Consider the following 56966-nt stretch of genomic DNA (forward strand, 5'->3'; position numbering starts at 1 on the left):
CACCACCGGTGAAAGCCAGACCAGCAATACCCAGCACACTCTTACGGAAGATCGTGTTCATGGGGGTAGCTCCATTCGGGGGTTGGCGCACACACGCCGACGGGGGTCGGCTCCCGGTGTGCGCAAGCACCACGTCAGGCGCTCAAAAGGGGGGAAAGTCTCAAGGGGGATCATCCGGCGCGCGGGGCGGGGCCTCTTCGCAGCGCCGGGACCATGTACAACGACCGGAGGCCCGCCATCATTCCCGGGCCCGGCACACCCACCTCGATCGGCGGGGCGGTCCCGGAGATCGGCCACCCGCTAGCTGGAGCGCCCTGCCTCCGTGGGGCCGGGCACCCCGCTGGGCGGGGCCGTGGTCCTCGGTCGTGCACCGGGTATAACGACCCCCGCCCACCGGCCATTCCGCCACCAGCGTGCCCCGACCACCCTCGAAACGGACACCCGGCCCACATTCGCCAGCCAGGGCACCTCCCGCTGAGACTTCGCCCCACACCCGCCAGCCGGGACGCCCCCGGCAAGCCCGGGCGGGCGGCGTCCGGCGGCCACCACCACGGCCGGCGCGACTGAGGCCGATCAGTGGAACACCACGTGTGTATCCGGGCCCCGGAGAAACACATGGCGTTCCACTCACGGCCCAAGTGAGGCCGCGAAGCGGACATACCCCCCAGCCGCCGACGGAGAGCGGCTGGGTGAGGGCGCGTCGGAGATCATCTGGACCGCCGACCGCGACGGGCCCCACCTGCTCGGCCCCCTTTGCTCTGCAGCCACGGACGCAACACCCAGGGACCTCCGGTGTTGCGTGGAGGGCTGCAGAGCAAAGGCGGATTGGACGTGGCAACGGCACCCAGCCTGTGTGGTTGTACCGGGGTCGCGAGCGTGAAAATGCTACGGCTGGCGTGTCGGCGTGGCGGATAGCTCGTAGGTGACCCCCGTGAGGAGTTCGGAGAGTTGCCACAGGCGATTGGCTGTGTCGGTGTCGTGGATGGCGCGCTCGCGGGTTCGGTGGGTCGGTTCACCGCGCAGTTGCAGCAGGCCGTCGGGAACGATGTAGCTGCCGCCGGGCAGGTCCGGCGTGGTTGCGGCGTACAGGGAGGTCTTCGCTCCTTCCGGGGTGGGCCGGAAGGCCACGCGCATGAGCAGGCGTGTGATGGTCGTGTAGAGCCGTCCTCTGCCGCTGTTGGCGCCGCCGGTGAGCACTTTGGTGCGGGTGAGTCCGGGCGCGACAGCCATGCTGCGCAGCTTCAGGTCGGCAGCGTCCGCTCGGCGCTGCAGTTCCATGGCGAAGTAGAGTTTGGCCCGCTTGGACTGTACGTAGGCGAAGGCCGTGCGGTAGGCGCGTTCGGCGTTGAGGTTGCCCAGGTCGAAACGAGCGAACCGCTGCCCTTCACTGCTGACGGTGACCACCCGTGGATCGGGTGCGGCAAGCAAGTGCGGCAGCAGCAGGCCAGTCAGGGCGAAGGTTCCGAGGTGGTTGATGCCGAACTGCGACTCGAACCCGTCCGCGGTCCGGGAATAGGGCACCATCGCCACCCCGGCGTTGTTGATCAGCAGGTCGAGTCGACCGTGGTCCAACCCGGCCGCGAACGCTCGGATGGAGGAAAGGCAGCCCAGGTCTACTTGGCGCAGTTCCAGGCGGGCGTCGGGTACCTCGCTCCGGATACGGGCAAGGGCGGCCCGGCCGCGTTCAGGGTCGCGGCAGGCGAGCACCACCTGTGCGCGACGGCGGGCCAGTTCACGAGCGGTGACGTAGCCGATGCCGCTGTTGGCTCCGGTCACCATGGCGACGCGCCCGGACTGGTCGGGGATGGCACGCATCGTCCAAGTGGGAGGGTTCCGCATGTTGTGCCCACCTAACGGGAGACTGTCAGATCTATCGCAACCCTGAGTTGCGATAGAGTTATCGTGTCACCCATGTCGGCTTATCGCAACTTGGAGTTGCAATGCAGTCTGCCCAGGCCGTCGCCCGACCGATCGGCCGTGGCGCCAAAGTGCGCGCCGCGGTTCATGCCGCCACGCTCGCCGAACTGCTTGACAAGGGCTACGCGGCGTTAACCGTCGAGAACGTCGCCCAGCGCGCCGGCGTGCACAAGACGACGGTGTACCGGCGCTGGACGGATCGTGAGAGCCTGCTCGTCGACGCCCTGGCGGAGCACCTGGCGACGGACATCCCCGTTCCCGACACCGGAGCGATCGAGACCGACCTGCGGGCGCTGGCGCGTTCGTTTGTCCAAACGTTCACCAGTCCGACCGGGCGGGGCATCCTCGCAGCCATGTTCACCGGGGCGGCCCATCTCCCGCAGATCGCCGCCGCAAGGCGTCACGTGTTCGACGATCGGCTCACGAGAGCTGAACCGGTAATAGCCCGCGCCATCGAGCGCGGCGAACTCCCCCGGGACACCGACGTGGCCGAACTGCTCAAGACCCTTGCTGCGCCGATCTACCTGCGCCTGCTCATCACCGCCGAGCCAGTCGACGAGGCGACCGCTGACCAGGCGGTGCGGATCACGCTGGCCGCCGCGCGCGCCAGCGCACTGCGGCCGGTATACGCCAGCAAGCCGACTGCCGAGTAAGAGTTCTCGGAAACAGCCGGTCCAGCCCGAGGTGATCGACCTGGAACGCGCCCGCTCACCGACGCGACGCCAGCATCGTCGCGTTTTAACGCGGTCCGCATGAAAGGTTAGGGCGAGATCCAGTGCGTGCTCATGCCGCGATCCGCGCGCATCCCTCCGTCCTGGCGTGGCCGAACGTAGTCAGATCAGGCGGTGGTCCGCAACCCGCCAACTGCGCCGGGACCGGACCTGATCCGCCCCCGACCTGGCGTCATGGCGACCGGCGGCAGGACTGCAAGGATCAGTGGCGGCCGTGGCGGGCGCGGAGGTAGTCGGAGACCACGTACTCGCCGAGGTCGTCGAGGTCGGGAGTGAACATCCGGCCCTTGGACCGGCGGGCCACCGCGTCGACGAAGCGGCGCAGGCCCGGGTCGTCGCCGAGCATGAACAGGTTCAGCGTGGCGCCGTACCGGGTCAGCTTGTCCACCTCGCGGACGGTCGCCTCGATGGTCTCCGGCAGCGGCGGCCAGTGGAAGTACGCCTCGCCGTCGGTCGGGTCGAGGTGGGCGGTGGGCTCGCCGTCGGTGACCACCAGCACGACCGGCTCGGCGCCCGGGTGCCGGCGCAGGTGCCGCCCGGCCAGCCGCAGCGCGTGCTGAAGGTTGGTGCCCTGCTCCATGTCCGGGTCCACGGCGGCCAACTCCTGCTGGGTCAGCGGCATGGCCTCCCGGCCGAACCCGATGATCTGCAGGGCGTCCTGCGGGAAGCGGGTCGCCATGAGGTGCGACAGGGCCAGCGCGGTCTGCTTCATCGGCCCCCAGCGCCCCTGGGAGATCATCGAGTACGACAGGTCGACGCAGAGCGCCACCGCCGCCGACGCCCGCCGCTCGGTCTCCATCACTTCGAAGTCCTCGACGGCGAGCTGCACGGGCACGCCGGGGCCGGCGCGGCGGACCGCGCGGGTGAGGGTACGCACCACGTCGAGGGGCTGCTCGTCGCCGTACTCCCACTGCCGGGAGGCGCCGCTCACCTCGCCGGCCGCGCCCGCGGAGCGCAGGTCGTGCTGGCCGCGCGGGCCGGCGGTCAGGTCGGCGAAGACCCTGCGCAGGGCGGTGCCGGCGAGCCGGCGCAGCGCCTTCGGGCTGAGCGTCAGCCCCTCGGCGTCCCGGGTCACCCAGCCCTGCCGGCGCAGCTCGTTCTCCAGCTCCTGCAGCCGGCGTACGTCGTCGGCGGCGTCCCGGCCCAGCGTCCGGGCGACCGCCTCGACGTCGACGTCGTCGAGGGTGGCGCCGGGGTGGTCCTGGTCGAGGGAGTCGAGCAGCTCGTCCAGCTCGGCGATCTCGCCGAGCGCGCCGGTGGCCTCGCCGTAGCCCAGCGACTGGTCGCCCCGGACCCGCTCGCCGCGCCTCCAGTTGAGATCGGGACGCAGCGAACGCAGGTGGGCGTCGAGCTGGGACAGCTCCCCGGCCAGCTGCTCGCCGAGGGACTGGCGCATGAGCCCGGCCAGTTCCTCGCGCTGCCGGTCCGACAGCGACCGCATGAGCCGTTCCCCGGCCGCCGACCGGCGGGCCAGGACGTCGATCAGCTCGTCGACGTCCTTCGGCCGCTCCGGGAAGAACTCGCCGTGCCGGCGCATGAACTCGGCGAACGCGTCGGTGGTGTCCTCGGATCGGGCGTGCCGGGCGAGCAGGTCGTTGAGGTCGTGCATCATCTCGGCGAGCTGCTGCTGGGCGGCCGGGTCGGCGGCGGCCCGCGCCGCGTCGCGCAGCCCGGCGAAGCGCTGCTCCAGCACCTCGCCGCGCAGCCCGTCGAGGATCCGCTGGTAGCTGGCGCGCGCCTCGTCGCTGGCCCAGTCGTAGCCGGACAGCTCCTCGACGGCCCGCGCGGTCGAGCGGGGCAGGTTGTCCAGCACCGCCTCGGCGAAGCGCGCGTCGTCGCCGTCCCGGCCGCGCAGCTCCTCCCGCTCGGCGGCGAGGGCCTGGTCGAGCAGCGCCTGAGCGCGGGTCACCGCGCCGTCGAGGTCGCCCCGCCGCAGCGCCTCCCGCCGCAGCCGGCGGGCCCGGGCGGCCAGGTCGTCCAGGCCGCCGCGCCCCTGCGGGCCGCGCCGCAGCAGGTCGCGCAGGGCCTCCCGCAGGCTGCCGCCGGCGAGGACCTCCGCGCCGACGCCGTCCACCGCGGCGCGTACGTCGTAGGGCGGGGCGAGCGGGTCGGGCCCGCCGCGCCACTGCCCGTACCGGAACCGGTTGCCGGCCACGGTCAGCCCCGGCCGCCGTAGACGGTGCGCCCGGACTCGGTGACGTCCTTGCCCAGCCGGCGGGTGAGGTGCAGCCCCTCCAGGACGAACTCGATCCCGGCGGCGGCCTCCTCGGGGGTGGGCGCGTCGCCGAGGCCGAGCCGGTCGAGCACCTTGGCCAGGCCGGGGACCGTGCCGACCTGGCGGAGCAGCTCGGCCGAGGAGACCAGCTCGCCGGTCTCGATCTCGGCGCCCTCGGCGACCAGCGCGGTGAACGTGGAGAGGTCCAGCCCGGCCAGCCGAGCGCGGAACGTCTCGGCGGTGGCGGTCCGCAGCAGGTGGCCGAGGACCTCGGTCTCCCGGCCCTCCTCGCCGCTCTCGAACTCGACCTTGCCACGCAGCGTGGAGGTCACCGAGACGGCGTCGCCGACCCGGGCGACCGGGGTCTCGTGGGCGGCGGCGCCCAGCAGGCCGGCGCGGCGCAGCGCGGCGGCGGCGACGGTCTCGGCGGCGGCGATGGCGAAGCGGGCGGAGACGCCGGAGCGCGGGTCCACCGACGGCGACTCGCGGACGGCGCGGGCGAACCGGGCGAGCACCTCCAGCACGTGCTCGGGGACGGTGGCGACCAGGTCGGCCTCCTGCTGGATCAGGGCCAGCTCCAGCTCCAGGTCCAGCGGGTAGTGGGTGCGGATCTCCGCGCCGAACCGGTCCTTGAGCGGGGTGATGATCCGACCCCGGTTGGTGTAGTCCTCCGGGTTGGCGCTGGCCACCAGGAGCAGGTCCAGCGGGAGCCGGAGCTGGTAGCCGCGGACCTGGATGTCCCGCTCCTCCAGCACGTTGAGCAGCGCCACCTGGATGCGTTCGGCCAGGTCGGGCAGCTCGTTGACGGCGAAGACGCCCCGGTTGGTGCGCGGTACGAGTCCGAAGTGGATGGTCTCCGGGTCGCCGAGGGTGCGCCCCTGGGCGAGCCGGATCGGGTCGACGTCGCCGATCAGGTCGCCGACGCTGGTGTCCGGGGTGGCGAGCTTCTCGCCGTACCGCATCGAGCGGTGCAGCCAGCCGATCGGCAGGTCGTCGCCGCGCTCGGCGACCAGGGCGCGGGACGCCGGGGTGAGCGGGTGCTTGGGGTGCTCGTTGAGCACCGAGCCGGGGATCACCGGGGTCCACTCGTCGAGGAGCGCGCCGAGGGAGCGGATGAGCCGGGTCTTGCCCTGGCCGCGCTCGCCGAGCAGCACCATGTCGTGGCCGGCGAGCAGGGCCCGCTCGACCTCGGGCAGCACCGTGTCCTCGTAGCCGACGATGCCGGGGAAGCGCTCCTCGCCGGCCCGCATCCGGGCGAGGAGGTTGTCGCGGAGTTCCTGCTTGACCGTGCGGTAGTGGTGGCCGGTGGCCCGCAGCTCGCCGAGCGTGCCGGGCAGGTCGGCGGGCGGGACCGGAGGAACCTGGTTGGGCGCAGTCACCCGACCAACGCTATCTCGGCCGGGTGACCGCACGCCGCATTCGGAGACGGCCGGATCGTCACGGATGGGGGACGGGCCGCCCGCAGCGGGCGCAGGCACTCCGCCGCCGAAGGTAATAGGCCAGGGTGGCCGCCCCGAGCGCGACGCCCCAGAGCGGCCAGAGCAGCATCGGCGCGGTGGCCAGGCTGAAGTTCTGGCCGAAGTGCCAGAACTCCGACTTGCTCAGGAGCCCGAGGGTGGCCGCCGTCACCGACACGGCGACCAGCGTCGCCGGGACGACCGCCAGCCTGATCGGCACCCGCCGGCCGGCCAGGCCCGGCATCCAGCGGGGGAACCGCTCGCCCCAGGGGCGGACCAGCCCGAGGGTGAGGATCGCCCCGACGGTGGCGAACCCGCCCAGCCCGGCACCGGCCCAGACCAGCCCGGTCTCCCGCATCTCGGCGAGGAAGTCCGCGGAGATGCCCAGCGGGATGCCGACCGCCCAGGCGAGCCGGGTGACCGCGTAGGCGAACGGGATGACGGCGGCGGTGTACGCGGCCCAGCGCCCCCAGCGGGCGGCCGCGGCGGGCGTGGTCCAGCCCCGCTCGTGGTCGTCCCGGCCGCAGGCCGGGCAGGCGCCGGCGGTCCGGCGCTGCCACAGCAGCAGCGCCCCGGCCAGCAGGACGCCCCCGAGCAGGGCGGCGCACCGGGCGGCCAGCGGCCAGTCGAAGATCTGCCCGTACTCGACCGGCGGCCAGCCGAACGGCGCGCCGATGATCAGGATCGGCAGGTAGCCGAGCACGATCAGCACCCGGGCGTCCGGCACGACCACGGTCAGCGCGAACGCGACCGTCCAGCCGTAGCCGAGCAGCAGCGCGCGGGGCAGCCCGGGGCGGCGTACCGTGGCCGGGCCGCTCATGGCGAGCGCCGCCACCGCCGCGAGCAACAGCACCCCGGCGAACAGGGGTGCGCCGACGTCCACCGGCAGCACCCGGAGGAGGCTGACGTCGCCGCCGTTCGGGTCGTTGGCGCCGAACGGGTACCCGGCGCCGGTCAGCGTCGAGATCAGGGCGAGCACGCCCCAGCCGCCGAGCCAGGCGGCGGCGAGCGGGGCGGCCAGGTCGAGCCGCGTCCGGGCGGCCCGACGGGGTGGGGAATCGGTCGTTGTCGTCATGCCCTCAGCGTCGGCCCGCGGGCCTGCGGATCCCTCCCGCGCCGGGGTGGACCGCCTCCCCCCGGGGAGGGACGGTCAGCCGGTCGGCACCACGAAACCCGACTCGTACGCGGCGATCACCGCCTGGGTCCGGTCGCGCACCCCGAGTTTGGCCAGCACGTTGCCGACGTGCGTCTTGACCGTCTCCACGCCGACCACCAGCCGGTCGGCGATCTCCGGGTTGGACAGCCCGGCAGCCATCAGCCGCAGCACCTCGCCCTCCCGCTCGGTGAGCCGGGCACCGCGCAGCCCGTCGCCGCCCCGGCCGCCGTACGCGCCGGCGAGCCGCCGGATCGCCGCCGGGAAGAGCAGCGACTCGCCGGCCGCCACGACCCGGATCGCCTCCACCACCTCGGCAGGGCGGGCCCGCTTGAGCAGGAACCCGCTGGCCCCGGCGCGCAACGCCTCGTAGACGTACTCGTCGTTGGCGAACGTGGTGACGACCAGCACCCGGGGCGGATCGGCGGAGGCGGCCAGCAGCCGCCGGGTGGCCTGGATGCCGTCGATGGCCGGCATCCGGACGTCCATGAGCACCACCCGGGGGCGCAGCCGGGCCACCAGCGGCGGCACCTCGGCGCCGTCGGCCGCCTCGCCGACCACCCGCAGGTCCGGCTGGGCGTCCACGATCGCCCGCAGGCCGACCCGGATCAGCTCGTCGTCGTCGACGATCAGCACGTCGATGGTCACCCGGTCTCCCCTCTCGGCGCCGGCAGGGTGACCCGGACCCGCCAGCGGTCGCCCTCCGGGCCGGCCGTGAGCTGCCCGCCGAGCAGCAGCACCCGCTCCCGCATGCCGTCCAGCCCGCGCCCGCCGCCACCCGGCCCGGCGGTGCCGCGCAGCGCGTTGACCAGCTCGATCTCCAGACGACCGGCGGGTACGGCCACCCGCAGGCGCACCGGCCCTCGGCCGTGCCGGGCCGCGTTGGTCAGCCCCTCCTGCACGATCCGGTAGCCCTCCCGGGACACCACGGCCGGCAGTTCAGCGAGTGTTCCACTGACCCGGGTCTCCACGGCCAGGCCGGCGGCGCGGGTGTCGGCGACCAGCCGGTCCAGCCCGTCCAGGGTGGCCTGCGGCGCGGTGGGCGCGGGTGCCCGCCCGTCGGCCGTCTCCCGGAGCAGCCCGAGGACGTGGTCCAGGTCGTCCATCGCCCGGCGGCTGGTCTCCTCGATGGCGCGCAGCGCCCGCCGGGTGAACTCCGGGTCGGTGTCGAGCACCTCCCGGCCGGCGCCCGCCTGGAGGGTCGCCACGGTCAGCGCGTGTCCCACCGAGTCGTGCAGCTCGCGGGCCAGCCGGTTGCGCTCGGCCAGGCGGGCGGACCGGGCCTCCAGGGCGGCTATCCGCTCGGCCTGCGCCGGGCCGAGCAGCACCGGCGCCATCGAGGCGGCGAGCGCGCCCAGCCCGGCGACCGCGTACCCGAGGGCGACCAGCAGGGCCAGCCCGGCCAGTCCCGCCACGACCGGACGGTCCGGGTCGAACGGGCCGAAGCCCTCGTCGGGACCGGCGCCGGTGTCCACCCCGGCCAGCCCGGCGAGGAAGACCAGCGCCATGGGGAACGCGCTGATCGCCGCGAACAGCACCAGCCCGCCGGTGAGCAGATGCAGGGCGATCCAGAGCGCGGCGCGCAGCCGGGTCTCGCGGTCGATCCGGTGGCCCGGGGCGGGCTCGGGCAGGTCGACCGCGAGCAGCGCCCGGGCGGCGGCGATCTCCAGCGCCCGGCTGCCGGCGAGGAAGACCGGTACGCCGGCAAGCCCGGCGCCGACCAGCAGCAGCCCGAAGCCGACGGGGCGGGGCACGCCGGCGTTGCCGAGCAGTTGCGCGAACGCCGCCGCGAGCAGCGCGTACGGCAGGGCGAGCACCCCGCCCAGGAGCAGGAACACGGCACGCCGCCAGGTGCTCCCGCGCACCAGCGGCGCCAGCACACCCGGGACCGTCACCCGGTCATTCTGCCGCCCGAGGGCGACGGGCCGACTCCCCCGTGACGGGGAGATCGGGTCAGCGGTGGTCCTGGACGTACTTCTCCGGGTCCTTGTCGCGGAAGGGCAGGTTGCGGCCGTTCTTGTGCTCGCCGTAGAAGGTCAGCCAGCGCTGTCCCAGCTCGGCCCGCAGTTCGACGCTGGCGTGCCGGCGGAAGTCCGGCAGCGCCTCGTCCTCCTCCTCGGCCAGGTGCTCGCTGTTCTCCCGGCGGGCCCGCCACACGGCCGCCCACCAGGCGTCCGAACCCACCTCGTGAAGCTTCGACTCGGCGACGGCGTCGCGGATCTTGTTGTGGTCGCCGATGGCGTCCTCGGTCTCCTCCGCGCCGTCGTCACCGTGCTTGACCAGGTGCGGGTAGAGGATGGCCTCCTCCGCCTCGGCGTGGATGTCCAGGTGCAGGGCGAGCGCCTCCCAGACCGCCAGCAGCTCGGCCGGGTCCCGGGCGTCGTCGAGCCGGGCGAAACCGCGGCGGAAGGCGGCGTGGTCGTCGAGGATCAGTGCGGTGATGTCGTCCATGGTGGTCACTTCCCGGTGCGGGCGCGGATCAGTCTGGGTACGGCGGCCAGCCCGGTGACCGGGCGGAACGCGTGGGCGGCGGTGGCCAGCGCGGCGTACTCGTCGTCGGCCAGGTCGATCTCGGCGGCGGCCGCGTTGCGCTCGACCTGCTCCACCCCGGACGCGCCGGGGATGGCCACCACGTTGGGGTGGCGGAGCACATAGGCCAGGGCGATCTGGCTGGGCGTGGCGTCGTGCGCGTCGGCCACCTCGCGCAGGGTGGCGATCAGCTCGGTACCGCGGTCCAGGTTCTCGGGCAGGAAGTACGGGTTGGCCCGCCGCACCGCCCCGGCGGGCGGGTTCCGCGCGTCGTACCGGCCGGAGAGGAAGCCCTGCGCCAGCGGGCTGTACGCGATGACGATCCGGCCGGCCTGCTCCGCGTACGGGATCAGGTCCTTCTCGGGGCCGCGGTCGATCATGCTGTAGCGGACCTGGTTGCTCAGCACCCGGCGGCCCAGCGCGGCCTCGGCGAACCGCCAGCGGCGCAGGCTGTAGTTGCTGACCCCGACCTCGCCGACGAGCCCGACGTCCTGGAGCGCCCGCATGCCGCGCATGGTGGTGGTGTCGGCGACCACCGGGTTGGGCTGGTGCACCTGGTAGAGGTCGATGCCCGTGACGCCGAGCCGGGCGGCGGAGGCGACCGCCCGTTGCTCCACCACCGGGGCCAGCGGCAGCACCGGGAAGATCTTGCTGGCCACCACGACCTTGGCCCGGTCGTCGCCGACGACTGCTCCAGGTCGCGGCGCGGCGTCAGACGCGCCGAGCTGGAGTGGTCGGAGCGCCGCGCCGAGGATGCGCTCGCTGCGGCCGAAGCCGTAGAGCTCGGCGGTGTCGAAGAGCGTGACGCCCAGGTCGAGCGCGCGCCGGACGATCTGCGCCGCCCGCTGTTCGTAGTCGGGGCCGTAGCCCCACTCGCGGGAGCCGAACTGCCACGTGCCGAGGCCGATCCTGGAGATGGGCTTGGGAGTGTCGAGCGGGACGTAGCGCATGGCTCCGAAGCTACCCGCGCCGCTGCGGCCGCACGCCGGATCGCCGCCGCGGGGCAAGATTGGCGGATGACGCCGCGCATCCGCCCCGCCCGCCCCGACGAGGCCGCCGAGCTGACCGAGCTGGCGTTGCGGTCCAAGGCGCACTGGGGCTACGACGCCGAATTCCTGGCCCGGTGCCGCGCCGAGCTGACCCTCACCCCGGAGACGGTGGCCGACCATCCGGTGGCGGTGGCCGAGCGGAACGGCCGGCCGGTGGGGCTCGCGGCGCTGGCCGGCGATCCGCCCGACGTCGAGCTGGCGATGCTCTTCGTGGACCCGCCGGCGATCGGCACCGGGACGGGCCGCGCGCTGTTCGACCACGCGGCGGCCACGGCCCGCTCCCTCGGAGCACGGGTCCTGTGGATCGAAGCCGACCCGGGCGCCGAGCCGTTCTACCGGCACGTGGGCGCGACACCGGCCGGCACCTCGGTCTCCCCGTCCACCGGGCGGGAGCTGCCCAGACTCCGCTACGACCTGCACGCCGACCGGGACTAGGGTCTTCACTCGTGACCTACCTAGCCAGCGAAGACCGTTACGACTCGATGATCTACCGCCGCAGCGGCCGCAGCGGGCTGCGCCTGCCCGCCATCTCGCTCGGGCTGTGGCACAACTTCGGGCCGGACCGCCCGTACGAGCGGCAGCGGGACATCGTCCGGCGCGCCTTCGACCTCGGGATCACCCACTTCGACCTGGCCAACAACTACGGTCCGCCGCCGGGCAGCGCCGAGGAGAACTTCGGCCGGATGCTCGCCACCGACCTGAAGCCGTACCGGGACGAGCTGGTCATCTCCAGCAAGGCCGGCTATCTGATGTGGCCCGGCCCGTACGGCGAGTGGGGCTCGCGCAAGTACCTGATCTCCTCGCTGGACCAGTCGCTGCGCCGGATGGGGCTCGACTACGTCGACATCTTCTACTCCCACCGGTTCGACCCGGACACCCCGCTGGAGGAGACGATGGGCGCGCTGGACGCCGTCGTGCGCTCCGGCAAGGCGCTGTATGTCGGCATCTCCAACTACAACTCGGAGCAGACCGCCCGGGCCGCCGAGATCCTCCGCGAGCTGGGCACGCCGCTGCTGATCAACCAGCCGTCGTACTCGATGCTCAACCGCTGGACCGAGGCCGACGGGCTGCTGGACACCCTCGAGCAGGCCGGCGCCGGCTGCATCGCCTACAGCCCGCTGGCGCAGGGCCTGCTCACCGACCGCTACCTGGGCGGCATCCCCGCCGACTCCCGGGTGCGCACCAGCGTCTTCCTCAACGAGAGCGACCTCAGCGAGGAGAAGATGGCCACCATCCGCGGGCTCGCCGCGGTGGCCGAGCGGCGCGGCCAGAGCCTGGCCCAGCTCGCGCTGGCCTGGGCGCTGCGCGACCCCCGCATGACCAGCCTGATCATCGGAGCGAGCAGCATCGCCCAGCTGGAGGGGAACGTCGCCGCGCTGGACAACCTCGACCTCGGCGTCGACGAACTGGCCGAGATCGACCGGCACCTGGGCTGAGGGCTACCAGATCCGCCGGCGGCCGGCGCGGTGGTTGCGGACCCCGCACGGCCGCCCGGCGGGCACGCTGCCGGCCCGCCGCAACCGCGCGGCCACCAGGGCCGCGAGCAGCACGGTGACCCCGGCCGCCGCGCCGACCGCGAGCGGCCGGGGGAACGTGTGGGCGTCGGTCACCGCCGCCACCGGCACCTCCGCCGCCGGTTCGCCGGCCTGGTCGCCGGTCGCAGCCCTCGGCACGGTACGCGGGGCCGCCGCGCTCGCCCCCGCCGACGCCGGCCGTTCGGTACGCGACCCGGACGGCGACCGGAACACCACGTCGGAGCACGAGTAGTAGGTGTCCTGCGTGTTGGAGTTCTGCCAGATCGTGTAGACGATGTGCCGCCCCGTGCGCCCCGCCGGCAACCGGCCCGACATCTGGTAGGCGCCGTCCCGGATCGGCGGGTCGGTGACCGTCAGGAACGGCTTCTCCTCCAGGTCCGCCCAGGTCAGCCTGCGGGTCGGGGCGTACGAGACGGTGGTGGCGTAGAACCGGAACGTGCCCCGGTGCGGGATCGTCGTCCGGTAGCGGAAGGTGTAGCGGGACCCGGCCGTGAGCGTGGTGGCCGGCCAGTCGGTACGGGGCAGGTCCAGCCCTCGGTACGCCGACAGCCCGCCGCTGCACAGTTCCCCGTCGGGGATGCGCTCCCGATCCCGCCCGTCGATCCGGGCCACCCGGATGTTGTCCCACTCCCGCACGGCGGCCCCCTCCGCGATCGCGGCCCGGCAGGCCGGCGTGTCCGCACGGCCGCCCTCGGGACCGCAGGCGGCGACCCGGCTCAACGGGCTGGTGGGTGCGCCATGCGCGCCCGCCGGCACGGTGGTGAGCAGCAGGATCGCGGCGACGGCGGCGAGCGCGGCGAGCGTGCGGCGTACGGCCATGTCATCGACCTCCCGCGCACTGGTACGAGGGCGGGGCGGCAAAGGTTCGATCGACGTGCCGGTGTGCCGGACGGCCGGCTCGGGTGTCCTGGCCGAACGGACGGGCGGGGCGGCGGCGGACCGGGGTGGGGCCCTACAGTGACGGTTCCCCGCGATCAAGGAGCGTGCCGTGTCCGAGCCGCCACAGACGCCAGAGGCGCCCCGACCCGCCCCGACAACCGGGGCCGCGGCCGCCGACGTCACGCCACACCTGCTCGTCGCGCCCGAGGTGGCAGGCGGGCCGCCCGCGGTGCCGTGGCCCGGCCCGGAGGGGCAGCCCGCCTGGGCGATCCCCGTGGTCGTGCCGCCTGGCACCCGCGGCTACGCGCTGTTCGTGCCGCTGGTGCCGGTGGCCGAGGAACAGGCCGCGACGGCCGCCGGACAGCCGGTCACCCCACGGCTGCTGATCCCCGCGCCGAGCGTGCTCAGCCAGCCCGGTCAGCAGGGCGGGCCCGCCCAGACCGGCGGGCACGGCGTGCCCAGCCAGGCCACCCCACCGGCCGTCGAGACCCCGGCCCCAACCGGCGCGGCAGCGGCCCCGGCCGACCCCACGACCGGCGCGGCTCCGACGGCCCCGACCGGATCCGCCGACGCCGACGCCGAGCCGGCACCGGCACCGGCAGCGCCGGAACCAACGACCCGCCCGGAGGCCGGGCGTCCCCCAGCGACCGCCATGACTCCGACCGCCGGCACACCGGCGATGCCCGTCGCGCCCGCCCCGGTGGCCCAGTCGAACGTGGCCCCGCCTCCCGCCGCACCGGCGTATCCCGCGCAGCCCTGGGGCGGCTACCCGCCGGGTGCCGGCTGGACGCCCCGGCCGCGGGAGCCCCGGACCTCGTTCCTCGGCGCGCGCTGGCCGGGCCCGAAGCAGGCCACCGGCCGGGCCGTCCCCCTGGCGGTGCTGGCGGGTGCGCTGGGCACCGCGTTCTTCGTGCCGCTGAGCCGGGTCGGCATCGGCTGGTTCCTGGGCTGGCTCACGCTGACCCTCGGCGTGCTGGTGGCGGTGCGCCGGCGTACCGCCGGGCTGCCCCGCACCGAGCGGTTGATCCGCGGGGGGTGGGCGGCGGCGGCGCTGGTCCTGCTCGCCGTGCTGGCGTTCCGCAACGCCTGGTGGCTGGTGACGTTCTGCGTGCTCGGCGCGCTGGGCTGCGCCACCCTGGCGATCGCCGGCGGCCGGCTGGTCCGCTCGATCCTGTTCGGCCTGGCCGCCACGCCGTTCGCGGCGTTCCGCGGTCTGCCCTGGGTGCGGCGGCACGTCACCGCCTCGCCGGAGGCCGGGACGGTCCGCAAGGTCACCGGCTCGGTGGTGGCCACCGTGCTGGTGCTGGTGGTCTTCGGCAGCCTGCTCTCCTCGGCCGACGCCGCCTTCTCCGAGGTGCTGAACGCCGTCGTCCCCGAGGTCAACATCGGTACGGTCTTCCGCTGGATCTTCCTGGCCGTGGTCGGCGCGCTCATCGCCGTCGCGGCGGTCTACACCCTGGCCGCACCGCCCGACCTGTCCACGGTGGATCGGCCGAGCACCCGCCGGCTCGGCGTGCTGGAGTGGGCGCCGGCCATCGGCGCGCTGACGCTGCTGTTCGTCGGCTTCGTGATCGTGCAGTTCACGGTGCTCTTCGGCGGCCAGCGGCACGTGCAGAAGGTCGCCGGGTTGAGCTACTCCGAGTACGCCCGCAGCGGCTTCTGGCAGCTGCTCTTCGTCACCCTGCTGACCCTGGCCGTGCTCGGCGGGGTGAGCCGCTGGGCCAGCCGGGAGCGGCCGGTCGAGCGCACCCTGCTGCGCGTCCTGCTGGGGCTGCTCAGCGCGCTCAGCGTGGTGATCGTGGTGTCGGCGCTGTCGCGGATGTGGACGTACCAGAAGGTCTACAGCTTCACCGGCGAGCGGATCTTCGTGATGGCGTTCGAGCTGCTGCTCGGCGCGGTCTTCCTGATGGTCCTGGGGGCCGGCGTGCGGTGGCAGGGCCGGTGGATTCCGGGGACGACGGTCGCGCTGGCCGTGGCGATGCTGCTCGGCCTGGCCGTGCTGAACCCGGAGGACTACGCGGCGAAGCGCAACATCCTCCGCTACGAGCAGACCGGGAAGATCGACGCCTGGTACCTGCGGGCGCTGTCCGCCGACGCCACGCCCGCGCTGACCCGGCTCCCCGACCCGGTCCGCCGCTGCACGCTGAGCTGGATCGCGGACGATCTGGAGGAATCCGACCCCTGGTACGCCTGGAACCTGGGCCGGCACCGGGCCCGCCGGGCCCTCGATCGGGTCGGGCCGGGCGCGATCGGCGGCCCGAAGGACTGCCGCCGGGCCGACCAGTTCGACCTGCCCAAGTCCCGCCGGTGACGCCGCCGGCCGGGCCGCGGTACGCCGTGGCCCGGCCGGCGGCGCAGCCGGCACGTCCGCGAACGTTCACCGCCCCCTCACGTCAGGGCCACGGCGGACACCGACCCCGCACCTACCTTCGGCTGCGCGAACGTCGACCGAAGGTAGCGGAGGTTTTTCCATGTCCATCCGTCAGCTCATGACGGTCCTGGCCGCCGGGGCGGTGCTGGCCGTGCCCACGGCGGCCACCGCGGCCCCCGCCGCCGGTCCCGGCGTGCTGCCGCAGAAGACCCACTTCGACCTGCAGGCCCACCGGGGCGGGATCGGGCTGACCACCGAGGAGACCCTGGCCGGCTTCGCCAAGGCCATGCGCCTCGGCGTCACCACGCTGGAGCTGGACACCCAGGTCACCCGGGACGAGAAGGTGGTCGTCACGCACGACCGGCAGGTCAGCGGGCAGAAGTGCCGCGACACCGGCCCGGTGACCCCGGGCGACCCGATGTACCCGTACGTCGGGAAGTACATCAAGGACCTGACCCTGGCCCAGATCAAGACCATGGACTGCGGCTACCAGCAGCTGCCCGGCTTTCCGGAGCAGGAGCAGATCGCCGGGGTCCGGATGGCCGAGCTGCGCGACGTGCTGGGCCTGGTGAAGAGCTGGCGCGCCCACCAGCTCACGCTGAACATCGAGACGAAGGTGGAGGCCGGCGCGCCCGAGCAGACCGCCCCGCGCGAGCTGTTCGTCCGCCGGGTCTTCGAGGAGATCCGCGCCTCGGGCATCGAGGACCAGGTCACCATCCAGTCCTTCGACTGGGGGGCGCTGCGGGTGATGCACCGGCTCGCGCCGCGGTGGCCGCTGGTCGCGCTGACCAACTACGACTTCCTCCAGGTCGGCAAGCCCGGCGCCTCGCCCTGGCTGGGTGGCCTGGACGCGGACGACTTCGGCGGTGACTTCGTCCGCGCGGCGGCCGCGATCCCCGGCGTGACCACCCTCTCCCCCAACTACGGCTTCCCGCAGAACGGCACGGTGGCCGACCCGGCCTTCCGCTTCTACCCGGACGCGAAGATGATCGCCGACGCGCACGCCCGCGGCCTGAAGGTCGTGCCGTGGACCTGCGACGACCCGGCCACCGTGGCGGCGCTCATGGACCTGGGCGTCGACGGGATCATCACCAACTACCCGAACCGCGTCCGGCAGCTCATGGCCGAGCGGGGCATGCGCCTGCCGAAGGCGTACGAGCCGCGCTGAGTCCACCGGCGGCGTCCGCCCGGCAGGGCGGGCGCCGCCACCGGCCGGCCCCGGTCAGTCCGGGCCGCCGCCGAAACCGATCTCGTTGCCGTCCGGGTCACGGAAGACGGCCTTGCGGACCCCGTTGTCGTAGGTCTCACGCTCGGCCGGCGTCAGGCCCCGCTCGGCGATCTGCGCGAGACGGGCGTCGAAATCGTCGACGAAGACGGTGTGCATGGCGTGCCCGGCGTGCTCGGGCCGCACCTCGATGTACACGTACCGGTGCTCGGCGAGTTCCCACACCGCCTCGGTGTCGTTCGGCAGGAACGAGGGCGGGGCGCCGAGGAGTCGCTCGTACCAGGCCGCCGCCGCGCGGTAGTCGCGGACGGGAAGACCCGCGAACAGATCTACGGTCATGAGCCCATGCTAGGGATCAGGCGGGCCGTCAGCGCCGCCAGAACAGCAGGTGGGTGACACCGCTCGGGCTCGGCACCGATTCGATGTGGAAGCGGTCGAGCAGCTCGGTGTGGCTCTCCCACAGCCGCTCGCCCCGCCCGAGGTCGACCGGAGCGACCGCGATGTGCATCTCGTCGACGAGGTCCGCCTCGAGGAATTCGCGGATGGTGGCCACTCCACCGCCGAGGCGCACGTCCCGGCCGGCGGCGGCCTGCTTGGCGCGTGCCAGCGCCTCGGCCGGGCTCGCGTCGAGGAAGTGGAAGGTGGTGTCCGCCAGGGTGAACGACGGGCGCTCGTAATGGGTGAGCACGAAGACCGGCACGTGGAACGGCGGGTTGTCCCCCCACCAGCCCTGCCACTCGTGGTTCTCCCAGGGGCCGCGCTGCGGGCCGAACTTGTTGCGGCCCATGATCTCCGCGCCGATGTTGCGGTCGTAGTCGCGAACGATGTAGTCGTCCAGGCCGCGGGTGCCCCCGGGCTCGGTGCGGTAGACGAAGCTGGCGGTGGCGGCGCGCCAGGCGAACAGGGCGGTGGGGTCCGCGTGGCCGAAGGGCCGCTCCAGGCTCTGCCCCTCGCCGGTGCCGAACCCGTCCCGCGAGACGATGAACGACTGCACTCTCAAGAGCTGCGACACGTATCCCCCTCGTTGCCGGGCAGCCTCGTCAACGGACGTTAGCTGCCGGCCTCGGCTCGTGCACGTGCGGCTGGTCGTCGTGCCGGTCCGGGTTGTCCGCGTGGTCGGCGTGGAACAGGGCCTCGGCCAGCAGCGCGCGTACGTGACTGTCGGCGGCCGAGTAGTGCACGAAGGTGCCCTCCCGTCGTCCCCTCACGAGACCGGCGAGGCGCAGCTTGGCGAGGTGCTGACTCACGGCGGTGGGGCTGGCGCCGACCAGTTCCGCGAGGCAGGCCACCGACGACTCGCCCTGCAGCAGCGCCCAGAGGATCTTGATCCGGGTCGGGTCGGCGAGCAGCCGGAAGCCCTCGGCGGCCAGATGGACCTGCTCCTCGTTGGGCATCTGGAAGTCGGGCAGCGAGGTGTGCACGGAACCCACCCTAGCCGTGCTTCCACACTCGGCTGCACAGCTGCCTGCATACCTTCATGCCTACGCAGGTATGGTGGCTTCTCGTGACCAGCTCGACGCTCTCCTCGCCACCAGTGATCACCGGCCGCCCCGTCGGCCCCGGCCTGGTCGCCCGCTCCTGGGCGCTGGCCGAGGTGCGGTGGGCGGTGATCGCCACCGGTCTGTTCGCCCTCGGCGGCGTGGCCCAACTGCTCGACGCGCCTCCCGCGCTCTGGTGGGCCCTCTACCTCGCCTGCTACGCGGCCGGAGGCTGGGAGCCGGCGCTCGCGGGCCTGACGGCGCTACGCGAGCGCACCCTGGACGTCGACCTGCTGATGATCGTGGCGGCGATCGGCGCGGCGAGCATCGGGCAGGTGTTCGACGGCGCGTTGCTGATCGTCATCTTCGCCACCTCCGGGGCACTGGAGGCCGTCGCGACCGCACGGACCGCCGACTCGGTGCGCGCCCTGCTCGACCTGGCACCGGAACGGGCCACCCGGCTGCTCCCCGACGGCCGTGAGGAGGTCGTCGACACCGCCGACCTGGTCGTGGGCGACATCATCCGGGTCCGGCCCGGCGAGCGGATCGGCGCTGACGCCCTGGTGCTGGACGGGGCCAGCGACGTCGATCAGGCCACCATCACCGGGGAGCCCCTGCCGGTGGCCAGGACGGCCGGGGACGAGGTGTACGCCGGCACCCTCAACGGGACCGGCTCCCTCGTGGCCCGGGTGCACCGGCCCGTGGGCGAGTCGGTGATCGCCCGCATCGTCGCCCTGGTCGAGGAGGCCTCGGCCACCAAGGCGAAGACCCAGTTGTTCATCGAGAAGGTCGAGCAGCACTACTCCGCGGCCGTGGTCGTGGCCACCCTGGCCCTGTTCGGCATCCCGCTCGCCTTCGATGCCGAGTTCCAACCCACCCTGCTGCGCGCCATGACCTTCATGATCGTCGCCTCGCCCTGCGCGGTGGTCCTGGCGACCATGCCGCCGCTGCTGTCCGCCATCGCCGTGGCCGGCCGTAACGGTGTGCTCGTCAAGTCCGCCGTGGTCATGGAACGACTCGCCGACACGAGCCTGGTGGCGTTCGACAAGACCGGAACCCTCACCACCGGAAGTCCGCGTCTTGCCGCCGTTCACCCCGCGGCCGGTGTCGACGCCGGCGAACTGCTGCGGCTGGCCGCCGGGGCCGAGAACCCGAGCGAGCATCCCCTGGCGGTGGCGGTCGTGACCGCCGCGCGGGAGCGCGGGCTGCCCGTCCCGTCCGCCAGTGACTTCGACTCCACCCCGGGCCGCGGCGTGTCCGCCCTCGTCGAGGGCAGGCGGGTGGCGGTGTGCCGGCCCGGCCTGCTGGACGAGCGACCGGACCAGGAGGCCGCCGAGATCCGACGCGCGGTCACCGGCGTCCAGGCCGCCGGCCACACCGCTGTCGTCGTGACCGTCGACGGACGACCGCAGGGCGTGCTCGCGCTCGCCGACCGCATCCGGCCCGAAGCCGCCGCCACCGTCGAATCCCTCACCGCCGTCACCGGCGTCACACCCGTCCTGCTCACCGGCGACAACCCCGGCGCGGCCCGGCACCTCGCCGCAGAAGCCGGCATCACCGACACCCACGCCGGCCTGCTGCCCGCCGACAAGGTCGAGCGGGTCCGCGACCTGCAAGGACAGGGACGGCGGGTCCTCCTCGTCGGCGACGGCGTCAACGACGCCCCCGCCCTGGCAACCGCCGACCTGGGGGTGGCCATGGGCCGCCAGGGCTCCGACCTCGCCCTGCACACCGCCGACGCCGTGCTCGTCCGCGACGACCTGAGCACCCTGCCCACCGTGATCGCCCTGTCCCGGCGGGCCCGCCGCGTCGTCAAGGCCAACCTGCTCATCGCCGCGACGTTCATCGTCGTCCTGGTCACCTGGGACCTCGTCGGTGACCTGCCCCTGCCCCTGGGCGTCGCCGGCCACGAGGGCTCCACCGTCATCGTCGGCCTCAACGGCCTCCGGCTCCTGCGCCGGAGCGCCTGGCGGCCGGCGACGAGAGAGCGCTGAGCCCTCAGGCTCGGCCCGAAATGACGAAGGGCGTCCGTCGTGTCCGACGAACGCCCTGATCGCGAAGGTGGAGCCGAGGGGACTCGAACCCCTGACCCCCACACTGCCAGTGTGGTGCGCTACCAGCTGCGCCACGGCCCCTTGCGGTCGGCCCGGTCGCCCGGGCACGGAGAGAACTATACACACGCCGGTCGGCATGGTCATCTCGCGGGGTACCCCCGGCCGGCGGTCAGTTCAGGGCCACATCCGGGGGGAAGTGGGCGACCGCCGCCATCATGCCGCCCTGCCGGCGCAGCACCATGGGCCACAGGTCGTCCGGGCGGTCGACGAAGGCGTCGCCGGGTAGGGCGTCGAGCACGAACCAGGATCCGTCCTCGATCTCCCGCTCCAGCTGACCGGCGCCCCAGCCCGAGTAACCGGCGAAGACCCGGATCCCGCCGACGGCGTCGCGCAGTTTCTCCGGGTCGACCGAGAGGTCGATGGTGCCGACCGCGCCGGAGACCCGGTGGAAGCCCTTCACCGGCTTGATCGGGTGGCGCATCCGGGCCAGGCAGATCGCCGAGTCGGGCTGGACGGGACCGCCCTCGAAGAGCACCGCGGGGTGCCGGGCCAGGTCGCTCCAGTCGCCCAGGACGTCGGCCACCGGGACCTCGGTGGCCCGGTTCAGCACCACGCCGAGGGCGCCGCCGGGCTCGTGGGCGACCAGCAGCACCACCGTACGGTCGAAGTTCGGGTCCTTCAGCGCAGGCGTCGCGACCAGCAGCCGCCCGGTCATGGAGTCCATGGCTCGGCCACCGATCGCCTGTCCCTCACCCTGCATGTCCGACACCCGTCAGCCGTACGCCGCGACCCGCCGCGCTGTCAACGCCATGCAAGGCACCATAGCCTGCGCCCCGCCCCCTGGCTAAGGTCTGACCGGCGGGTGATCGCCACGGATCGAGGGAGGGCCGGATGGCGGCTACGGCGGAACTGGCGGTGATCGGGGGATCGGGGCTCTACGCCCTGCTCGACGGCGCCACCGAGCACGTGCTGGAGACGCCGTACGGCGCGCCGTCGGACCCGGTCACGATCGCCGAAGTGGCCGGCCGGCGGGTGGCGTTCCTGCCCCGGCACGGACGCGACCACCGCTACCCGCCGCACCTGATCCCCTACCGGGCCAACCTCTGGGCGCTGCGGTCCCTGGGCGTACGCCAGGTGCTGGCGCCCTGCGCCGTCGGTGGGCTCCGGCCGGAGCTGGGCCCGGGCACGTTCGTGGTGCCGGACCAGCTCGTGGACCGCACCAGCGGGCGCACCCAGACCTACTACGACCAGGGCGCGGTGCATGTGTCCTTCGCCGATCCGTACTGCCCGGCCGGGCGGCGGACGCTGCTCGACGCGGCGGCCGGGCGCGGCGTGCCCGCCGTGGACGGCGGGACGGTCGTGGTGGTCGAGGGACCGCGCTTCTCCACCCGTGCGGAGTCGCGCTGGTACGCCTCGATGGGCGGCACGGTGGTCAACATGACCGGCCACCCGGAGGCGGTGCTCGCCCGCGAGCTCGCCCTCTGCTACACCTCGATCGCCCTGGTCACCGACCTGGACGCGGGCGTCGAGGCGGGCGAGTCGGTCACCCAGGAGGAGGTCTTCCGGGTCTTCGCGGAGAACACCGACCGGCTGCGCGGGGTGCTGCTGGACGCGGTCGCCGCCCTGCCCGCCGAGCGGGACTGCCCCTGCGGCCGGGCGCTGGAGGGGATCAAGCTCCCGTTCCCGCTGCCCTGAGCGCGGGGAAGCGCCCGAAAAGTCACCCTCGGCCCGATAGATTCGGCTGGTCGGGGAGCTGATCACGGGGCCGCCCCCGACACGCGCGGGGGACGGGAGGCAGCCGGCGATGGCAACGGTCCGCGACACGACCTACGACCTGCTCCGCGCGCTGGGTTTGACCACCGTCTTCGGCAATCCCGGCTCCACCGAGGAACCGTTCCTGACGGCCTTCCCGGCCGACTTCCGCTACGTCCACGCGCTGCAGGAGGCGTCGGCCATGGCCATGGCCGACGGCTACGCGCAGGCCACCGGCCGCCCCGCGCACGTCAACCTGCACACCGCACCGGGCACCGGCAACGCCATGGGCAACCTGGTCACCGCCTGGCACAACCGGACACCGCTGATCGTCACCGCCGGCCAGCAGACCCGGGAGATGCTGCTGATCGAGCCCCGCCTGGCCAGCCCCCGGGCGGTCGAGATGGTCCACCCGTACGTGAAGTGGGCCCACGAGCCGGCGCGCGCCCAGGACATCCCGGCGGCCTTCATGCGGGCGTACGCCTCGGCGGTGCAGCCACCCACCGGGCCGGTCTTCCTCTCCCTGCCCATGGACGACTGGGACCGGCCGGCCGACCCGCCGCCGCAGGTGCGGACGGTGGCCACCCGCATCGCGCCGGACCCGGACCGGCTGCGCGGCTTCGCCGCCACGCTGGCCGCCTCCCGCGCTCCGGCGCTGGTGCTCGGCGCGGCGGTGGACCGGGCCGACGCGTGGCCGGCCGCCGTGGCGCTGGCCGAGCGGCTGGCCGCGCCGGTCTGGGCCGCGCCGGCGCCGGAGCGGGCCGTCTTCCCCGAGGACCACCCGCAGTTCCGGGGCGTCCTGCCCTACGCCATCAACCCGCTGGCCGAGGCGTTGCGCGGCCACGACACCGTGCTGGTGGTCGGCGCCCCGGTGTTCCGCTACTACCCGCACGTGCCGGGCGACTACCTGCCCGGCGACGCCCGCCTGCTGCACGTCACCGACGACCCGGACGAGGCGGCCCGCGCCCCGGTCGGGGAGAGCCTGCTCGGCGACGCCGGGCTGGCCATGGCCGGGCTGGTGGAGCTGCTGCCCCCGACGGACCGGCGCCCGCCACCGGCCCGGGACGCCCCGGCGCCGCCGGAAGCCGCCGATCCGCCGAGCGCCGACGCCCTCTTCGCCGCGCTGGCCGGGCAGTGGCCGGCCGACGGCGTGCTGGTGCAGGAGTCGCCGTCCAACCTGGCCGCACTGCGCCGCCGGCTGCGGGTCGCCCGGCCCCGGTCGTACTTCACCATGGCCAGCGGCGGCCTCGGGTTCGGCCTGCCGGCGGCGGTGGGCGTCGCGCTGGCCGAGCGGGACTCCGGGCGTGGCCGGCCGGTGGTCGCGGTGGTCGGCGACGGCTCGTTCCACTACTCGGTGCAGGCGTTGTGGACCGCCGCGCAGCTCGGCCTGCCGCTCGCCGTCGTGGTCCCGGTCAACCGGCAGTACGCGATCCTGAAGGCGTTCGCCGAGCTGAAGCACACACCCGGGGTGCCGGCGCTGGACCTGCCGGGGCTGGACATCACCGCGGTGGCGCGCGGCTACGGCTGCGCGGCCGAGGTGGTGGAGTCGCCGGACCGGCTCGGCCCGGCGCTGGCCGCCGCGCTCGCCGCTGACCGGCCGACCGTGCTGGCGGCGCCGATCAGCACCGACGTGCCGCGGATCCTCTAGGGGTCAGCGGCGGACCACGAGCGGGGTGCCGCCGGCCACGTCGAGCACCGCCCGGCCGCCGAGCGGCGCCTTCAGCGTGACGGTCAGCGGCTTCATCACCAGTTGCATCGTGCACACGTCGGTCGTCCGCACCACCCCGGCGCCGAGCACCACCACGTCGTCCCGCTCCAGCACCAGCGGGACGGGCTGGCCGTCGCAGGCGCCCACGCCGACCCGGTAGTCGATGCGGTTGCCGTGCACCGCCTGCAGGTCCGTCGCCGCCACGACACCGTCGCCCGCCGGGCGGCCCGGCGCAGCCCCCTCCGGGGCGGTCCCGACCGCGCTCGGCGCCACGGCGAGACGGGCCACCGGCGCCCGCAGACCCTCCACGCTGAACAGCCAGGCCGGCACGGTGGCCTCGCCCCGGCTGGTGCGCACCGACGCGCTGCCCAGCGTCACCCCGGTGACCGTGAGCGGCACGCACGGGCTGGGCGCCTGGGTGGCGACCATGCCGTCGGGGCCGGGCTCGATGGTCGGGCCGCCCTTCGGCCGCCCTGGCCCCGGCGTGGTGGGCCGGCCGCCGCACGGGGGCGGGTCGGCCTGGTGCAGCTCGGCGTACGCGTCGGCGGCACTGACCAGCGGGACGCGCAGGGTGCCGTCCGGGAAGCGGATCGTCCCGTCGGCGGGGCGGGCGGTGGGGAGGGCGATCTGGTCCCGGTACCAGCCGTTGAGGAACGCCTGTTTCGTCTCGTCGGTGAAGCCGGGGTCACCGATCAGCAGGGTGGCCTCGTCGAGCGGGACGTACCCGCTGCGCCACGCGGGGCCCGGTCGCCACGCGTCGGCCACCTCGGTGGCCCGCTGGGCGAACGCCTCCCAGCGGTGGTCAGGGCCGGCGACCGACGCATCGCCCGGGCCGGCGGCCGGTGGACCGGCCGGGTCGGCGCCGGGCGCGGCGCAGCCCGCCAGGACCAGGAGCGGTAGGCCGAGCAGGGCGAGAGAGCGACGCATGCCGGTTGGACGCGGCCCTCCCCCGGCCGGTTCCCCGGTCAGTCCTCCCCGCCCAGGTCGGCCTGGTACGCCTCCCAGAGCAGGTCTGCGCCGCGCTGCCGGTGCCGGTCCAGCGCCCGCAGCAGGTTCCGAGCCTGTTCCCGAAGTTCCTCGGCGGGCATCGCGGGAAGCCGCACCGCGTGCTGGAGCGCGGCGATCGCCGCCGCGATGGCGACGTGCTCGTCGGCCAAGAGGCGTACGCCGCGGTCCAGCCGGGGCGCCTGGTGCAGCAGTTCGGCGTAGAGGCCGGCCGGACCCTCGGTGAGCCGGACGTGCTCGGCGAAGCCCCGCCGGACCGGGCCGAGCCGGCCGGCCAGGTGCTCCCGCGAGCACGGCGCCGGCGGCGGCGTGGCGAGCGCCCGGACGAGGGCACACAGGTCGCCGGAGAGCGCGGACCGGGGCTGGGGCACGGCGGTGACGGTCGACGGCTGCTGGATCGGATTGGTGACCATGGGCACCTCCCGCGCTGCTGTGCTTCCGCGTACAGCGATGGTGAACCCGGGTCCCCGGCCTGTCCAGAAGGAATGGCGGCCTCATCTGCCCCATCCGCCCCACCGGTCACAGCCGCCTCTACCGCCCCAGCGGATTCCCCGCCATGGTGCGCAACCGGCCGGCGAGGGCGTGCTCGTCGGCGTCCCGGCCCTGGTCCGGCCGGCCGGCGGTGATCGCGTCGGCGAGCGCCCGCAGCTCGTACGGGGGCAGGTCGCCCAGCCCCGGGCCCTGCAACGGGATGGTGACCCGCCGGCCGGTCTCCCGGTCCCGGGCGATCAGCGTGGGCACCCGCACCACGCCGTCGTCGCCGACCCGATGGGCGACCGTGCCGCCACGCACCTCGGCGGTGGCCAGGTCGACGGTACGGGTGCCGAGCGCGCCGCGGACCGAGGCCCGGGTCCCGTCCAGCCAGGCGGCCGTGCGCAGCACCCGCAGCACCAGGAGGAGCCCGAGCAGCACGAACGGGAGCCCGCACAGGCCGGCGTAGCGCAGCGGCGCGGGACCGGCGGCGGCGCCGTGCAGGTCGGGCGGGAGCAGGTCGGGCGGCAGGTCCCGCACGTCGTCGTACGAGGGGACCGGGTCGCCGAAGCCGGTGATCCGGCGCAGCAGCCCGTCGGCGACCAGCGGCAGCAGCACGAAGGCCGCACCGAGGGCGGTGCACAGCACGCCCACCACGGCGGCACCGGCGCGCTGGCCGGACGCCAGGCCGACGGAGAGTCGGATCCGCTCGTTCGTCACAGGCGGAGCCTAGAGCGCCCGCACGAGGGGCCGGGAGCGGCGCCGGCTCAACGGATCCGGAGACGACTGTGCGCCCCGGTCCGGGTGGACCGGGGCGCACAGGTCAGGTGGTGGAGGTGCCGGGAATCGAACCCGGGTCCTTCGCCGGTTTGTCAGGGCTTCTCCGAGCGCAGCTCGCTGTGCCTCTACTCGGCCCCTCCGATCACGCGAGCGAGTCGGTGTGACGGGCCCAGTCGCTGATTGATCTCGCCGCACGGACCCCGCGACCGGGTCCGGTTGGCCAGCCTTCTAGCTGATGCCGGCTAACTGGGTCGAAGGCGCTCCCAGGCCGACAGACTTGCTACTCGCCTCAGGCGGCGAGAGCGAAGTCAGCGCGATTGTTCTTGGCGCTTATTGGTTTCCGACGAACGATTCTCGAGACGACGTCGGCTTCCTCGGCTCGCTTCCCCTGCCGCAACGTACGAAGTCGAAACCAGTCACCCCCTCGAAGGGCTGCCCCTGTCGGCAGCATCACCAAGCCTAACGCCTGGCGCAACCGGATTCATTCCGAGGCCCGCCGGAGGCCGGCTCTCGGACAAACCGGATGTTTCACTCAGCCATGCCCTTGCCGCGCCGGCCCACCACCCGGGCGATCTCCCGGTCGGCGTCCCGCTTGGCCAGGTCCTGGCGCTTGTCGTACGACTTCTTACCCCGGGCCAGGCCGATCTCCACCTTCGCCCAGCCATCGGAGAAGTAGACCTGCAGCGGCACCATGGTCAGGCCGCTCTCCCTGGTCTTGCCGATCAGCCGGTCGATCTCCAGCCGCTTGAGCAGCAGCTTCCGGGTCCGCCGGGGCTCGTGGTTGGTCCAGGTGCCCTGGGTGTACTCCGGGATGTGCATGCCGTGCAGATAGAGCTCGCCGTCGCGTTCCTGGGCGAACGCGTCGACCAGCGACGCCCGCCCGGCCCGCAGCGACTTGACCTCGGTGCCGGTCAGCGACATGCCCGCCTCGTAGGTGTCGAGGATGGCGTAGTCGTGCCGCGCCTTCTTGTTGGAGGCGACCACCTTGCGACCCTTTTCCCGTGGCATCGGCGCCACCTCCCTTCCGATCGCGGAGCGCGGATCATGCTACCGGAAACACAAGGACCCTCCCGCGCGGTTTATTCCGCGCGGGAGGGCCCTCGGAGAGCCGTCCCGGTAACTAGACCCGCAGGTAGAAGCGGAGCGTGACCCAGGCGGTGACCGCGCTGACCAGGCCACCGACGGCCGCCATGAGCGGGAACGTCAGGAAGATCTCGGACCAGGAGATCGGGGTGATCAGGCCCTCCAGGGCCGACATCGAACTCCCCGCCGCGACCGTCTTCAACGTGATCAACGCGATCAGGCCCAGGATCGAGCCGATCAGACCGGCGACCACCGCCTCCAGCACGAACGGCGCCTGGATGAACCAGTTGGAGGCGCCGACCAGCTTCATGACGGCGACCTCGCGGCGCTTGCTGTACGCGGCCACCTGGATCGTGTTGGCGACCAGCAGCAGGGCGGCGATCGCCATCACGATCGCGATCGCGAGCGCGCCGTTCTGGAAGCCGCTGAGCACGCCGAAGACCTTGTCGAGCAGCTTGCTCTGGTCGACGATCGTGTCGATCCCCTCGGAGGCCTTGTACTCGTCGTAGATGTTCTTGTACTGCTCCGGGTTGTTCAGCGTGAGCCGGAACGACTCGGGCAGCTGGTCCGGCTTGACCGCGTTGACCAGGTCGGGCGCGTCCGCGTACATCTGCTGGAAGCGCTTGTACGCCTCCGTCTTGTCGACGTACGTGACCTCCTTGATCAGCGGGTCGGCCTTGAGCTTGGTCTCCAGGTCGGTCCGCTGCTGGTCGTTGACGTCGGTCTTCAGGAAGATCGAGACCTCGACGTTCTCGTAGTAGAGGTCCTTCATGTCGCCGACCTTCTGGTACAGAAGGCCGCTGCCGCCCAGCATGAACAGCGACACCGCCATGGTGATGATCATGGCGAGAGTCATGGTGACGTTTCGCCACAGTCCGACCAGTACCTCGGACAGGACGTACTTCATCCGCATCGGGATATTCCTCCGGCTCTCCGGCGTGAGGTGTTCGTCGTCAGGGGCTGCGGGTCAGCGGCTCAGCCGTAGACGCCGCGGGCCTGGTCGCGCACGATGCGGCCGCTCTCGATCTCGATGACGCGGCGGCGCATCTGGTTCACGATGTTGGAGTCGTGCGTGACCATCACGACGGTCGTGCCGGTGCGGTTGATCCGGTCCAGCAGGCGCATGATCTCGATCGAGGTATCCGGGTCCAGGTTTCCGGTGGGCTCGTCCGCCAGGAGGATCAGCGGGCGGTTCACGAACGCCCGGGCCACCGCGACCCGCTGCTGCTCGCCACCGGACAGCTCGTGGGGGTAGCGGTGCTCCTTCCCACCGAGCCCGACCAGCTCCAGCACCTCCGGCACGACCCGGCGGGCGACCGCCTTGGTCTTGCCGATCACCTCCAGCGCGAACGCCACGTTCTCGTAGGCGGTGCGGTTCGGCAGGAGGCGGAAGTCCTGGAAGACGCAGCCGATGGAACGCCGGAAGTGGGGTCGCTTCCAGGAGCGCATCGACGTGACGTCCTTGCCGTTGACGACGACCCGCCCCTTGTTGGGGGTGACCTCGTGCAGCAGCAGCTTGATGATCGTGGACTTGCCGGAGCCGGATGGACCGATGAAGAAGACGAACTCGCCCTTCTCGATCGAGACGGACACGTTGTCGAGCGAAGGCCGGGACGCCTTCGGGTACGTCTTCGTCACTTGCTCAAGCTGAATCACGGGTCGAGAGTCTACGCGGTGTAACCGGAGAGCCAAGCCCCCAGCCCCTCGGAAGCGGGTCGCGTCGTCGATTCAGCCGGTCAGGCAGAGATCGATGACGCGCTGCGTCCGAGATCGATCACGCACCGTCAGCGGTGAGCTGCTGCTGCTTCCGCCAGCGGATTCCCGCCTCGATGAAGCTGTCCAGCTCGCCGTCGAAGACCGCGGACGGATTGCCCGTCTCCTGCTCGGTCCGCAGATCCTTCACCATCTGATAAGGGTGCAGAACGTACGAACGCATCTGGTCGCCCCACGAGCCGGCGGCGTCGGTCTTCAGGCCCTGGAGCTTGGCCTGCTCCTCCTGCCGCTTGCGCTCCAGCAGCCGGGCCTGGAGCACCCGCAGCGCGGACGCCTTGTTCTGCAGCTGGGACTTCTCGTTCTGGCAGGTCACCACGATGCCGGTCGGGATGTGCGTGATCCGGACCGCCGAGTCGGTGGTGTTGACGCTCTGCCCGCCCGGGCCGGAGGAGCGGTAGACGTCGATCCGCATCTCGTTCTCGGGGATCTCGATGTGGTCGGTCTGCTCCACCACCGGCAGCACCTCGACGCCGGCGAAGCTGGTCTGCCGGCGGCCCTGGTTGTCGAACGGGCTGATCCGGACCAGCCGGTGGGTGCCGGACTCGACGCTGAGCGTGCCGAAGGCGTAGGGCACCTTGACCGTGAAGGTGGCCGACTTGAGGCCCGCCTCCTCGGCGTACGAGGTCTCGTAGACCTCGGTCGGGTAGCCGTGCCGCTCGGCCCAGCGCAGGTACATGCGCAGCAGCATCTCGGCGAAGTCCGCCGCGTCCACGCCGCCGGCGCCGGCCCGGATGGCGACCAGCGCCTCCCGGGAGTCGTACTCGCCGGAGAGCAGGGTGCGGACCTCCATCTCCTGGATGGCCTTGGTCAGCCCGGTGATCTCCGACTCGACCTCGGTGAGGGTGCCGGGGTCGGACTCGGCCTGGGCCAGCTCCAGCAGCACCCCGGCGTCGTCCAGCCGCGAACGGAGGGTGCCGAGCTTGGAGATCTCGCCGTTGACGTACGACAGCTGCGACGTCACCTGCTGCGCCTTGGCCTGGTCGTCCCACAGGTCCGGCGCGGAGGCCTCCTGCTCCAGGCGGGCCTTCTGCTCGCGCAGCTTGTCGAGGTCGAGCACGGCCTCGATGTTGCGCAGGGTGGCGTCGAGTTCCTTGAGCTGTTCGGCGTAATCGGCAGCGGTCACGACAGACAAGACTACTGCCTCTGCCGGCCGGTTCGGCGCAGGTGGTCAGCCGACCGGGGCGCTCTTGAGCCAGGACAGCGCCGCCCGGTGGTAGGCGACCGCGAACTCCAGCGCGCTGGCGTCGTAGTCGTCGCCTTCCTTCTTGGCGTTCTTGACCTGCTCGCGAACCGCCGCCAGGGCCTCGGTGTGGTACTCGTTCGCCGAGGCGTAGAGGTTCTTGAGCTGGCTCGCCGAGTGCAGGCCGCCGAAGGCGATCCGTAGCGCGATCGGGTTACGGATGGTGTCCCGGCCGGGGTTCTCCGCCAGCCAGCGGGAGAATGTCCGTTTTCCGGACGCGGTGATCGCGTACGGCTGACTCAACCGCGGCCCGGGCTTGCCGAGCCGCACCAACCCCTTCTCAGCCAGGACCGGAAGCTCGCGGTAGACCTGGCTGCGGGTCATCGACCAGTACGGCGCCAGCCGGCGCTCGGCGGCGGCCATCAGTTGGCCGCCTGTCATGGGTCCGTCGTGCAGCAGGCCCAGCAGGGCCGCCGCTGTCGGGTTGACTCCGGAATCCGCCATGCCCTCTAAGCTGCCACTTTGTCGGACCTGGCGTCCAGGATTTGCCGTTTTCGCCACCCGTTGGGTCGTCCGATGTGCACTGTCGGCGGGCGACAGTCCGCCGGGGACCCCCGGACCGTCCTCCGGCCGGCCGGTCGCCGGTGACGTGGGGTGCGTCACCGGCGACCGTGTGCAGCTCAGCCCATGTGCGGGTAGCCGTGCTCGGTCGGCGGGACGAAGGTCTCCTTGATCGTCCGCGGGGACATCCAGCGGACCAGGTTGTGCCAGGAGCCGGCCTTGTCGTTGGTGCCGCTGGCCCGGGCGCCACCGAACGGCTGCTGCCCGACCACCGCGCCGGTCGGCTTGTCGTTGATGTAGAAGTTGCCGGCCGCGTACCGCATCTTCTCCGCCACCTGGTCGACCACCCGGCGGTCGGTCGCGAAGATCGAACCGGTGAGCGCGTACGGCGCGATCGACTCGGCCTGGTGGACCACGTCCTCGAAGCGGGCGTCGTCGAAGACGTGCACACCGAGGATCGGACCGAAGTACTCGGTGGTGAAGGTCTCGTGCGCGGCGTCCGAGCACTCGAAGAGGGTCGGCCGGACGAAGTACCCCACCGAGTCGTCGGCCGTGCCGCCGGCCAGGACCGTGCAGCTGTCGTCGCCCTTGATCAGCTCCAGCGCGGCAGTGTGCCGGCCGAACGCCTTGTCGTCGATCACCGCGCCGCCGAAGTTGCTGAAGTCGGTGACGTCGCCGTAGGTGAGCGAGTCGGCGGTGGCGGCCAGCCGGTCGCGCAGCCCGCCCTCCCAGATGGACCGGGGGATGTACGCCCGCGAGGCGGCCGAGCACTTCTGGCCCTGGTACTCGTAGGCGCCCCGGATCAGCGCGGTGTGCAGGGCGTCCACGTCGGCGCTGCTGTGCGCCACCACGAAGTCCTTGCCGCCGGTCTCGCCGACCAGCCGCGGGTAGCCCCGGTAGCGGGCGATGTTCTCGCCGACCGTCTTCCACAGGTGCTGGAAGACCTTGGTGGACCCGGTGAAGTGGATGCCCGCCAGGTCAGGGTCGGCCAGCACGACGTCGGAGACCTCCTCGCCACGCCCCGTGACCATGTTGATCACGCCGGGCGGCAGGCCGGCCGCCTCGAACAGCCGCATGGTGAAGTGGGCGGCGAACTGCTGGGTCGGGCCCGGCTTCCAGACCACGGTGTTGCCGAGCAGCGCCGGGGCCGACGGCAGGTTGCCGGCGATCGCGGTGAAGTTGAACGGGGTCACCGCATAGACGAAGCCCTCCAGGGGCCGGTGGTCGAAGCGGTTCCACACGCCCGGGGAGGACATCGGCTGCTCGGCCAGCAGCTTGCGGGCGAAGTAGACGTTGAACCGGAGGAAGTCGATCAGCTCGCAGGCCGAGTCGATCTCGGCCTGGACCGCGGTCTTGGACTGGCCGAGCATGGTGGCCGCGTTGAGCGTGTCCCGCCACGGGCCGGAGAGCAGGTCGGCGGCGCGCAGGAAGATCGCGGCCCGCTCCTCGAACGGCAACGCCCGCCACATCGGCGCGGCGTCCTTGGCGGCCTTGACGGCGGCGCGCGCATCGTCGTGGGTGGCGTGGCCGGTCACGCCGAGCACGTGGGCGTGCTTGTGCGGCTGGACCACCTGGATCGGGTCACCGCCGGCCATCCGCTGCTCGCCGGCGATGGTCATCGGCAGGTCGATCCGCTCGGCGGCCAGGTCGGCCAGCCGCCGCTGGAGCCGCTCCCGCTCGGCGCTGCCGGGCTCGTAGGTGTGGACCGGCTCGTTGCGCGGCTCGGGTACGGAGAACACGGCGTCCATCACAGGCTCCTGTGCGATCTCGACGGCGGTGGCGAAATCGGACCCGCGGGCGCCGGCCGGGTGGCCGGGCTGCCGGGGCACCGCGCGGTGTACCGGTCGCGGCGGCGGGACCTCGGCCAATTCTTCCATGCGAGGGGCCCGGCCCCACCTCCACCGCCCCGGTTGGGACCGCCTCCACCAGCGCACCCGGACGCACCACCGCACACCGGACCGTAGGCGACAAGCCACCCTCCCCCGACGAATCCTCGGCCGGAGCCCACAGCCACCTGTGATCCGTCACCACACCGTCGGCCCGGGACCGCACCCGACCGGCCGGGCCCGGAGGGAGACCGGAAGGGCCGCGTACGCTGGATGGCCGGTGACCTGCCCGGCCCTCGCGGCCGATCCGGCGTCCGTCGAGAGGGAGACGATGAGCAAGCAGCCCGGCAGCTCCACGGCCGCGGAGCCGGACCAGCCCGCCATCGAGCGGACGGACGAATCCCCCTCCGACGAGACCGCCGAGGCCGCGCCCGCACGGGGCCGCCTCGCGCCCGGCGCGCTCGTGCTGGCCGTGCTGTCCCTCGGCTGGCTGGCGGCCATGCTCTGGTCCACCCGGGCGGCCATCAGCTCGGCCGCGGCCGGGGTCACCGCGCTCACCCTCTCCGCGTACGCCCTGCCCGGGGTGATCACCGCCGCGCTGGTCGCCGGCGCCGCCGTCGCCCTGGCCGCGACCAACCGGCTGGACCGGGCCACCCTGCGCTTCCTCGTCGCCGTCGGGGCCGGCCTGCTGGTCGGGCTCGCCGCCGCCGTGGTGATCAACCTGACGTACGCCGACAACGCGACCACCAACACCATCGCGGGCACCACGGCCGCCGCCGCGATCATCGGCGGGGCGACGGCGGGGGCTCGCAACGCCCGGGTGGCCGGCGCGGTGGCTGCCGCCACGCTGGCCGCGCAGGTCTTCGTGGTGCTGTTCAGCCGCGCCCGGGACCCGCTCTCCGACCTGTTCGGCGCCGGGGACACCCAGCAGTCGATGCTCGACGCCGCCAAGTGGGTGTCCCGGACCGAGTCCCTGCTCGCCGGGCTGATCGCCGGTCTGGTGGCGTACCTCTACCTGGCCTGGGCCCGCCGCCGCGCCGAGCGGCGGGACGGGGTCGCCACCGAGCTGCGGTGGCCGTCTTACCTCGTGGCCGGGGCCGGCGCCGGCCTGCTCCTGCTGCTCACCGAGGTGATCATCCGGGTCGGCGGGCGTGGACTGCTCGACCTTGCCGCCGCCCTCAGCGAGGCCGACCAGGTGGCGCAGACCGCGCTGGGCACCTCGCGGGTGGACAACGGCATCTGGGTGCTCTTCGTGGGGGCGCTCACCGCGCTCATCCTGTTCGGCCGCACCCTCGGCCCGCGGGCCGTGGAGGACGAGGACGAGTCCGGCTCCTGAGGCCGCCCGGCGTCAGGAGACCTCGCGCAGCAGCAGGTCCAGTTCGGTCACGTCGTACCACTCCAGCTCGTGGTCCTCGGCCCCGTCGACGGTGAACTGGGCGTCCGGGTCACCGGCCTGCGCTTCGGCCACCACCTCGGCGGCGGCGGCCACGTCGTCAACCGCGTCGCCGCCGTCCACGTGGATGGCGGCCACGGACTTCACGGGCACCGGCCCGGAGAGCCGGATCACGCTGGAACCCAGCTCGCCACCGACCCGGCCGACCGCGCGGGCCGGCAGGTCCACCGAGACGACGACCCGCCGCCGGGGCGCGCCCGGATCGGCCCGGAGCAGCAGCAGCGCCTCCTGGGCGGCCCGGGTGAAGGCGACGTACTCCAGCTCCTCCTCGTCACCCTCGGCGTACCACTCCCGCAGCTCCGGGGTGACGGCGTGCGCCTCCTCGCCGGCCAGGCCCTCCTCGCGCAGCCGGGCCAGCATCGGGACGGTCGCCGGCACGTACACCCGGACCAGCTCGTCGGTCACCGCTCGCTCCTGCCGTCAGGCCGCCGGCCGACGGGCGCCGGCTCCGGGCGCCGATCATGCCGTACGCCGTGACCGTCATACACCCGGCATCCGCCGCGGAGAAGTTCCGCGCCGGTGTGTCCCGGGCCGGATTCGCCGTGCCGGGTCTGGGGCGACCCGGCTCGTGATGGCAAACTGAAGCAAACGTAGCCAACCCCGGGAGTCACCGTGGAGCCGAGGTTCCTGCTGCTGTCCGACGTGGCCGCCGAGCTGAACGTCTCGGACTCGCAGGTCTACCACATGGTGCGCAGCGGGGAGCTGCCCGCCATCAAGATCGGCGGCCGCGGTCAGTGGCGCGTGGAGCGCGCCCGGCTGGAGGAGTACATCCAGCGGAAGTACGCGGAGACCGCCGAGTGGGTACGCGGGAACCCGCTCACCGACCGCGACGTGGAGTGAGCGCCCGATGGCGCACCGGGATTGACGGTCGGCGTTGCCCTGCCCGAGAATGAGAGGACTTCGAAGGCAAACGAAGGCAAACGCAACGAACAGGGGTTGAGGATGGTCGACACCCGCCGCCCGCTGGCACCGCGTCCCCCCGTCCGCCTCCGGCCCGCCCCGCCGCTCGACCCACCGTGCACCGACCGGGACCCGGCCTGGGGCGACACCTGGGCCGACGGCTGGACCAGTGTCGACCAGCTCGCGCTCGACCTCTTCGACCACCGCCGCGACCCGGACCGGCCCGCCGGCCGGCCCGCCGACGCCCCCGCCCGCCGTGCCGGTCGCGTCGCTGAACGATCCACGGGGTGGGCCTTCGGCCGGGCCGGCGACCGCTCGACCGGCGGGACCGCCGACGTCCGGCCGACTCCGGCCGGGCCCGGCCGCTCAGCCGGCCCTCCACCGGCTGCGCTGGTCACCGCCACCCCCGAGGCGGCCCGCGCGGCACACCGCTTCGTCCGCACCTTCCTGGAGATCGTCAACGGCTACCGCCCACCCGGGCAGCTCCGGCCGCTCTGCCTCCCCGAGGCCGCCGCCCGGGTGGCCGCCGAGCTGACCCGCGCCGCCCGCCGGGTCGGCCCGGCGCGCCGCCGCACCGCCCGGCCGGTCCTCCAGCTCCGCCGGCTGCGCGCCAGCGAGCCCCGCGCGGGCGCGGTCGAGGCCGCCGCCGTGCTCGCCGGCGCGGGCGGCGCGAGCTGGGCCATCGCCCTGCGCCTGGAACAGCGCCGCGGCACCTGGCTCTGCACCGTCCTCGACGTCCTCTGACAGTGGCCGGGACGCCGACGGGCCCCGGCCGGTGGCCGGGGCCCGTCGGGCTGGTGCGGAAGGCGGTCAGTTGCCGCCGTTGGGGGCGCCGTGGCAGCGCTTGTACTTGCGGCCGGAGCCGCACGGGCAGGGCGCGTTGCGGGACGGGCCCTCACCCGCGCCGTCGACCTGGCCGGGCGCGGCCCGCCGGGCGGTGCTCGCCGCGACCGCCTGGCCGCTCATCCCGGCCGTCGACCGGCGCGGGGTGGAGGCGGCGGGCCGCTCCGACGTCTCGGGGCGGCCGATGCCGAGCGCCGGCGCCTGCTCCTCGGCGCGCTCGATCACCGGCGCACCACGGCCGGCCTCGCCGTCGACGGACGGCGCGGAGTATTGCAGGCCCTGCTGCTGCGGCGTGCGGTTGAGACCCTTGGCCCGGATCTCCACCGGCTTCTCCAGCAGCTGGACCTCCTCCTCGGCCTCCGGCGCCGCCTCCTCGACCTGCACGTCCAGGTTGTAGAGGAAGCCGACCGTCTCCTCCTTGATGCCGTCCATCATGGTGGCGAACATGTCGAAGCCCTCGCGCTGGTACTCGATGACCGGGTCGCGCTGGGCGTACGCCCGGAGGCTGATGCCCTCCTGGAGGTAGTCCATCTCGTAGAGGTGCTCGCGCCACTTGCGGTCGATCACCTGGAGCAGGACCATCCGCTCGAGCTGGCGCACGGCCTCCTCACCGAGCTGCTCCTCGCGCCGGTCGTACGCGGCGTGCGCGTCCTCCTTGAGGCGGGCCAGCAGGAAGTCCTGGTCGAGGCCGGCCCGGGAGCCCACCTCCTCCTCCAGCTCCTCGATGGTGATGCCCACCGGGTAGAGCTGCTTGAGGCTGGACCAGAGCTGCTCGAGGTCCCAGTCCTCGGCGTAGCCGTCGCTCGTGGCGCCCACGATGTACGCGCCGACCACGTCGTCGAGCATGTTGCGGACCTGCTCGGAGAGGTCCTCGCCGTTGAGCACCCGGAGGCGCTCGGCGTAGATCACCTGGCGCTGCTTGTTGAGCACCTCGTCGTACTTGAGGACGTTCTTGCGGATCTCGGCGTTCTGGCCCTCGATCTGGGCCTGCGCGCTCTTGATCTGGCGGGTGACCATCTTCGACTCGATGGGCACGTCCTCCGGGATGTTGAAGCGGTCCATCACCGCCTCGACGGCACCGGCCCGGAAGCGCTTCATGAGGTCGTCCTGCAGCGACAGGTAGAAGCGGGACTCGCCCGGGTCACCCTGCCGGCCGGCGCGGCCACGGAGCTGGTTGTCGATCCGGCGCGACTCGTGCCGCTCGGTGCCCAGCACGTACAGGCCACCGGCGGCGGCGACCTCCTCCGCCTCGACGTCGCAGGCCTGCTTCCACTTCGGAAGGATCTCCTCCATCGCCTTGGCGTACTCCTCCGGCTGCTCGACCGGGTCGAGGCCGCGCTGGCGGAGTTCGTTGGCGGCGAGGAACTCGGCGTTGCCACCGAGCAGGATGTCCGTGCCACGGCCGGCCATGTTGGTGGCGACGGTGACCGCACCCTTGCGCCCGGCCTGGGCGACGATCTCCGCCTCCTTGGCGTGGAACTTCGCGTTCAGCACGGAGTGCGGGATGCCCCGACGGCGCAGCATGTGGGAGAGGATCTCGGAGTTCTCGACCGAGACCGTGCCGACCAGCACCGGCTGGCCCTGCTCGTGCCGCTCGGCGATGTCCTCGACCACGGCGTTGAACTTGGCCTTCTCGGTCTTGTAGATGACGTCCGCCCGGTCGAGGCGGACCATCGGCCGGTGCGTCGGGATGGTCACGACGCCGACCTTGTAGACCTTGTTGAACTCGCTCGCCTCGGTCTGGGCCGTGCCGGTCATGCCGGAGAGCTTCTCGTAGAGGCGGAAGTAGTTCTGGAGGGTGATGGTGGCCAGGGTCTGGTTCTCCTGCTTGATCTCCACCCCCTCCTTGGCCTCGATCGCCTGGTGCATGCCCTCGTTGTAGCGGCGGCCGTGCAGGATGCGGCCGGTGAACTCGTCGACGATGAGGACCTCGCCGTCGCTGACGATGTAGTCCTTGTCGCGCTTGTAGAGCTCCTTGGCCTTGATCGCGTTGTTCATGTAGCCGACGAGCGGGGTGTTCACCGACTCGTAGAGGTTGTCGATGCCGAGCCGGTCCTCGATCTTGGCGACACCGCGCTCGGTGATGGCGATCGTGCGCTTGGCGTGGTCGACCTCGTAGTCGCCCTCACCGTCGGTGCCGGGCTGGAGGCGAGCCACCACGGCGGCGAACTCCTGGTACCAGCGGGCGGAGTGCTCGGCCGGGCCGGAGATGATCAGCGGGGTCCGGGCCTCGTCGATGAGGATCGAGTCGACCTCGTCGACCACCGAGAAGAAGTGGCCGCGCTGGACCAGCTCCTCCCGCGACCAGGCCATGTTGTCGCGCAGGTAGTCGAAGCCGAACTCGTTGTTGGTGCCGTAGGTGATGTCGCACTCGTAGGCCGCGCGGTGCTCGCTGGCCGGCCGGTTCGGCAGCACCACGCCGACGGTGAGACCCAGGAACTCGTGCACCCGGCCCATCCAGGCGGCGTCGCGCTCGGCCAGGTAGTCGTTCACCGTGACCACGTGCACGCCCTTGCCGGCGAGCGCGTTCAGGTAGACCGGCATGACCGAGGTCAGGGTCTTGCCCTCACCGGTCTTCATCTCGGCGATGTTGCCGAAGTGCAGCGCCGCGCCGCCCATCACCTGGACGTCGTAGGGCCGCTGGCCGAGCACCCGCGAGGCGGCCTCGCGGCACACCGCGAACGCCTCGGGCAGCAGGTCGTCGAGGGTCTCCCCGTCGGCGAGCCGCTCCTTGAACTGGTCGGTCATGTCCCGCAGCTCGTCGTCGGTGAGGTTGACGTACTCGTCCTCGATCGAGTTGACGGCGGCCGCGATGGCCTTGAGCCGACGCACCATACGGCCCGAGCCCGCGCTAAGGACCTTTTCCAGAATCGACACGGATCAACGCTCCCCTAGACAGTCTCGAACCATCGTAGGCGCTCCGGCGCGGCGATGGTCACTGGTGGCGGCGGTCCGGGGCCGCGAACCCGACATAACGCCGAGCAGGCGCGCTGAGCGGCGGTATTCGGGTTACGCCGTACGCGAACGATCCGGCACGATGGCTCGGGTGGAGCCTGTGGAGATCATCGAGGACGGCCTGCTGCTGCGACCCTGGCGGGCGGAGGACGCCGACGCGGTGTACCGCGCCTGCCAGGATCCGGACATCCAGCGCTGGACCACCGTACCTCGCCCGTACCTGCCCGAACACGCCCTCGGATTCGTGACCACGATCAGCGGGACGGCCTGGGCGGACGGCACCGGGGCACCGTTCGCGGTCTGCGACGCGCAGACCGGCGAGCTGCTCGCCTCCTGCGGGCTGGTCTCCATCGACCGCGGCCTGGACTCCGCCGAGGTGGGCTACTGGACCGCCCCCTGGGCCCGCGGCCGGGGCGTGGCGGTGCGGGCCACCCGGGCGGTCGCCCGCTGGGCGTTCGACGCGCTCAAGCTGCGCCGGCTGATCTGGCAGGCGGAGGTCGGCAACCACGCCTCCCGGCTGGTCGCGCTCCGGGCCGGCTTCCGGGTCGAGGGCGAGCTGCGGATGGCCCACCCGGCGGTCGACGGCCGCCCCGAGGGCTGGATCGGCTCCCTCCTCCCGGCCGACCTGGCCGCGCCCGGCGAGCCCGCCCCGTACGGCCCGGACACCCTCCAGGCCCGCCGCGCGGCGGTCTTCGGCCGACCCCAGCCGGTCCTGTTCGCCACGGCCGGCGCCACCGAGCTGCGGCTGCGCCCGCTGGAGGAGCGCGACATCGACGCCCTCGTGACCACCTGCCGGGACGAGGACACCATCCGCTGGACCACGGTGCCGCACCCCTACCAGCGGGAGCACGCCGAGGGCTTCCTGCGGGACATCGCGGAGGCGGCCTGGGCCCGGGGCACCGGCGCCTCCTACGCGGTCGCGGACGCCGAGGACCGCTACGTCGCCTCGATCGACCTGCGCATCTCCCCCACCGGCCCGCTCGTCGCCGACGTGGGCTTCATGACCGCGCCACACGCCCGGGGCCGGGGCTACCTGCCGGCCGCGCTGGCCGCGCTCTGCGCCTGGGGCTTCACCACGCTCGGGCTGGCCCGGATCGAGTGGCGCGCCAACGTGGGCAACACCGCGTCCCGGCGGGCCGCCGAGAAGGCCGGCTTCACCGTCGAGGGCACCCTCCGCGGGGGTGTGCAGCACCGCGGGGAACGGCAGGACGTCTGGATCGGCGGCCTGCTCCCGCAGGACCTGGCGTGACACCCGAGACCGTCGAGGCGTACGGGGTGCGGCTGCGGCGGGAGCGGCTCACCGACGTGACGGACCTGGCCGCCGCCTGCGCCGACCCGCTCACCCAGCGGTTCCTGCCCGGCCTGCCCGACCCGTACACCGAGGAGAGCGCCCGGTGGTGGATCACCGAGGGCGCACCGGCGGCCTGGGCCACCGGCGGCGCGGCGTACACGATCGCCGACCCGGCCACCGACCGGCTGATCGGCGCGGCCGGCCTCAGCCACCCGGTGGCGGAGCGCGGGCAGGCGGAGATCGGCTACTGGGTCGCTCCGTGGGCGCGCGGCCGGGGCGTCGCCACGGCCGCCACCCGCGCGCTGGCCGAGGCGGCCTTCGCCGCCGGCACCGTCCGGCTCGAACTGCTCACCCAGGAGGAGAACGCGGCCAGCCAGCGGGTCGCGCTGGCCGCCGGGTTCCGGCACGAGGGGGTACGCCGCTCGGCCGGGCAGGGCCGGGACGGTCGCCACGACCTGGCCGTCTGGGTACGCCTCGCCGGCGACCCGCCCGGGCCGACCACCCGGCCACTGCCGGACCTGCCCGAGGGCCGGCTCACCGACGGCGTGGTGACCCTGCGGCGGCTCGGGCCGGCGGACGCCGAGGCGCTGTACCGGCTGCACACGTTGCCCGAGGTGGTGGCGAACCGGGTGCCGCCGGCCCCGCCGACACGGGAGTCGGTCGAGCGGCGGTGCCGTCGCGCGGAGAGCAACTGGCTGGCCGGCCGCTCGGCCGACCTGGCGATCGTCGATGCGGCGACCGGCACGGTGACCGGCGGCTGCGCGCTGGTGTACGACGAGCCGAGCACCGGCCAGGCCATGCTCGGCTACAGCCTGCTGCCCGAGGCGCGCGGTCGGGGATCGGCCACCCGCGCGGTGCGCCTGGTGGCCGGCTGGGCCTTCGACGTCGGGCTGGCCCGGCTGTGGGCCGGCACCCGGCCGGAGAACATCGCCTCGCAGCGGGTGCTGGAGAAGGCCGGCTTCGGCCGGGAAGGGCTGCTGCGCGGCCGGCTTCCCGGCCCGGACGGCACCCGGATCGACTCGCTGATCTTCGGGCTGCTGCCGGGCGACCGAGCCGAATGACGGCGGAAGCCGTGGTGGTCGCCCACCACGGCTTCCGGCCGGCGTCACGGGTGGTCAGGGTCCGGTGTCGAGCGAGATGATCCCGTAGTCGTAGGCGTGCCGGCGGTAGACCACGCTCGGGCGGCCGGACTCCTTGTCCTGGAACAGGTAGAAGTCGTGGCCGACCAGTTCCATCTGGAACAGTGCGTCGTCGACCGTCATCGGCTCGGCGGGGTGCACCTTCGCCCGCGCGATGTGCCACGGTTGGTCGTCGTATTCCTCGTAGCCACTCTCGTCGGGCCGTTCGGCGACGGCGGTGGCCGTCCCGTGCCCGTTCAGCGTCGCCAGGCCGGGCCCGTCCAGGTCGGCCACCGGCAGGTCGGCGGTGGCGGCGGCGACGGAGAGCGGCGCGTGCCGGCCCCGGTGCACCCGGCGGCGGTCGGCCGCCCGGCGGAAGCGGGTGTCCAGCTTGGCGATGGCGGCGTCCAGCGCGCTGTAGAAATCGTTCGTGCAGGCCTCGGCCCGGATCACCGGGCCACGCGTCACGCAGGTGATCTCCACCCGCTGGCAGTGATCGGCCTGGCGCGGATTGCGCTCGTGGAACAACTCGACGTCCACGCGAATGAGTTTGTGGTCGTAGCGTTCGATCTTTGCGAGCTTTTCGGCTACGTGCACCCGGTAATGGTCCGGCACTTCGACGTTACGGCCCTTGACCACGATGTCCACGTGACCTCCCTTGTTCGGACGGTCGTTCGGTCCGGATCTTCCGGTCGACGCACCCAGGGAGAACCCCGTTCGGCGTCGACCGATGGTGTACGGCTACGCCTCCTTCCAGTGCCGGGGGAAGGTTGGCAACCCTCCTACCCCCGACACGAAAACGCTAACGCCTGTTCGGCCACCAGTCACCCCTAGTTGCCGGGAGAGGCCGCGAAATTTAACAGCTCATACACCATGGGGTGAAACGGAAACACGAAGCGTTACTAATGGTGCCGCTTTTGCGTTGCGGCGAGCACCGCCGCGGCCTTTGGCGTCATTCCCGCGTCGCGCAGGACCCGACTCACCGCCGCCAGCGTGGCCCCCGTGGTGACGATGTCGTCGAGCAGCACCACCGCACCGGCCACCCCGCCGGTGCGGCGCAGCCGGAACGCCGTCTCGGCAGCGGCGGCCCGGCCGGCACTGTCCAGCGCCACCGAGTCCGGCCGGGGCAGCGCGCGCAACGGCCGGAGCACGCGTACCGGCCAGCCGGCCGCGCCCAGCCGGGCCGCCGCGTGACGGGTCAGCCGGTCCAGGTGGTCGCCGTAGCGGGCCCGGGCCGCCCGCCCGGTGTCCGGCACCGCTACCAGGGTTACCGGGCGCCGCGGGCCCACCGCCGCGGCGACCACCACGGCCAGCAGCGCGCCCAGCGGCCGGGCGAGCCCGTGCCGCCCCCGCTCCTTGTACGCCAGCAGCCCGTTGCGCAGCGCGCCCGCGTACGGCCCGAGGGCGACGCAGGGCGGCAGGCCGGCGGGAGACGGATCGGGCCGGGTCGGGGCGGGGGTCAGTGCCTCCAGGTCACTCACGCAGCCTGGGCAGAAGCCCTGCTGCAGCCCCGGCACGCGCTCTCCGCAGCCGGCGCACCCCGCCGGCAGCACCAGGTCGGTCAGGTCCGACCAGAGTCCGCCCAGACGCGGCACCGGCGCCCCCTCAGTAGAGGAAGAAGGGTGCGGTCGGGTTGGTCGCCCGGCTGCCCACCGGAACGTCCAGCACCTGTTCCCGCTTGATGATGTCGATCGGGTTGTTCCGGAAGGCCACCTTGTTCGCCTCGTACATGTACGACAGCGACGGCAGCCCGCCGACCGCGCCGCCGGGGTACGCGGCCAACTGGGTCACCTCGGCGCCGATGTCCCGCTTGAGCGCGGTCTCCTGGGCGCCGTCGACGGTGATCTGGTGGATCGCCGGCCTGCGGTCCGGCTCGTTGCCGGCGAGGACCAGTTCGTTCTCGGCGACCCAGTCGACGGCGCTGACGCCGGTGAGCAGGGTGGCCAGCCGGCGCGGCTGGCCCACGACCACACCCCCGTCGACGCTCACCGCGGCCACGTAGAGGGCGCCCCCGCTGACCAGGGCGATCCGGTGCCCGTCGAGGGACCCGGCGACCGCCACGACGGGACCGGGGACGGCCAGCGGGACCGGGCTCATCCCGGCCGCACCGTCGAACCGGTAGAGCTTGCCGTCGGCGGCCACCAGGCCGGCGGGATGCCGCTCGTCCAGCGAACGGAGCCAGGTGGGCCGGCCCAGGGCGCCGTACGTCTCGTCGCTGGTGTTGAACACCGTCACCGGCTCCGGGCCGGAGCCGACCTTGAGCCGCTGCCGGCGGTCCGCCCCGGTCACCACGAGCGCGGCCAGCACCTGGTCGTCGGCGCGGGCCAGCGCGGCGGCGACCACGTTCTTGTTGGCCGCGGGTTCCAACGGGACGGCGGCTCTCGGCTCGTTGCCGATGGAGAGCGGGCGGATGGCGCCGTCGTAGACGCTGAACCGCGCCGGGACCTCCCCGGCCGGGTACGCGGCGTGCGCCGTCCGCTCCTCGCTGAGGTCGACGGTGCGCCGCTTCTGGTTCTGGATCTTCAGGTCGAGCTGGCCGCTCAGCTCCGGCAACGACCAGGCGAGCTGGGTGGCGAGCAGGCCGAGCTTCTTGTCGTCGGCCCCCGGCATGGTGAGGTTGACCTCCCAGTGCCCGTCCGCGCCGGTGGCGTTGTTGATCGGCCGGGTGCCGTCGGGCAGCCCGGTCACGCCCGGGGCCAGCCAGTCCGACGGGCCACCGGTCAGCCACTTCACCACGTCGGTCACCCGCCGCTCGGCCGGCACCGACGAGGGCAGGTAGCGCAGGTCGGGCACCAGCCGCGACTGGTCCGGGTTCCAGAAGTAGATGGTGCGCGACCGGTAGTACTCCCGCAGCGCGGTGTCGCTGATCAGCAGCACGTTCGGCACGTCGGCGAGGAGCAGCCCGGAGCCCGCCGGCTCGGCCCGGCGCAGCTGGAACACGTACTCGGTCTCGCTGGCCTGCGGCGGGTCCAGGGTGCCGTCGGCGCGCAGCACACCGACCTGCTGCACCTTGACCGTCACTTCACGTGTGCCCTGGTTGTTCTCCGGCGTGACCTCGGGCTTCTCCCGGAGCCGGACCACGGTCAGTTCGATCTCGCTGCTCTGCTGCTTCTCCGTCAGCCGGCTCTTCGCCTCCTGGCCGATGAAATCCTTGACCCGGCCGTATGCCTGCTCGCGCTCCCCGGCGGCGGCCGCCCGCAGGTAGTTCTCGATGAACGGGACGGGCTCGTCGCTGTCGCGCGGGGTGGGCGGCCGGGCGGGGCTGCCGTTGAGCGCGCCGGCCTCGGCGGCCGGACCCGAGCCGTCGACCTGGACCTCGGTCTCCCGCGGGATCCCGCACCCCGCCAGCCCGGCGGGCAGCAGCAGGCCGGACACCAGCACGACCAGCACTCGCCTGCCGACCTTCGTCCGCGCCTGCAGGGCTCGCCCACTCCGCACACTCATGACGACACCTCGGCCCGGTCATCGTCCTCCGCCGGCCCGATGGCCAGGGCCCCGGCGCCGCTGCCCGGACCGATGGCCAGCGGGCCGCCGCTGCGCGGGCCGCCGAAGGGCAGCGCGGCGTCGGCCGGCACCAGCCGCAGCGGCGAGGTGGTCAGCCGGTCGCCGGCGCGGGCCGGCAGGGTCAGCCGGAACTGGGCGCCCTGACCGGGCGCGCCCCACGCCTCCAGCCAGCCGCCGTGCAGCCGGGCGTCCTCCAGGCTGATCGACAGGCCCAGCCCGGTGCCGCCGGTCTGCCGCGCCCGGGACGGGTCGGCCCGCCAGAACCGGTTGAAGACCAGCTTCTCCTCGCCCGGCTTGAGCCCGACGCCGTGGTCCCGCACCGTGATCGCCACGGCGCTCGGGTCCACGCCCAGGGTGATCCGCACGGGCTTGGCCTCGCCGTGCTCGACCGCGTTGCCGACCAGGTTGCGCAGCACCCGCTCGACCCGCCGGGGATCGACCTCGGCGATCACCGGGCTGTCCGGAAGGTCCAGCTCGATCGCCACCCCGACCCGTTCGGCCAGCCCGGCCAGGCGCTCGGCGACCCGGTGCACCACCGGCACCAGGTCGGTCGGCTCGCTGTCGAGCATGGCGAAGCCGGCGTCGAAGCGGCTGATCTCCAGCAGATCGGTGAGCAGCTCCTCGAACCGGTCCAGCTCGGCCTGGAGCAGCTCGGCGCTGCGCGCCACCGCCGGGTCGAACTCGTCCCGCTCGGCGAAGATCAGGTCGGCGGCCATCCGGACCGTGGTCAGCGGGGTGCGCAGCTCGTGGGAGACGTCGGAGGTGAACCGGCGTTGCAGCCGGGACATCTCCTCCAGCCGGAGGATCTGCCGTTGCAGGTTGGTCGCCATCTGGTTGAACGAGGCGGCGAGCAGGGCCAGGTCGTCCTCGCCGTTGACCACCATCCGCTGGTCGAGCAGGCCGGCGGAGAGGCGCTGGGCGGTCCGGGCGGCCACCCGCACGGGCGTCACCACCAGGCGGGTGACCAGGGCGGCCAGCAGGCCGAGCAGCAGCACCAGGGCCACACCGGTGGCGACCACGGTGGCCCGGGCGTCGGCCGCGGTGGTGTCCTGCCGGGTCAGGGGTACGAGGTAGTAGAGCTCCAGCTGCCCGAACCGGGTCGGCACCGGGGAGCCGTAGACCAGGTACTTGGTGCGCTCACCGTCGAGGGTGCCGGTGCGGACCTGGTGGGCGACATTCCCCGCCGCCACCGACGCCCGCAGCTCCCGACTGATCAGCGGGCGCACCTGCACGTCCGGGGAGGTGCGCGCCTCGATGAGGCCGGCGAAGCTGTCCGCCGTGATCGCCACCACCACGCCGCTGGTCTGCGCCGGGTCGCCGCCGGCCAGGTAGTTGACCGTGCCGTCGATGGTGTCCTGGAGCTGGGCCTCCTGCGGCTGGCTGTAGAGGTTGAACTGCTTCGAGGCGTAGTCGCTGCCGTTCTGCAACCGCAGCAGGACGTCGGTCTCGGCGTTCTCCAGCAGGATGTTGGTGAGCTTGTCGGCGATCAGATAGGCGAAACCGCCCACCAGCAGGCTGGACGCCACCAGCGTGATGGTCACCACACGGAGCTGGAGGGACCTCCGCCAGGTCTGGTGCATGCCGGCGGCGAACCGGGCCGCCCGGCCGGCCAGGACGCGCCACAGCGCCCGCGCGGCGCGGAGCCGGCGGGACGCGGGGGTCGGCGAGTCGGGGGGCGGGGAGGTCACCACAGTGCTGACCAGGCTATCCGGTGCCCGCCTTGTAGCCCACGCCTCGCACGGTGAGGATGATTTCGGGTCGCTCCGGATCCGGCTCGATCTTGGCGCGGAGCCGCTGCACGTGCACGTTGACCAGGCGGGTGTCGGCCGCGTGCCGGTAGCCCCAGACCTGCTCCAGCAGCACCTCCCGGGTGAAGACCTGGCGCGGCTTGCGGGCGAGCGCGACCAGCAGGTCGAACTCCAGCGGGGTCAGCTTCACCTCCTCGCCGTCCCGGCTCACCGTGTGCGCCGGCACGTCGATGGTGATCTGGTTGCCGGGTGGCCCGATGGTGAGCAGCTCCGGCGCCACGTCCTCACCCCGGCGCAGCCGGGCCCGCATCCGGGCCACCAGCTCCTTGGGCTTGAACGGCTTGACCACGTAGTCGTCGGCACCGGACTCCAGCCCGAGCACCACGTCGACGGTGTCGCTCTTGGCGGTCAGCATCACGATCGGCACGCCGGACTCGCCGCGGATGGCCCGGGCCACGTCGATGCCGCTCATGCCGGGGAGCATCAGGTCGAGCAGGACGATGTCGGGCCGGCTGTCACGGAACGCGGCCAGTGCCCGTTCTCCGTCCGCGACGAAGGACGGCACGAAGCCCTCGCTGCGCAGGACGATGCCGAGCATCTCGGCGAGTGCGGGGTCGTCGTCGACCACCAGTACCCGGGCTCTCATGGGGTTTATCGTTCCATCCCCGTTCGTTCGGAGTGTGCGGCGTCTTCACGGCACCGTAGCGCCGAGGGCGGTCCGGCACCACAGCTGACGGCGTGGCCGCCCCGCGTGGCGCGTCGCGGCGGACGGGTCCACCGGACGCGGACGCGCCGTGCAACCATGATCCCTCGGGTGTCGCCGCCCGCCACCTCCGCCTGCCCGCCAGGAGTATTCGTGCCCGACGCCGGCCCGACCGCGGTGCTCCCGCGCCGCCCGCTGACCGTCGGTGAACTGCTCGACTCGGCCGTCCTGCTGCTGCGCGACCAGGCGCGGGTGCTCGTCCCGCTCGCCGTCCTGCTGGCCCTCGGCGAGCAGGCCCTGCTGCACCCGCTGCGGGTGCTGGCGGGCGCCCGGCCGCCCGAGTGGTGGCCGGACATGGACCGGTTCGGGTGGTACTGGCTGCTGCTCGCCGTCGGCGCCGGAACCGAGGCCATGATCATCGCGCTGCTCGGCAACCCGGCCGCCCGGGGCGCCGGGGCCGCGCTGCTGGGCCGCCGCGCCCGGCCGCGTGAGCTGCTGCGCGACGCCCGCTGGGGAGCGACCCTGCTGGCCTCGGCCACGGTCGGGTGCACGGTCCTGCTCGCCGGCCTGGCCGGGCCGGCCTGGTTCGTCGCATACGGGCTGCTCGGCGCGGTGGTGCCGGTGCTCGTGGTGGACCGGGTGCCGGAGCACCGGGCGCCGGGACGGGCGCTGCGGCTGGCGGTCCGGGTCGGCGGGCGCGCCGCCGCCATCCGGCTGCTCGGCTACCTGGGCTGGTGGCTCATCCGGCTCGGCATCGGGCTGGGGGTCTACCACGGCCTCGGGCTGCTGCGCCTCTTCGACGTCTCCGCCTGGGCGCTGCCGGTCGCCACGGTCGCCTGGGTGGCGGTGAACGCGGTCGCCTACCCCGCGTTGGCCTGCCTGGACGCCGTGCTGCACCTGGAGACCCGGATGCGTACCGAGGGCCTGGACATCCGGCTCGCCCGCACCCCCGCGCCGGAACCCGTCCTGCTGGCGGTGCACCGGTGAGCCGGTGGTGGACCGAGACGGTCGCCGCCCTGGGGGACGCCGTACCGCTGCCGTTGGCGGCGCTGCTCCTGCTGGCCGGGGCGGTGCTGGTGGCGCTGGCCTGGTACTTCTTCCCGGCCTGGGTGCCCCGGCGGCTGCCCCGGCTCGGCCGGCCCCGGCTGCCCCGGCTCCGCCTGCCCCGGTTCCGGCTGCCCCGGCTGCGGCTGCCCCGACTCCGGCGACCGAAGCTGCGGCTGCCCCGGCGGCGGCCCCGACGGGACACGCCGGTGGTGCCCGTGCCCGCGCCCCGGTCGCCCGAGCCGGCGGCGGCCGCCCGGGCCGGCCTCGCCGACCGCCTCGCCGCCGAGGGCCGGTACGCCGAGGCGGTCCGCGAACGCCTGCGCGAGATGGTCCGTCTCCTGGTGGCGCGCCGGCTCGTCGAGCCCCGCCCCGGGCTGACCGTCACCGAGCTGACCGCGGCCGTGGCCCGGGTCCGGCCCGACGTGCACCCCACCCTGCACACCGCGGGGGCGATCTTCTCCGACCTCTGGTACGCCCAGCGCCCGGCCACCGCCGCGCACGACCACCGGATGCGTGACCTCGCCGCCGACCTGCGCCGCGAGCTGGCCGACGAGGGGAGCGCCCGGTGACCGCCACCCTCCACCCGGCCCGGCCGGCGGCCCCGCCCACGCCCCGCCGCCGGTGGCACCGGATGGCGATCCCCGTCGGGCTGGCCGTGCTGCTGATCGTGACCACCCTGGTCCTGCACGCCGTGGACCAGCCCGACCCGGCCGACCCGGGCTTCCTGGCCCCGGCCGCCACCGACGACGACGGGGGCAGCCGGCTGGCCGAGGCGCTGCGCGCGCAGGGCGTGCCGATCCGCCGGGAGACCGACACGCTGGCCGCCCTGCGGTCCGCCGGAGCCGGTCCCACCACCCTCTTCGTGCCCGCCCCGGACCTGGTGCACCCGGCCACCCTGGCCGCGCTGACCGCGCTGCCGCCCGGCAGCCGGCTGGTGCTGGTCGAGCCGGGCCGCCGGGTGCTGACCGGCCTGGGAGTGCCACTGGAGCCCACCGACCGCCGGTGGGCCACCCGGGCCCTGCCACCCGACGCCGACGGCACGCCGTGCCGGCTGCCCGAGGCGCTCCGCGCCGGCACCGCCGCCGTGGACCACCAGCGGTACGCCGGGCCCTCCGGCACCGACCGGTGCTACGCGGGCGCGCTGCGCCGGATCTCCTGGGGCACCGAGGTGGTGGTGGTCGGCGCCAGCGACCCGTTCCGCAACGACCGGATCGACGAGTGGGGCAACCGCGCCCTCGCCACCGGCCTGCTCGGCGGCGACCGCCCGCTGGTCTGGCTCGACCTGCCCGCCCCCGCGCCGGCACCGTCCGGACCGAACTGGTCACCGAGCCCGGATGCCGGCGGGACGCCCCTGCCCCGGCCCACCGCGGACCGCGCGGACGACCGGGCGGACCCGCCGCCGAACTGGCACAACCCGCTCTGGGACGCGTTCCCGCCCTGGTTCTGGGCGGTGCTTGCGCAGCTCGCCGTGGCCGGGCTCCTGCTGGTGCTGTGGCGCGCCCGCCGGCTCGGCCCGCCCGTGCCGGAGCCGCTGCCGGTGACCGTCCGCGCCGCGGAGACGGTGCTCGGTCGGGCCCGCCTCTACCGCCGGGCCGGCGCCCGGGACGCCACCGCCGCCACGCTGCGTGCCGCCGCGCTGGACCGGCTGCTGCCCCGCCTCAACCTGCCCCCGGACACGCCGCCCGACGAGGTGGCCGCCCAGGTCGCCACGCACGCCGGCGCGGACCCCGAGCGGGTGGCCGAGCTGCTGCACGGCGCCGCCCCGGAGGACGACCGCGAGCTGCTGGAGCTGGCCCGCGACCTGGACGCCCTGACCCGTACCCTGGCCCCCCATCCGACCGAAGGAGACCCCCGGTGACCGGACCCGTCATCGCCGCCGCGTCGCCCACCGCGCAGCCCGACGCCCGCGCCGCCCTGCACCGGCTGCGGGCCGAGGTGGCCAAGGCCGTCGTCGGCCAGGACGCCGTGGTCACCGGCCTCGTCATCGCGCTGCTCTGCCGGGGGCACGTGCTGCTGGAGGGCGTACCCGGGGTGGCCAAGACCCTGCTGGTGCGGACCCTGGCCACCGCGCTGGACCTGGAGTCCAAGCGGGTGCAGTTCACCCCCGACCTGATGCCCGGCGACGTCACCGGGTCGCTGATCTTCGACCCGCGCACCGCCGCCTTCACCTTCCGGGAGGGGCCGGTCTTCACCAACCTGCTCCTCGCCGACGAGATCAACCGCACCCCGCCGAAGACCCAGTCCGCCCTGCTGGAGGTCATGGAGGAGCGGCAGGTCTCCGTCGAGGGCGAGCGCCGCCCGCTGCCCGACCCGTTCATCGTGGCGGCCACCCAGAACCCCGTCGAGTACGAGGGCACCTACCCGCTGCCCGAGGCGCAGCTCGACCGGTTCCTGCTCAAACTGACCGTGCCACTGCCCGGCCGGGACGAGGAACTGGGCGTGCTCCGCGCCCACCACGCCGGCTTCGACCCGCGCGACCTGCGCGCCGCCGGCGTACGCCCGGTGGCCACCGCGGCCGACCTGGCCGCCGCCCGGGCGGCGGTGCACGCGGTGCACGTGGCCGAGCCGGTGCTCGGCTACATCGTGGACCTGTGCCGGGCCACCCGGGTCGCCCCGGCCCTGGAACTGGGCGCCTCCCCCCGCGGCGCCACCGCCCTGCTCGGCACCGCGAAGGCGTGGTCCTGGCTGGCCGGCCGGGACCACGTCACCCCGGACGACGTGAAGGCGGTCGCCCGGCCCACCCTGCGGCACCGGCTCCGGCTGCGCCCGGAGGTGGAACTGGAGGGCGTGACCGTGGACGCCGTGCTGGACGCGGTGCTGGCCACCGTGCCGACGCCCCGATGACCTGGCGGGCGGGTCTGCTGCTCGCCGCGAGCGCGGTGACCCTGCCGGCCTGGCCGGCGCCGTTCGTCGGCGTCGCCGTGCTGACCGCGGCGGTGCTGCTGCTGGTCGCCCTGGACTGGCTGCTCGCGGCGCCGCTGCACGGGGTCACCGCCATCCGCACCGGTGACCGGACGGTCCGGCTCGGCGGCACCGCCACGGTCACCCTGCACCTGGCCAACGCCTCCGCCCGCACCCTGCGCGCCCAGGTACGCGACGCCTGGACGCCCTCGGCCGGGGCGCGGCCCGACCGCCCCGCCGGGCGGGTGCTCACCGTCGCGCCGGGCGGCACGGCCACCCTGCCGGTCCGGCTCACCCCGACCCGGCGCGGCGACCGGCCCGCGGTGGCGCTGGCCGTACGCTCGCTCGGGCCGCTACGGCTCGCGTTCCGGCAACGCGCCGGCCACCCGGCCACGCCACCGTGGACGCTGCGCGTGCTGCCCCGCTTCGACTCGCGGCGGCATCTGCCCGAGAAGCTGGCCCGGCTGCGGATCATCGACGGCGTCCAGGTGACCCGGGGGCGCGGCCACGGCACCGAGTTCGACACCCTCCGCGAGTACGTGGTCGGCGACGACGTGCGCTCGATCGACTGGCGGGCCAGCGCCCGCCGCTCGGACGTGCTGGTCCGCACCTGGCGGCCGGAGCGGGACCGGCGGCTGGTCTGCGTGCTCGACACCGGCCGCACCTCGGCCGTCCGGCTCGGCGACGAGCCCCGCCTGGACACCGCGATCGACGCGGCGCTGCTGCTCACGGCGCTGGCCGCCCGGGCCGGTGACCGGGTCGACCTGCTCGCCGCCGACACCGCGATCCGGGCCCGGGTGACCGGCAGCGGCCGGCCCGCCCTGCTCGCCCGGCTGGTGGACGCGGTCGCCCCGCTCCAGCCGGCGCTCGTGGAGACCGACTTCGAGCTGATCGCCGGGGAGGTCCTGCGCCGCGAACGGCAGCGCAGCCTCGTGGTGCTCTTCACCGCCCTGGAGGCCGGCGCGCTGGGCGAGGGCCTGCTGCCGGTGCTGCCCCGGCTGGCCGCCCGGCACCGGGTGGTGCTCGCGGCCGTCCACGACCCGGTGCTGGCCGGGCTCACCGCCGCACCGCCCACGAACGCGGACGACGCGTACGCCGCCGCGGCGGCCTGGCGGGCCCTCGCCGAGCGGGACCGGGTGCGGGCCGCGCTGTCCCGGCACGGGGTGACCGTGGTGGACGCCCCCGCCGACCGGCTCGCCCCGGCGGTCGCCGACACCTACCTGCGGCTCAAGTCCCTCGGCCAGCTCTGACGGCCCGCCCGCCGAGGATCAGCGCGTACGCCAGGAAGGCCAGCCAGACCGTCGCGCCGATGGCGACCCGGACGGCGACCGGCAGCGGCGCCGGGGTCACGAACGCCTCCAGCAGCGCGGAGACCGCGAAGAGCCCGACCAGGCCCGCGGCGACCACGATGGCCGAGCGGCCCGCCTCGGCGACGGCCCGGCCCCGGGTCAGCTGCGCGGGCGGCGCGATCCAGGCCCAGGCGGTCCGCAGCCCGACCCCGGCGGCCACGTAGATGCCGGTCAGTTCGAGCAGCCCGTGCGGGGTGATCATGCCGAAGAACACGTCGGCCCGGCCGTAGGAGACCATCACCCCGCCGACCACGCCGATGTTCAGCGCGTTCTGCCAGAGCAGCCAGAGGACCGGCACCACCAGCACCCCGGCGGCCAGGCACTGCGCGGCCAGCCAGGCGTTGTGCGTCCACAGGTGGAACGCGAAGGTCGGCGCGGTGAACTCGGTGTAGTAGCCGGCGAAGCCCGAGTCGACGAGCTGCCGGGCCGCCTCGGCGCCGATGAACGCGGCGGCGGTGTCCGGGTGCCCGGCGACGAACCAGATGAGGAAGACGGTGAGCGCGCTGAACCCGGTGGCCACCGCGCACCACCAGGGCCACGCCCGGTAGAGGGCGGCCGGCAGGTCGGCCACCAGGAACCGGCCCACGGCCGCCCACGAGGCCCGGGGACGGCCGGTGATCCGGGCCCGCGCCCCGAGCACCAGGTGGGAGAGGCGGCCGACCAGCACCGGCTCCGGGGCCCGGCTACGCAGCGCGGAGAGGTGGGTGGCAGCCCGCTGGTAGAGCGCCACCAGCTCGTCCACCTCGGCGGCGTCCAGCCGGCGCCGGCCGGTCAGCTGCTCCAGCCGCCGCCACTCGGCGCCGTGCTCGGCCACGTACGCGTCGAGATCCACTCACCCTCCCCCGTCCGGCGTCCATGGTGTTCACTGGGCGGGTGCGCGCGCAACCTCCCCCTCCGGCACCGTGGGCCGACGCCGGTCTGGTCAGCGGCGAGGCCGTGGCGCTGGACGTCCGGGCGGCCCGGCTCGGCTCCCGGGTGCTCGCCCTTCTGATCGACCTCGCGGCCCAGCTCGTGGTGGCGCTGCTGCTCGGCACGGCGCTGTCGGTGCTGGTGATGAACCTGCCGGGGGACGTCATGGACGCCGCGCTGGCCGGCGGGATGCAGCTCGTGCTGGTGGTGCTGGTGCTGGTCGGCTACCCGGTGCTCATGGAGCGCTTCGCCGGTGGCCGCACGCTGGGCAAGCTGGCCGTGGGGCTGCGGGTGGTCCGCGCCGACGGCGGCCCGGTCGGGATCGGCCAGTCACTGACCCGCGCGCTGGTGGGCGTGGCGGTCGAGTGGCCGGGGCTCGTGCTGCCGCTGCTGAGCTGGGCGGCGAGCGTGACCGTGATGCTGTCCGACCCGCGCGGGCGGCGGCTCGGCGACCTGGTGGCCGGGACCCTCGTGGTGCACACCCGCAGCGTGGGAGTGTGGCGGCCGGCCCCGCCGCCCGTGCCGCCGCTGCTCGGCTGGGCCGCCACCCTCGACCTGACCCGGCTGGATGACGGGCTGGCCCTGGCCGTCCGGCAGTACCTGGGCCGGTTGCACCAGCTCGCCGAGCCGGACCGGGTCCGGCTGGGCCGCGAGCTGTGGGCCGAGGTCGCTGCGGTCACCGCGCCGCCCCCGCCGTGGGCCGCGCCGGAGCCGGCGTACCTGGCCGCCGTGCTGGCCGAGCGGGGCCGCCGGGCCGCGTACCGGCTGGGCCGCGCCCGGGCGGTCACCGCCACGCTGTGGCCGGAGCTGACCTCCGTGCCGGCCACCCCGGCGCCGGCCACCCTGCGGCCCGCCGTCCCCACCCAGCCCGATCCGGTACGCGGGCAGCCCACCTCGGTCGACGCGCGGCGCTGACCGGTCAGGAGAAGAGCGCCCGGCCCCACCAGTCGGCGGCGTCGCGGACGCCGGGCGGGCAGGCGAACAGGCCGCTGGAGACGTGCCGCAGGTATTCGTTCATGGCGTCGTTGCGGGCCAGCCGGGTCTGGATCGGCACGAACTGCTTGCGGGGATCCCGCTGGTAGGCGATGAAGAAGAGCCCGGCGTCGAGCCGGCCCAGCCCGTCCGAGCCGTCCACGAAGTTGTAGCCGCGGCGCAGCAGGTGGGCGCCGCTGTTCTGGTCCGGGTGGGCCAGCCGGACGTGCGCGGTCTCGGCGATCACCGGCTCGCCGTCGTCGCCCTTGGCGGCGAAGTCCGGCTCGTCGAACTCGGCACGCTTGCCGAGCGGCGCGCCGCTGCCCTTGGCCCGCCCGACGATCATCTCCTGCTCGGCCAGCGGGCTGCGGTCCCAGGTCTCGATCAGCATCCGGATCTTGCGGGTGACCAGGTAGGACCCGCCGGTCATCCAGTCGGCGCCGTCGCCGGGCTGGGCCCACAGCTGCTCGCGGAGCAGGTCGGTCTCCTCGGCCTTGAGGTTGGCGGTGCCGTCCTTGAAGCCGAACAGGTTGCGCGGGGTGGCCTGCCCCCGCGTCGTCGACGACGTACGCCCGAAGCCGAGCTGGGACCAGCGCACGCTGACCACGCCCATGCCGATCCGGGCCAGGTTGCGGATGGCGTGCACCGCCACCTGCGGGTCGTTGGCGCAGGCCTGGACGCAGATGTCGCCGCCGGACAGCTCGGGCTTGAGCGCGTCACCGGCGAAGTGCGGCAGATCGGCCAGGGCGGCGGGCCGCTTGGCGGCGATGCCGAACCGGTCCTTGCCCTGGGCGTCGCGGAACAGCGTCGGTCCGAAGCCGACGGTGATGGTGAGCTGCGACGGGGGCAGCCCGAGCGCCTCGCCTGTGTCGTCCGGCGGGGCCTCGGGCACGCCGTCGACCGCGCCGATCAGCCCGGCGTCCTTGCCGGCGGTCATCCGGGCCGCGGCGGCGGTCCATTCCTGGAGCAGCGCGACCAGCCGGGCCCGGTCCTTGGTGATGACGTCGAACGCGACGAAGTGCAGCCGGTCCTGGGCCGGGGTGGTGATGCCGGCCTGGTGCTCGCCGTGGAACGGGACCGCGCCGGCCGCCGTCTCGGTGGCGGACGCCTGGTCGCCCCCGCCGAGCAGGGCGCCCGCGCCGACCGCCACCCCGGCGACGCCGGCCACGCCGGCTCCGGCCAGGGTGATGGCCCGGCGCCGGGACACCCCGGTCCCGCGGGTCGGCTCGTCGGTGCTCGGCTCGCTCATCACGTCACCTCCGGGTCCGGTCGTCATCGGGCGACGACCGCGGCAACCTTGCTGATCGGCTCGGCCAGGGCGTTGATGCTGTCCGACAGTTCCTTGAGCTCGGCCTTGCTGAGCTGGGTGTGCAGCTTCCAGCCGTCGCCGGCCCGGTGCTTGCCGAGGGCGGTCTCGACGGCGGCGAACTCGGTGTCGAGCTGCTTGACCAGGTCGGGCGAGCGCTGCTCCAGGGCGGGGCGCAGCGCGGCGATGGCCGCCTTCGAGCCCTCCAGGTTGGCGTTGAAGTCCCAGAGGTCGGTGTGCGAGTACCGCTCCTCCTCGCCGGTGATCTTGCCGCTGGCGACCTCGTCGAGGAGCGCCTTGGCGCCGTTGGCGAGCTGGAGCGGGGTGAGCTTCTCGGCGTTGGCCTTGGCCACGATCGCCTTCACGTCGACGAGGAGCTGGTCGGCGATGGCGCCGTCCTTGCTGACGTCGCCGGTGGTCCACAGGTCCTTCTCGATCCGGTGGAAGCCGGTGAACTGCATGCCCTCCTCGACGACCTCCTCGCGGCCGTCGATCTTCGGGTCGAGGTCGCCGAAGCTCTCCGCGACCGGCTCGATCCGCTCCCAGTAGGTGCGGGTCACCGGGTACAGCTCCTTGGCCCTGGCCACGTCGTTGGCCTTGACCGCGGCCACGAACTCCTCGGTCTTGGTGAGCAGGGCGGCGGTCTGGCTCTGCACGTAGCGCTGGTAGCTGGCGGTGGCCTGCCCGAGCGCGGCGTCGGGTGCGACGGTCGCGGCGGTGCCGCTGACCTTCAGGGCGCCCCGGATGCCGCGGCCGCTCATGCCGGGCTTGCAGGCGGTCTCGTACGTGCCGGCGGGCAGTTCGACGCGCAGCTCGCGGCTCAGCCCCGGGGCGATGTTCTCGACCTCGCCCATGACCCGGTCGCCGGCGGCGTAGACGTAGAACTCGTTGACCTTGGACCCGGAGTTGGTCACCTTGAAGGTCACCTGCCCGGCCTCGATCTCGGTGCTGTCGACCTCGCAGGCGCTGTCGGTGGCCTTGACGGCGATCGGGCCGCCGGCCTTGGCGTCGGAGTCGTCACCGCCCCCGCAACCGGCCAGCCCGGCGACGGCGAGCACCCCGGCGGCGGCGGGCACGACGAATCGAGTGGTACGCATCGGTGGTGTCTCCTCGGAAACGGGCGGGTCAGGCGCGCTGGGTCGCGGCGTCGGTGGCCGGGGCCGGCGGGGCGGCGGGTGCGGCGGGCCGGGCCGGGGCGGCCGGCTTGCGCAGGAAGAGGACGAGCACCGGGATCC

At 73.7% G+C, this 56966-nt stretch carries 52 protein-coding genes, 1 tRNA gene and 1 other RNA gene (1 of these 54 running past the window's edge); 19 read left to right on the plus strand and 35 right to left on the minus strand.

Annotated features, from left to right (window positions below):
* Positions 1–885 precede the first annotated feature (885 nt).
* Positions 886–1815, minus strand: a complete 930-nt coding sequence (locus tag ABZW14_RS24105; RefSeq protein WP_355350532.1) for an oxidoreductase — start codon at positions 1813–1815, stop codon at positions 886–888.
* 125 nt (positions 1816–1940) lie between these two features.
* On the opposite strand from ABZW14_RS24105, the gene ABZW14_RS24110 reads away from it, so the two are divergent.
* Entirely contained in the window at positions 1941–2570 is a 630-nt protein-coding gene (locus ABZW14_RS24110) for a TetR/AcrR family transcriptional regulator (RefSeq protein ID WP_355350534.1), read from the plus strand.
* A gap of 280 nt (positions 2571–2850) precedes the next feature.
* On the opposite strand, the gene ABZW14_RS24115 is transcribed toward ABZW14_RS24110, so the two are convergent.
* The 7 genes from ABZW14_RS24115 to ABZW14_RS24145 form a co-directional block, all read right to left on the minus strand.
* Entirely contained in the window at positions 2851–4803 is a 1953-nt protein-coding gene (locus ABZW14_RS24115) for a VWA domain-containing protein (RefSeq protein WP_355350536.1), read from the minus strand.
* A 2-nt stretch (positions 4804–4805) separates the two neighbouring features.
* Positions 4806–6242, minus strand: a complete 1437-nt coding sequence (locus tag ABZW14_RS24120; protein ID WP_355350538.1) for a magnesium chelatase — start codon at positions 6240–6242, stop codon at positions 4806–4808.
* 58 nt (positions 6243–6300) lie between these two features.
* Positions 6301–7395, minus strand: coding sequence for a hypothetical protein (locus ABZW14_RS24125; protein ID WP_355350540.1), 1095 nt, complete (start codon positions 7393–7395; stop codon positions 6301–6303).
* Between the two features lie 75 nt (positions 7396–7470).
* Positions 7471–8121 carry a response regulator transcription factor gene (locus ABZW14_RS24130; protein ID WP_355350542.1) on the minus strand — a complete coding sequence of 217 codons (651 nt, stop codon included), beginning with the start codon at positions 8119–8121 and terminating at the stop codon, positions 7471–7473.
* Complete coding sequence (locus tag ABZW14_RS24135) at positions 8118–9368, minus strand: histidine kinase (RefSeq protein ID WP_355350544.1); 1251 nt, start codon at positions 9366–9368, stop codon at positions 8118–8120. The genes ABZW14_RS24130 and ABZW14_RS24135 overlap by 4 nt, the downstream gene beginning before the upstream one ends.
* 58 nt (positions 9369–9426) lie before the next feature.
* Positions 9427–9924 carry a hemerythrin domain-containing protein gene (locus ABZW14_RS24140; RefSeq protein WP_151464653.1) on the minus strand — a complete coding sequence of 166 codons (498 nt, stop codon included), beginning with the start codon at positions 9922–9924 and terminating at the stop codon, positions 9427–9429.
* A 5-nt stretch (positions 9925–9929) separates the two neighbouring features.
* Positions 9930–10952 (minus strand): aldo/keto reductase, encoded by a 1023-nt coding sequence (locus ABZW14_RS24145; protein WP_355350546.1) that lies wholly within the window; start codon positions 10950–10952, stop codon positions 9930–9932.
* A gap of 66 nt (positions 10953–11018) precedes the next feature.
* Here ABZW14_RS24145 and ABZW14_RS24150 point away from each other — a divergent pair, with 66 nt between their 5' ends.
* Together ABZW14_RS24150 and mgrA are read left to right on the plus strand one after the other, a co-directional pair.
* Positions 11019–11486: a GNAT family N-acetyltransferase gene (locus ABZW14_RS24150; protein WP_355350547.1), complete on the plus strand. Its 468-nt coding sequence runs from the start codon at positions 11019–11021 to the stop codon at positions 11484–11486.
* Positions 11487–11497: 11 nt separating this feature from the next.
* Positions 11498–12487 carry an L-glyceraldehyde 3-phosphate reductase gene (mgrA, locus tag ABZW14_RS24155; RefSeq protein ID WP_355350549.1) on the plus strand — a complete coding sequence of 330 codons (990 nt, stop codon included), beginning with the start codon at positions 11498–11500 and terminating at the stop codon, positions 12485–12487.
* Between the two features lie 3 nt (positions 12488–12490).
* Here the strand turns inward: mgrA and ABZW14_RS24160 are convergent, their stop codons facing one another.
* Positions 12491–13405, minus strand: coding sequence for a lytic polysaccharide monooxygenase (locus ABZW14_RS24160; RefSeq protein WP_355350551.1), 915 nt, complete (start codon positions 13403–13405; stop codon positions 12491–12493).
* A gap of 169 nt (positions 13406–13574) precedes the next feature.
* Here ABZW14_RS24160 and ABZW14_RS24165 point away from each other — a divergent pair, with 169 nt between their 5' ends.
* Both ABZW14_RS24165 and ABZW14_RS24170 read left to right on the plus strand, forming a co-directional pair.
* Entirely contained in the window at positions 13575–15776 is a 2202-nt protein-coding gene (locus tag ABZW14_RS24165; protein WP_355350552.1) for a DUF4153 domain-containing protein, read from the plus strand.
* 160 nt (positions 15777–15936) lie between these two features.
* On the plus strand, positions 15937–17004 hold the full coding sequence (locus ABZW14_RS24170) for a glycerophosphodiester phosphodiesterase family protein (protein ID WP_355350554.1): 1068 nt from the start codon (positions 15937–15939) through the stop codon (positions 17002–17004).
* A gap of 54 nt (positions 17005–17058) precedes the next feature.
* On the opposite strand, the gene ABZW14_RS24175 is transcribed toward ABZW14_RS24170, so the two are convergent.
* Genes ABZW14_RS24175 through ABZW14_RS24185 form a run of 3 tightly spaced genes read right to left on the minus strand, consistent with a single transcriptional unit; the run spans position 17059 to position 18455 of the window.
* Positions 17059–17400: a VOC family protein gene (locus ABZW14_RS24175; RefSeq protein ID WP_355350556.1), complete on the minus strand. Its 342-nt coding sequence runs from the start codon at positions 17398–17400 to the stop codon at positions 17059–17061.
* A 28-nt stretch (positions 17401–17428) separates the two neighbouring features.
* Positions 17429–18073, minus strand: coding sequence for a dihydrofolate reductase family protein (locus ABZW14_RS24180; protein WP_355350558.1), 645 nt, complete (start codon positions 18071–18073; stop codon positions 17429–17431).
* A 28-nt stretch (positions 18074–18101) separates the two neighbouring features.
* Positions 18102–18455 (minus strand): metalloregulator ArsR/SmtB family transcription factor, encoded by a 354-nt coding sequence (locus tag ABZW14_RS24185; RefSeq protein ID WP_355350731.1) that lies wholly within the window; start codon positions 18453–18455, stop codon positions 18102–18104.
* Between the two features lie 140 nt (positions 18456–18595).
* Between ABZW14_RS24185 and ABZW14_RS24190 the strand changes: the two genes are divergently transcribed.
* Positions 18596–20533: a heavy metal translocating P-type ATPase gene (locus tag ABZW14_RS24190; RefSeq protein ID WP_355350733.1), complete on the plus strand. Its 1938-nt coding sequence runs from the start codon at positions 18596–18598 to the stop codon at positions 20531–20533.
* A 68-nt stretch (positions 20534–20601) separates the two neighbouring features.
* On the opposite strand, the gene ABZW14_RS24195 is transcribed toward ABZW14_RS24190, so the two are convergent.
* Together ABZW14_RS24195 and ABZW14_RS24200 are read right to left on the minus strand one after the other, a co-directional pair.
* Positions 20602–20674 (minus strand) — tRNA-Ala (locus ABZW14_RS24195).
* Between the two features lie 88 nt (positions 20675–20762).
* The gene (locus tag ABZW14_RS24200; RefSeq protein WP_091259972.1) at positions 20763–21353 is read right to left on the minus strand and encodes a YqgE/AlgH family protein; all 591 of its coding nucleotides are present in this window, start codon (positions 21351–21353) and stop codon (positions 20763–20765) included.
* Positions 21354–21484: 131 nt separating this feature from the next.
* On the opposite strand from ABZW14_RS24200, the gene ABZW14_RS24205 reads away from it, so the two are divergent.
* The gene (locus ABZW14_RS24205) at positions 21485–22288 is read left to right on the plus strand and encodes an S-methyl-5'-thioadenosine phosphorylase (RefSeq protein ID WP_355350560.1); all 804 of its coding nucleotides are present in this window, start codon (positions 21485–21487) and stop codon (positions 22286–22288) included.
* Positions 22289–22397: 109 nt separating this feature from the next.
* Positions 22398–23993 carry a benzoylformate decarboxylase gene (gene mdlC, locus ABZW14_RS24210; protein ID WP_355350565.1) on the plus strand — a complete coding sequence of 532 codons (1596 nt, stop codon included), beginning with the start codon at positions 22398–22400 and terminating at the stop codon, positions 23991–23993.
* Between the two features lie 3 nt (positions 23994–23996).
* On the opposite strand, the gene ABZW14_RS24215 is transcribed toward mdlC, so the two are convergent.
* From ABZW14_RS24215 to pruA, 10 genes are all read right to left on the minus strand, one after another.
* The gene (locus tag ABZW14_RS24215; RefSeq protein WP_355350567.1) at positions 23997–24980 is read right to left on the minus strand and encodes a hypothetical protein; all 984 of its coding nucleotides are present in this window, start codon (positions 24978–24980) and stop codon (positions 23997–23999) included.
* 38 nt (positions 24981–25018) lie between these two features.
* Positions 25019–25471 carry a hypothetical protein gene (locus ABZW14_RS24220; RefSeq protein WP_355350569.1) on the minus strand — a complete coding sequence of 151 codons (453 nt, stop codon included), beginning with the start codon at positions 25469–25471 and terminating at the stop codon, positions 25019–25021.
* Positions 25472–25589: 118 nt separating this feature from the next.
* Complete coding sequence (locus ABZW14_RS24225; RefSeq protein ID WP_355350571.1) at positions 25590–26249, minus strand: hypothetical protein; 660 nt, start codon at positions 26247–26249, stop codon at positions 25590–25592.
* 108 nt (positions 26250–26357) lie between these two features.
* Positions 26358–26733, minus strand: a transfer-messenger RNA (tmRNA) gene (ssrA, locus tag ABZW14_RS24230).
* A 104-nt stretch (positions 26734–26837) separates the two neighbouring features.
* Complete coding sequence (smpB, locus tag ABZW14_RS24235) at positions 26838–27317, minus strand: SsrA-binding protein SmpB (RefSeq protein ID WP_154230133.1); 480 nt, start codon at positions 27315–27317, stop codon at positions 26838–26840.
* 112 nt (positions 27318–27429) lie between these two features.
* Entirely contained in the window at positions 27430–28305 is an 876-nt protein-coding gene (ftsX, locus tag ABZW14_RS24240; protein WP_355350573.1) for a permease-like cell division protein FtsX, read from the minus strand.
* A gap of 62 nt (positions 28306–28367) precedes the next feature.
* Positions 28368–29048 (minus strand): cell division ATP-binding protein FtsE, encoded by a 681-nt coding sequence (gene ftsE, locus ABZW14_RS24245; RefSeq protein ID WP_013284225.1) that lies wholly within the window; start codon positions 29046–29048, stop codon positions 28368–28370.
* A 118-nt stretch (positions 29049–29166) separates the two neighbouring features.
* Positions 29167–30288, minus strand: a complete 1122-nt coding sequence (gene prfB, locus ABZW14_RS24250) for a peptide chain release factor 2 (protein ID WP_355350575.1) — start codon at positions 30286–30288, stop codon at positions 29167–29169.
* A gap of 45 nt (positions 30289–30333) precedes the next feature.
* Positions 30334–30849: a PadR family transcriptional regulator gene (locus tag ABZW14_RS24255; RefSeq protein WP_355350577.1), complete on the minus strand. Its 516-nt coding sequence runs from the start codon at positions 30847–30849 to the stop codon at positions 30334–30336.
* A 176-nt stretch (positions 30850–31025) separates the two neighbouring features.
* A complete protein-coding gene (gene pruA, locus ABZW14_RS24260) occupies positions 31026–32654 on the minus strand; it encodes an L-glutamate gamma-semialdehyde dehydrogenase (RefSeq protein ID WP_355350579.1) in 1629 nt (542 codons plus the stop codon).
* 409 nt (positions 32655–33063) lie between these two features.
* On the opposite strand from pruA, the gene ABZW14_RS24265 reads away from it, so the two are divergent.
* On the plus strand, positions 33064–34068 hold the full coding sequence (locus ABZW14_RS24265) for a hypothetical protein (RefSeq protein ID WP_355350581.1): 1005 nt from the start codon (positions 33064–33066) through the stop codon (positions 34066–34068).
* Between the two features lie 12 nt (positions 34069–34080).
* Here the strand turns inward: ABZW14_RS24265 and ABZW14_RS24270 are convergent, their stop codons facing one another.
* Positions 34081–34590 carry a hypothetical protein gene (locus ABZW14_RS24270; protein WP_355350583.1) on the minus strand — a complete coding sequence of 170 codons (510 nt, stop codon included), beginning with the start codon at positions 34588–34590 and terminating at the stop codon, positions 34081–34083.
* 207 nt (positions 34591–34797) lie between these two features.
* Here ABZW14_RS24270 and ABZW14_RS24275 point away from each other — a divergent pair, with 207 nt between their 5' ends.
* Both ABZW14_RS24275 and ABZW14_RS24280 read left to right on the plus strand, forming a co-directional pair.
* A complete protein-coding gene (locus ABZW14_RS24275; RefSeq protein ID WP_355350585.1) occupies positions 34798–35025 on the plus strand; it encodes a helix-turn-helix domain-containing protein in 228 nt (75 codons plus the stop codon).
* Between the two features lie 102 nt (positions 35026–35127).
* Positions 35128–35829, plus strand: coding sequence for an Rv3235 family protein (locus ABZW14_RS24280; RefSeq protein ID WP_355350587.1), 702 nt, complete (start codon positions 35128–35130; stop codon positions 35827–35829).
* A gap of 66 nt (positions 35830–35895) precedes the next feature.
* On the opposite strand, the gene secA is transcribed toward ABZW14_RS24280, so the two are convergent.
* Entirely contained in the window at positions 35896–38805 is a 2910-nt protein-coding gene (secA, locus tag ABZW14_RS24285; protein WP_355350589.1) for a preprotein translocase subunit SecA, read from the minus strand.
* 160 nt (positions 38806–38965) lie between these two features.
* On the opposite strand from secA, the gene ABZW14_RS24290 reads away from it, so the two are divergent.
* A complete protein-coding gene (locus ABZW14_RS24290; RefSeq protein ID WP_355350591.1) occupies positions 38966–40132 on the plus strand; it encodes a GNAT family N-acetyltransferase in 1167 nt (388 codons plus the stop codon).
* The gene (locus ABZW14_RS24295) at positions 40129–41235 is read left to right on the plus strand and encodes a GNAT family N-acetyltransferase (protein WP_355350593.1); all 1107 of its coding nucleotides are present in this window, start codon (positions 40129–40131) and stop codon (positions 41233–41235) included. Before ABZW14_RS24290 ends, ABZW14_RS24295 begins: the two co-directional genes overlap by 4 nt.
* A 54-nt stretch (positions 41236–41289) precedes the next feature.
* On the opposite strand, the gene raiA is transcribed toward ABZW14_RS24295, so the two are convergent.
* From raiA to mtrA, 5 genes are all read right to left on the minus strand, one after another.
* Positions 41290–41940 carry a ribosome-associated translation inhibitor RaiA gene (raiA, locus tag ABZW14_RS24300; protein ID WP_355350595.1) on the minus strand — a complete coding sequence of 217 codons (651 nt, stop codon included), beginning with the start codon at positions 41938–41940 and terminating at the stop codon, positions 41290–41292.
* Positions 41941–42194: 254 nt separating this feature from the next.
* Positions 42195–42887: a ComF family protein gene (locus ABZW14_RS24305; RefSeq protein WP_355350597.1), complete on the minus strand. Its 693-nt coding sequence runs from the start codon at positions 42885–42887 to the stop codon at positions 42195–42197.
* Positions 42888–42897: 10 nt separating this feature from the next.
* Positions 42898–44736 (minus strand): LpqB family beta-propeller domain-containing protein, encoded by a 1839-nt coding sequence (locus ABZW14_RS24310; RefSeq protein ID WP_355350599.1) that lies wholly within the window; start codon positions 44734–44736, stop codon positions 42898–42900.
* Positions 44733–46376: an MtrAB system histidine kinase MtrB gene (gene mtrB / locus ABZW14_RS24315; protein WP_355350735.1), complete on the minus strand. Its 1644-nt coding sequence runs from the start codon at positions 46374–46376 to the stop codon at positions 44733–44735. The genes ABZW14_RS24310 and mtrB overlap by 4 nt, the downstream gene beginning before the upstream one ends.
* Before the next feature lie 124 nt (positions 46377–46500).
* Positions 46501–47190 (minus strand): MtrAB system response regulator MtrA, encoded by a 690-nt coding sequence (gene mtrA, locus ABZW14_RS24320; protein WP_046564340.1) that lies wholly within the window; start codon positions 47188–47190, stop codon positions 46501–46503.
* 210 nt (positions 47191–47400) lie between these two features.
* Here mtrA and ABZW14_RS24325 point away from each other — a divergent pair, with 210 nt between their 5' ends.
* From ABZW14_RS24325 to ABZW14_RS24345, 5 genes are read left to right on the plus strand one after another with little or no spacing between them, the layout of a single operon-like run.
* Positions 47401–48234 carry a hypothetical protein gene (locus ABZW14_RS24325; protein ID WP_355350601.1) on the plus strand — a complete coding sequence of 278 codons (834 nt, stop codon included), beginning with the start codon at positions 47401–47403 and terminating at the stop codon, positions 48232–48234.
* Complete coding sequence (locus tag ABZW14_RS24330) at positions 48231–48863, plus strand: DUF4129 domain-containing protein (protein ID WP_355350603.1); 633 nt, start codon at positions 48231–48233, stop codon at positions 48861–48863. Before ABZW14_RS24325 ends, ABZW14_RS24330 begins: the two co-directional genes overlap by 4 nt.
* Entirely contained in the window at positions 48860–50152 is a 1293-nt protein-coding gene (locus ABZW14_RS24335; protein ID WP_355350605.1) for a DUF4350 domain-containing protein, read from the plus strand. The genes ABZW14_RS24330 and ABZW14_RS24335 overlap by 4 nt, the downstream gene beginning before the upstream one ends.
* Positions 50149–51138 carry a MoxR family ATPase gene (locus tag ABZW14_RS24340; RefSeq protein WP_355350606.1) on the plus strand — a complete coding sequence of 330 codons (990 nt, stop codon included), beginning with the start codon at positions 50149–50151 and terminating at the stop codon, positions 51136–51138. Before ABZW14_RS24335 ends, ABZW14_RS24340 begins: the two co-directional genes overlap by 4 nt.
* Entirely contained in the window at positions 51135–52445 is a 1311-nt protein-coding gene (locus ABZW14_RS24345) for a DUF58 domain-containing protein (protein WP_355350608.1), read from the plus strand. Before ABZW14_RS24340 ends, ABZW14_RS24345 begins: the two co-directional genes overlap by 4 nt.
* Here ABZW14_RS24345 and ABZW14_RS24350 read toward each other — a convergent pair.
* Positions 52423–53376, minus strand: coding sequence for a stage II sporulation protein M (locus ABZW14_RS24350; protein ID WP_355350610.1), 954 nt, complete (start codon positions 53374–53376; stop codon positions 52423–52425). The two genes, ABZW14_RS24345 and ABZW14_RS24350, sit on opposite strands and share 23 nt — an antisense overlap.
* Before the next feature lie 41 nt (positions 53377–53417).
* On the opposite strand from ABZW14_RS24350, the gene ABZW14_RS24355 reads away from it, so the two are divergent.
* Positions 53418–54368 carry an RDD family protein gene (locus ABZW14_RS24355; protein WP_355350612.1) on the plus strand — a complete coding sequence of 317 codons (951 nt, stop codon included), beginning with the start codon at positions 53418–53420 and terminating at the stop codon, positions 54366–54368.
* Positions 54369–54372: 4 nt separating this feature from the next.
* On the opposite strand, the gene efeB is transcribed toward ABZW14_RS24355, so the two are convergent.
* The 3 genes in view from efeB to efeU are tightly spaced (at most 28 nt apart) and all read right to left on the minus strand, a layout consistent with a single transcriptional unit that may run on beyond the window.
* The gene (gene efeB, locus ABZW14_RS24360) at positions 54373–55674 is read right to left on the minus strand and encodes an iron uptake transporter deferrochelatase/peroxidase subunit (RefSeq protein ID WP_355350614.1); all 1302 of its coding nucleotides are present in this window, start codon (positions 55672–55674) and stop codon (positions 54373–54375) included.
* Positions 55675–55697: 23 nt separating this feature from the next.
* The gene (efeO, locus tag ABZW14_RS24365) at positions 55698–56828 is read right to left on the minus strand and encodes an iron uptake system protein EfeO (RefSeq protein ID WP_355350616.1); all 1131 of its coding nucleotides are present in this window, start codon (positions 56826–56828) and stop codon (positions 55698–55700) included.
* A gap of 28 nt (positions 56829–56856) precedes the next feature.
* Positions 56857–56966, minus strand: partial view of an iron uptake transporter permease EfeU gene (efeU, locus tag ABZW14_RS24370; RefSeq protein WP_355350618.1) — the 3' portion only. 769 nt of this gene lie beyond the right edge of the window; the window shows 110 of its 879 coding nt (coding positions 770–879); the start codon falls outside the window, past its right edge — the gene reads right to left on this strand; it ends in the stop codon at positions 56857–56859.

It is taken from the genome of Micromonospora sp. NPDC004551, assembly GCF_040609975.1.
Classification (GTDB): Bacteria; Actinomycetota; Actinomycetes; order Mycobacteriales; family Micromonosporaceae; genus Micromonospora.

Coding starts and splice junctions, on each gene's coding strand:
- mtrB (WP_355350735.1), bottom strand. CDS start 46,376: ATGCACCAGACCTGGCGGAGGTCCCTCCAGCTCCGTGTGGTGACCATC.
- mdlC (WP_355350565.1), top strand. CDS start 22,398: ATGGCAACGGTCCGCGACACGACCTACGACCTGCTCCGCGCGCTGGGT.
- mtrA (WP_046564340.1), bottom strand. CDS start 47,190: ATGAGAGCCCGGGTACTGGTGGTCGACGACGACCCCGCACTCGCCGAG.
- ABZW14_RS24205 (WP_355350560.1), top strand. CDS start 21,485: ATGGCGGCTACGGCGGAACTGGCGGTGATCGGGGGATCGGGGCTCTAC.
- efeB (WP_355350614.1), bottom strand. CDS start 55,674: ATGAGCGAGCCGAGCACCGACGAGCCGACCCGCGGGACCGGGGTGTCC.
- ABZW14_RS24280 (WP_355350587.1), top strand. CDS start 35,128: ATGGTCGACACCCGCCGCCCGCTGGCACCGCGTCCCCCCGTCCGCCTC.
- ABZW14_RS24310 (WP_355350599.1), bottom strand. CDS start 44,736: ATGAGTGTGCGGAGTGGGCGAGCCCTGCAGGCGCGGACGAAGGTCGGC.
- ABZW14_RS24215 (WP_355350567.1), bottom strand. CDS start 24,980: ATGCGTCGCTCTCTCGCCCTGCTCGGCCTACCGCTCCTGGTCCTGGCG.
- smpB (WP_154230133.1), bottom strand. CDS start 27,317: ATGCCACGGGAAAAGGGTCGCAAGGTGGTCGCCTCCAACAAGAAGGCG.
- ftsX (WP_355350573.1), bottom strand. CDS start 28,305: ATGCGGATGAAGTACGTCCTGTCCGAGGTACTGGTCGGACTGTGGCGA.
- ABZW14_RS24220 (WP_355350569.1), bottom strand. CDS start 25,471: ATGGTCACCAATCCGATCCAGCAGCCGTCGACCGTCACCGCCGTGCCC.
- pruA (WP_355350579.1), bottom strand. CDS start 32,654: ATGGACGCCGTGTTCTCCGTACCCGAGCCGCGCAACGAGCCGGTCCAC.
- ABZW14_RS24145 (WP_355350546.1), bottom strand. CDS start 10,952: ATGCGCTACGTCCCGCTCGACACTCCCAAGCCCATCTCCAGGATCGGC.
- ABZW14_RS24170 (WP_355350554.1), top strand. CDS start 15,937: ATGTCCATCCGTCAGCTCATGACGGTCCTGGCCGCCGGGGCGGTGCTG.
- ABZW14_RS24175 (WP_355350556.1), bottom strand. CDS start 17,400: ATGACCGTAGATCTGTTCGCGGGTCTTCCCGTCCGCGACTACCGCGCG.
- ABZW14_RS24265 (WP_355350581.1), top strand. CDS start 33,064: ATGAGCAAGCAGCCCGGCAGCTCCACGGCCGCGGAGCCGGACCAGCCC.
- ABZW14_RS24110 (WP_355350534.1), top strand. CDS start 1,941: ATGCAGTCTGCCCAGGCCGTCGCCCGACCGATCGGCCGTGGCGCCAAA.
- efeO (WP_355350616.1), bottom strand. CDS start 56,828: ATGCGTACCACTCGATTCGTCGTGCCCGCCGCCGCCGGGGTGCTCGCC.
- ABZW14_RS24125 (WP_355350540.1), bottom strand. CDS start 7,395: ATGACGACAACGACCGATTCCCCACCCCGTCGGGCCGCCCGGACGCGG.
- ABZW14_RS24150 (WP_355350547.1), top strand. CDS start 11,019: ATGACGCCGCGCATCCGCCCCGCCCGCCCCGACGAGGCCGCCGAGCTG.
- ABZW14_RS24345 (WP_355350608.1), top strand. CDS start 51,135: ATGACCTGGCGGGCGGGTCTGCTGCTCGCCGCGAGCGCGGTGACCCTG.
- ABZW14_RS24140 (WP_151464653.1), bottom strand. CDS start 9,924: ATGGACGACATCACCGCACTGATCCTCGACGACCACGCCGCCTTCCGC.
- ABZW14_RS24200 (WP_091259972.1), bottom strand. CDS start 21,353: ATGCAGGGTGAGGGACAGGCGATCGGTGGCCGAGCCATGGACTCCATG.
- ABZW14_RS24160 (WP_355350551.1), bottom strand. CDS start 13,405: ATGGCCGTACGCCGCACGCTCGCCGCGCTCGCCGCCGTCGCCGCGATC.
- ABZW14_RS24105 (WP_355350532.1), bottom strand. CDS start 1,815: ATGCGTGCCATCCCCGACCAGTCCGGGCGCGTCGCCATGGTGACCGGA.
- ABZW14_RS24255 (WP_355350577.1), bottom strand. CDS start 30,849: ATGGCGGATTCCGGAGTCAACCCGACAGCGGCGGCCCTGCTGGGCCTG.
- ABZW14_RS24290 (WP_355350591.1), top strand. CDS start 38,966: ATGGCTCGGGTGGAGCCTGTGGAGATCATCGAGGACGGCCTGCTGCTG.
- ABZW14_RS24185 (WP_355350731.1), bottom strand. CDS start 18,455: ATGCCCAACGAGGAGCAGGTCCATCTGGCCGCCGAGGGCTTCCGGCTG.